A 56102-nucleotide genomic window follows, 5' to 3' on the forward strand; every position below is an offset into this window, starting at 1 on the left:
CCTGCTGGCCCTGGCCGGGGTGGGCTTCACCGTCGGGCGGGAGTCCAACGACACCTACGGCGAGACGATCAACGGGGTGCAGTCGCGCAACACCCACCAGTTCGCCTACCCCGTCGACCCGTACGTGACGGCCGGCTCGCCCGCCAGCGGTCTGCTGCCGGGCATCTCCGCCGCACCGCTCGCCCCGCAGGGCAGCGGCGACGACCGGATCCAGGCGTACTGCTTCCGAATGTGCCTGACCCAGGCGGCCAACCGGATCCCGTTCGGCAAGCCGTCCGGCTACGACCCGATCCGCTACGAGCTGCTGCTGCGGCACATCCAGGCCGGCTACGCCGGGCCGCACTTCACCACTCACTCGATTGGCGGCGGGAAGACCGACTCGAACAACAACGGTGCCGTGTCGACCGACCACATCGGCTTCAACCACGCGTACCCGACGGCGGGCTGGGCCGTGCGGGAGAGCATCATCGCCGAGCACCGCACCTACCAGCAGGGGCTGATGTGGTTCCTGGCCAACGACCCCCGACTGCCGGCGTCGGTCCGCGACTCAACGGCCCGTTGGGGGCTGCCGGTCGACGAGTTCACCAGCACGGGCGGCTGGCCGCCGCTGCTCTACATCCGCGAGGCTCGCCGGATGCTCTCCGCGTACGTGATGACCGAGGCCGACTGCCGAGGCCGGGTACGCGCCGCCGACTCGGTGGGCCTGGCCAGCTACACGATGGACTCGCATAACTGTCAACGGGTGGTGGTCGACGGCAAGGTGCGCAACGAGGGGGACGTGCAGATCGCAGTGCCGGCGCCGTTCCCGGTGAGCTACCGGGCGATCGTTCCGCACCGGGCGCAGTGCGGCAACCTGCTGGTGCCGGTCTGCCTCTCGGCGAGCCACATCGCATACGGCTCGATCCGGATGGAGCCGGTGTTCATGATCCTCGGGCAGGCGGCGGCCACCGCCGCGGCGCTGGCCCTCGCCGGGAACCTCGCCGTGCAGGAGGTGCCCGTGCCCACCCTCCAGGCCCGGCTGCGGCAGGACGGCGCGGTGCTGGAGTGGGGCTCGACGAGCGAGGTGATCCTGGACAACGCGGCGAGCAGCGAGATCACCCGGGCCGGCACGTGGCTGCGCAGCACAAGCATCGGCGGCTACTACGGCCCGGACTACGAGCACGACGGCAACACCGCCAAGGGCGTCAACCGACTGCGGTTCCGCCCGACACTGCCCGCCTCCGGCTCGTGGACCGTGCAGTTGCGCTGGACCGCGGACCCGAACCGCGCGACGAACGTGCCGGTGGAGATCGAATACTCCGGCGGGCTGGTTACCCGCATGGTGGACCAGCGGCAGGCCGGCGGCCAGTGGGTGCCGTTGGGGACCTACCCGTTCACGGCGGGCAGCGGCGCGAGCGTGCTTATCCGCACGGAGAACACCAACGGTTATGTGGTCGCCGACGCGGTCCGCTTCGTCCGCGCCTGAGCGGTGGCGGGTGCGGGGCCGACCGGGACCGGAACGGCCTCGGACCACGGGCCGGCGGGTGCGGTCGGCACGTTCGGCGCGGCCCGGTCTCCGCTGCTCGGGTCGAGCGGCGGCGCCACCAGCAACGGATCGACCTGGATCACGTCGATGCCGAGTGGCCGCAGCATGCGCCGCAGCGCCGACTCGCACAGCTCTTCCCACGGCTGATCCGGACCCATGGCGGCGGCCAGGAGCTCCGGCCGGGTGAAGGCGATGCCCAGCCGCTGGCCCTGCGGCGAACGGCCGGTTCGCACCGTCCGCACCAGCCGTCCCGGCAGGTCACGCACCGGAACGGCGTAAATTGTCGGGGCCTCGTCCATGGTGGGGCTGGTCCTTTCGAAGCGGTGGGAAGAAGAGGTCATCGGCTGAAACGTTCGAGGTCGTGCGCGAAGCGGCGGATCGTCGCGGCCCGCGCCCACGACGGCGCGGGCACCGCGACGACCGGTACGGCTGCCCTCGTCACGCAGTACCGGGTGACGTGGCCACGCGACCGGCCGAACCGTCCGCGTTCCGGGCTGCCGACGACCAGCAGGTCGGTTTCCCGGTGCGCGTGGTCGACAAGCACCTGCCCGGCGTACCCCTGGGTCGTCACCAGGCGGACGGTCACGTCCCGGGGCATGCCGCCGAGCGCCGCGTCGAAGACGCCGCGCAGGTAGACCACCGCGGCCCGGTCGCACTCGTCCTGCCACCGCCAGGTCAGGGTGCCGGGCCGCCACGTCGGAGCGAAGACCCAGGCGCGTACGGCGTCCAGTCGCGCGCCGTCGCGGCGGGCGAGCTGCACCGCGCGGCGCAGCGCCTGCATTCCGGCGAACGACCGGTCGACGCCCACCACGATCCGGCGGCCAACGTCGGGGCGGCTCATGCGGCAGACACCGCCCACGCCGGGGCGTCCCTCCCGGTACGCGGCTCCGCCTGCGTGGTCAGGTCGAGCGCGCGGAGGATGTGGTTGGCCACGACCACCTCCACCCCGGCCCGGCGGCGCAGGTCGGCCACGGCCCGGTGCAGCACGGTCATGCTGTCGGCGGAGAGTCGCACCACGGCGTCGACGTCGGCGGCGATCCACCACGCGTCGACGGCGCAGGGCTCGTGCCGCAGGTACTCCACCAGGTGACTGCCGGGCGCGGACGGTCCCAGTCGGACGCTCACCAGCGCCTCGTGCCGGCGGTCCGGTTCCCCGGGCCGGCCAACGGCCGCGTTCGGGCTGCTGTCGGTGTCGCTGCCGGGTGGGGGGTCTCCGCGTTCCCAGCGTGTCATCCGCCAAGGACTCATGGGTCCATCGTCACCACCGGGCGGCGGCGGTGCGCCCGCCGATACGCCGTTTCGACGGGCCACCGCCAATTCTTGACGCCGCGTTCACGCGGACGCGTACGTCGGTCAGTTCCCGACGAACTCGACACCCACCAGCCGCTCCGAGACGGTCCACAGCCGTGCCGCGTCAGACGTGTCGCGCGCGGAGCGGTAGACGGCCAGCTCGGTGGGTTTGCCGGTGAACTGCCCCAGCCCGTCCGGGCCGTAGAACCGGCCGCCCCGCGCCCGTGGGCTGGTGGCGGCGTAGAGGGCGGGGAGCAGCCCGGCCTCCACCGAGTGCACCAGGACGCCCCGGCGGGCCAGCCGGCTCATGATCGAGTGGTGGAGTGACGGCCGGCTGCGTCCCAGGTTGGGACCGGACGCGTACAGGTTGGTCATGGTCGTACCCGGATGGGCGACGTTGCTGACGATGCCCCAGTCGCCGGCCCGACTCCGTCGGTCCAGCTCCAAGCCGAAGTGCAGGGTGGCCAGCTTGGACGCGTTGTACGCGCGGATCGCCGCGTACCGACGGTTGCTCTGCAGGTCGTCCCAGTTGAGCCGGCCGGAACGGGCGGCGCTGCTCGACATGGTGGTCACCCGGGCGTGGCCGGCCCGCAGCAGCGGCAGCAGCCGCCCGGTCAGCGCGAAGTGCCCGAGGTGGTTGGTGCCGAGTTGCAGCTCGAAGCCCTCGGCGGTGGCGTGCCGGGTCGGCGGCGTCAGCACGCCCGCGTTATTGATCATGATCGGGATCGGTCGACCCTCGCCGAGCAGCGTGTCGGCCAGCGCGGCCACCGAGTCCAGCGAGGCGAGGTCCAGCTTCCGGGTCGAGACGACGGCACCCGGCACGGCGGCCCGGACGGCGTCCAGCGCGGCGGCGCCCTTGGTCGGGTTGCGGACCGGCAGCACCACCTCGGCTCCGGCGCGAGCCAGCCGCGTGGCCAGGCCGAGGCCCAGGCCGTCGCTGCCACCGGTCACGACGGCGAGTTTTCCAGTCAGGTCCGGAACGGTCAGGTCGAGCACAACAACTCCCAGGTCGGCGGTGTCCCTCATCGGTCGTGGACAAGCCTGGATCGGTCGCCGACCACCACCCAGGGTCGGCTTATCCAGGGATCGACGGTCCCCGGCTGCCGCACGGGCCGGCTGCCCGGCGAGTAACGTCCTTGACGATCAAGGACATTCGGACGAGGAGGCACGGTGCAGACGACGACGGTGGACATCCCGACCAGCGACGGAGTGGCGGACGCGTCCCTGACCCGGCCGGACGGCAACGGTCCCTTCCCTGCGGTGCTGCTCTTCATGGACGCCTTCGGCCCGCGCCCGCGCCTGGTCGAGATGGCGGAACGGATCGCCGCACGGGGTTACCTGGTGGTGACGCCCCACCTGTTCTACCGGGCCGGCCGGGCACCGCTGTTCGACCTGTCCCGACTCGGTGAGCCGGACCAGCGCGCCGCGCTCTTCGAGCAGATCATGCCGCTGGTCGGCGCGTTGACCCCGGAGGTGTTCGACCAGGACACCACCGCGTATCTCGACTTCCTGGCCGCCCGCGACGACGTCCGGCCGGGTCCGGTCGCCATCACCGGCTACTGCCTGGGCGGCACGAACGCGCTGCGGGCCATCGAGGCGCACCCGGACCGCATCGCCGCGATCGCCAGCTTCCACGGCGGGTATCTCGTCACCGACGCGCCGGACAGCCCCCACCTGGCCGTCGGCGCGATCACCGGCGAGGTGTACTTCGGGCATGCCGACGCCGACCGGTCGATGACGCCCGAGCAGATCGCCACGCTGGAGAAGGCACTCGACGCGGCCGGCGTGCGCTACCGCTCCGAGGTCTACGAGGGCGCGCACCACGGCTTCACCATGGCCGACACCCCGATGTACGACGAGCAGGCCACCGAGCGCCACTGGGCCGCCCTCTTCGACCTGCTGGACCGCGCCCTGCCGACAAGCTGACGTCCCGCCCCCGCCCCCGCTCCGCACCGGTCGCCAGGGGTCGGTGACTTGGGTCAGCGGCGCAGCAGCACCGGGCCGGCGTCGATGCGGGTACGGAACAGCGCGTACGGCTTGCGCCGCAGGTCCTTGCCCCGCTGGTACTGCGCCTGCCGGTGCAGCTGGTTGGCGGTGACGTAGAGGTACCCGTCGGTGGCCACCGACATGGTGTCCGGCCAGAGCAGCCGCGGGTCGTGGACCAGTGTCTCGTACTCGCCGTCCGGCAGCCGGCGCAGCACCGCGTGGTGCTCGTACGCGGTGAGGTAGAGCCGCCCCGCGTCGTCGCTCTCCAACCCGTCCGAGGCGGTGCCCCGGTCCCCCTCGTCGACGACTGTCGCGGCGACCGCCTCCTGGGTGACGCCCGGGTCGGCCAGCGCCTCGGTGGAGACGCTGTGCAGTCGGCGCGATGCCAGCGGACAGTAGTAGAGCCTGCTGCCGTCGGCCGAGATGGCGATCCCGTCGGAGCCCATGCCCACCGGCTTCGGCGGGCCGTCCGCCGGCCGTTCGAGGAACGGTCGGCCCTCGACCACCGGCCGGAACGTCGCCAGCGGCTCCGCCTTCGTGGACGGGTGGTCGTGCAGCCGCCGCCAGGAAGCGCCACTGGCCAGGTCGACGACGATGATCCCGTTCGGCCCGGAGTCCGCCGAGTCGGTGATGTACGCGACCCCCGCCTCACCGCGCCGCAGGTCGAACCGGACGTCGTTGAGGTACGTCGTCGGCAGCGCCACGTCCGCCGGGAAGGTGATCACCTGGGCGACCGTGTCGGTGTCCAGGTCGATCCGGACCAGCTTCGGGCCGCCCGGCTTCGTGGGCTGGAACATCGGGCTGCCGGTGTCGAGCACCCAGAGCCGGTCGGCCGGGTCCACCACGATGCTCTGCACCGACACGAACGCGCCCGCGTCGGCGTCGCCCGACGGGTCGTTCCACGCCTGGTCGGGGTAGGGCGCCTCCCGGCCGTCGCGCAGCTCCACGACGGTGGCCGGCACCTCGTCGCCCCACTTCGGGAAGTTGACGAAGATCCGGCCCTGGTGCGAGACGCTCACCCCGGTCGGCATCGGGCCGGTGAAGGTGTGCACCAACTCCAGCTCGCCCACTGACTCGTCGCCCACCGGCCCGTTCATGACGCCCGCCTCACGATGCCCATCGTCCCGCCTCCTGCCGGTCGGTAGCGCGCTCCGGTGCGGTTGTTCCCGCCCTGGCGTCCGATATTCCTCGGTCAGCTCGCCGGCGCGGCGGCGTACGCGGCGGGCAGGCCGGGGACCTCGACGTCCACCGCGAGCAGCGCGCCGTCCTGCGGACCCGCGGCGCCCAGCCCGACCCGGGCGGTGCCGATGAAGAGTCGGCGCAGGTCGGGGCCGCCCAGACAGATGCCGGCGGGCTGCTTCGCCGGCAGCCGGATCTGCCGGTCCAGGGTGCCGTCGGGCCGGTAGCGGCGGACCGCCGAGCCACCCCAGAACGCGACCCAGAGGTGGCCCGCCGCGTCGACGGTCATGCCGTCCGGGCCGCCGTCGTCGGGGGAGAGCCGCAGGAACGGCTCCCGCCCGTGCAGGTCACCGGTGCCCGGGTCGACGGTGAACCTGTCGATCTCGCCGCGCGGTGTGTCGGCCAGGTACATGGTGGTGCCGGTGGCGTCGAACGCCGGCCCGTTCGGAATGGTCAGCCCGGTCACGGCGGGCACCGGTGCCGCGCTGGGGGCCAGCCGGTACAGCGTGCCCCCGCCGGGGACCGCGGCGTACGTCATGCTGCCGGCCCAGAATCGGCCGTGCGGGTCGGCGACCGCGTCGTTCATCCGGGTCGGCTCGGGCGCGTCGCCGACCAGGTCGGCAACCGGTCGGGAGTCGCCGCCGGCGGCCAGCACGGTGATGCCGGTCCCGGCGGCGGCGAGCCACTCGCCGGGTCGGTCGGTCACCGGGGCGACCGCACCGAGCGGAACGTCGAGGTGGCGCACCTCCCGCAGCGGTGTCGGGGCGTCGCCGTCGGTCTCCAACAGCCGCCCGGCCAGCAGGTCGACGAGGACCAGTCGGTCGTCGATCCAGCGCAGCCCCTCGCCCAGCTCCAGCCGGTCGGTGCTCCAGACGGTCGGCTCGGTCAGCTCCATGGTGCTCCTCCAGGGGGTCTACGGCCGGTCCGCAGCGGTCGCCGGTGCGCCACCGTGCGCCGGCCGCCGCACTCGTCAGCGGACCGTACCGCCGCCTCGGCTGTCAGTCGCGCCGGATGAGGCCCGGGCCGGCGGCGATGTCGATGTCGCCGTCCGTCATCTCGTGGCCGGCCGCGCAGCGGAGCACCGCGCGGACCGGTTGGCCGCAGTCGTGGTGGGTGGCGACGATGGACGGGCCGGCGTCGTCGGCGGCCCAGGTGTCGCCCCAGTTGCGCAGAGCGGTGATGACGGGCAGGAGTTCGCGGCCCTTGCGGGTGAGCTGGTACTCGTGGCGGGTGCGCTGCCCCGGCTCCCGGTACGGGATCCGTTCGAGCAGGTCGGCGGCGACCATTTCCTTGAGCCGGGCGGCCATGGCGGGTTCGCCGACGCCGACCCGGCGGACGAAGTCGTCGAAGCGGCGCGTGCCGAGCAGGGCCTCGCGCATGATCAGGACCGTTGACCTGCTGCCCACGATGTCCATCGCGCGGGCCACCGAGCAGTTCTCGCTCGACCAGGCGTCGCGGTCGTCCCGTAGGTCCTCCATGCCGCCCAGCCTACCTGACTTGCATGGCAGTTAGTCAGGTGCTTCACTGGGGTGTGCTGACTTCAGCATGAGCAAGTCAGCTCAACCAGCCCTGAGGAAGTCCCGTGACCGGCAACACCGCAGCCCCACCCGCGTCCGGACCGGCCGGCGTCGTCCGTTCCGCCGTCCGCGGTTCCCGCCCGGTGACCCTGGTCGCCATGTGCCTGGGCGCGATGATCACGTTCCTCCAGATCACCGCGACGGTCTCCGCGCTGACCACGATCCAGCAGGATCTGCGGGTCGACCCGACCACCCTGATCTGGGTGCCGAGCGCCTACACGCTGATGGTGGCGAGCGTGGTGCTGTCCGCCGCCACCCTCGGCAACCGCTACGGGCGCAAGCGCATGTTCGGTGCCGGGGTCCTCGCGATGATCGTTGGTGCCGCCGTCGTGGCCGGTGCCCCGACCGTGGCCTGGGTGATCCTCGGGCAGTTGGTCGCCGGCCTCGGCGGAGCCCTGATCCTGCCGAACAGCCTGGCGATCCTCGGCGCGACGTTCACCGACCCGCACCGACGTACCGAGGTCATCACCGCGTGGTCGGCGGCCTCCGGCATCGGGCTCGCGATCGGCCCACTCATCGCCGGCACGCTGCTGAAGCACTACGCGTGGCACAGCGTCTACCTGTCGACGATCGTGCTGGGCGTGGTCACCCTCGTCGCCGCCATCGGAGTGGCCGAGTCCCGGCCGAGCGCGGGCCGACTCGACGTACCCGGCCTGCTGTTCGGCACCGTCGCCATCGCCGCGGCCGTCTACGCCCTGATCCAGGGCGGCAAGGACGGCTACACCAGCCCGGTGGTGACGGTGGCCTGGATCGCCGCGGCTGCCGCAGTCGTCGCGTTCGTCCTGGTCGAGCTGCGTTCCGATGCGCCGATGCTCGACCTGCGGCTGTTCCGGGCCGCGTCGTTCAGCGCCGTCATGGTCGTCGCCGCGGTGTCGCTGTTCGGTTTCACCGGCGTGGCGATCCTGCTGGTCCTCTTCCACGAACGTGTCCAGGCCCTCAGCCCGCTGGACACCGGCTGGCGGATGCTCGTGCTCTTCGGCGCCTACGTGGTCGTCGCCTTCGGCGCCGGGCGGGCGATCCGTCGTACCGGCTTCAAGGCGCCGCTCACCCTCGGCCTGGTCCTCGGTGCGGCGGCGAGCTTCGGTCTGGCGGCCCAGGGTCCCACCGCGTCCTTCGGTCACCGGTGGCCGCTGTTCGCCTTGTTCGGTGCCGCGGGCGGCCTGGTGGTGGCCCCGGCGACCGCCGCCGCGCTGGCCAGCGTCGCGCCCGCGCAGGCCGGGATGGCCTCCGGCGCGGTGAACGCCGCGCGACAGGTCGGCTCCGTGCTCGGCACGTCCCTGCTGGGCACGCTCTTGACCACCACGATGCTGGCCGACCTGCCCGGCCGGTTGGCCGCGCACCAGGTCGGTGAGCCCACCCGTGGCGCCGTGCAGGCGGCGGTGGCCGCCGGTGTCACCGGCGACCAGCCGCTGCCCGACCCGGTCCGGGCGGCGATTGCCGAAGCCATGACCTCCGGCGTCCAGGCCGGGCTACGGATCAACGGCATCGTCTTCCTCGTCACGGCCGTGCTCACCCTCGCCCTCGTCCGCAACCGGCCGCACCAGCCCTGAAGCCAGCGCTGCACCGATCGCCACGACGATCGGCCGATGGCGGTCAACCAGTGGTCACGGCTGCGGTGACCTCGACCTCCAGCACTGCGCCGTCGAGGAAGAGCCGGCTCACCTCGACGGTGGTGCTGGCGGGCCTGGTCTGGCCGAAGTAGCGGTTGCGGACGTCCGCATAGCCGGCCAGGTCGCCGAGGTCGGTCAGGAACGTCCGGACGTGCAGCACGTCGGCGAAGGTGGCGCTGTGCGCCGCGAGCAGCGCGCCGATCAACTCGAAGATCCGTTCGGACTGCGTCCGCACGTCGCCGGGTGCGACCACCGCGCCGGCGTCGTCCACCCCGACCTGGCCGGAGAGCATCAGCAGCGCGCCCCCGGGCAGGTCGAGGCGGGCGACGTGCGCGAACCGGTCGCCGAACGGCGCGGCGACGGTCGCGGGGTTGTCCAGGGTCACGTTCACGACTTCTCCTCGGCTGCGGCGGGGTCAGTGAGACGGGCGATGTCGTCCTGCGGATGGCGCGCGGCCGCCAACGCCGACGCGGCGGCGCGCAGCAGCGGCGCCGGCGCGTCGCCGAGCACGTCGAGGGCGAGCCGGGCGTCCTTCGCGGCCAGGGCGGCGGCGAACGCGGCGTCCGTGGCGGTCGCCCGGGCGACCGCGCCGCCGAGCGGCCCGGTGCCAAGTGCGTCGATCGCGGTACGTCTGTCGACGCCGACGGCGTCCGCGACGGTGAGCGCGTCCGCGACCGCGGTGACCGCGGTGACCAGCGCGGTGTTGAGCACCAGCTTCAACGCGGCGCCCCGGCCGGAGACGCCGCAGCGACGGACGGTGCCCAACGTCCCCAGCAGCGGGGCGACCCGCTCGACGACCGCCTCCTCCCCGCCGACCAACACCACGAGCCGGCCCGTCTCGGCAGCTCCGGCGCTGCCGGCGCCGGGAGCGTCGACAAGCGGTACGCCCGCCGGCAGCAGCGTGGCCAGTTCGGCCACGGCCCGGGGACCGATGGTGGACATCTCGATCACGGGGGTGCCCGGCCGCAGCGCCAGTGCCGCACCGGAGTCGACAAGCGTGTGTCGGACGGCGAGCGCATCGGTGAGCATGGTGATCACCACGTCGGCGTCGCGGATCGCCTCGGCCGGGCTGCCGGCGGCTCGCGCCCCGGCATCGACGAGCGGCGCCGTGCGGGCGGACGTGCGATTCCAGACGGTGAGCCGGTGCCCGGTGGCCAGCAGCCGACGGCCGATCGCGGTGCCCATCGTGCCCGTACCCAACAGGGCGATCTCGTTCATCTCGCCAACGCTAGGGTGCGGGAAGTCATGCTACCAGCGATTGTTTCGCATTACTGCCATGCTGCGGGAGCATGGCACGATGCAGCTGAACGCGCTCCAGGTCTTCCGTGCCGTGGCCGAGCATGGCTCCCTCACGGCTGCGGCCCGCAGTCTGCGCTGCACCCAGTCGGCGGTGTCCCGACAGATCGCCGCGCTGGAAGCCGCGACCGGGTCGCCGTTGCTGGACCGGCTGCCGCGCGGTGTCGCTCTGACCGAGCAGGGCCGTTGCCTGCTCGGGCACGCCGAGGCGGTGCTCGACCGGCTGGACACCGCCCGGCGGGACCTGGCGGCGCTGCGCGACCTCTCCGCCGGCCGGTTGCGGGTCGGCGCGTTTCCCACGGCTGTCGCCGCGCTTGTGCCACGTGCGCTGGCCAGCTTCAAGTCCGAGCATCCCGAGGTGGCGCTGTCGCTTGTCGAGGGGCTCACGCCCGGGCTGCTGGAGCGCCTGGTCCACGGCGACGCCGACGTCGCCGTGGTGAGTGCCGCTGCGGACCAGCCGCTCGACGCCGACCAGTTCGACCTGCACCACCTCGTCGACGAGACGCTTCTGGTAGCCGTTCCCCGGACGCATCGGCTCGCTCACCGGCGGACCATCCGCCTGCGCGACCTGGCCGACGAGTCGTTCGTCGCCGGCTCGGCGACCGCCGAGGAGACTCTGCTGCGAGCGACCCTACCGGCGGGTTTTCGCCCGCGGATCGATATCGTCGCGGCCGAGTGGACCGGCAAGCTGGGCTGTGTCGCGGCCGGTCTGGGCGTCGCGCTGGTGCCGGCCCTGGCCGTACGCGCCGCTCCATCCGACCTGACCCTGCTCCGGCTGCACCCCGACGACGCCTCCGTCCGGCGGATCTTCGCCGCGACCGTCGCTGGTCGGAGCCGACCACCGGCGGTACGGCGGTTTCTCACCCACCTGGACCGGGCGGCGGACCTGAGCGAAGCGGGCGGGTGACGCGGACCGCCGTGTGGCGGTCCGCATCCGGGCGTCACCCGCCGATGGCGTCGAGTTCCTCGATCGCGTCGGCCGGCAGCTTCAGATCTGCCGCCGCGAGGTTCTCCCGCAGGTGTGCCAGCGTCGAGGTGCCCGGGATCAGCACGGTGGTGGGGGAGCGCTGGAGGAGCCAGGCGAGGGCGACCTGCTGCGGCGACGACCCCACCCGGGTGGCCACGTCGTTGAGCGTGTCGGACTGCAACGGCGTGAACCCGCCGAGCGGGAAGAACGCGGCGAACGCGATGTTCTCCGCCGCGCACCTGTCCACCAGGGCGTCGTCCTGCCGGTTCGCGACGTTGTAGAGGTTCTGGACGGTGACCACCGGGGCGATGGCCTGGGCCTCGGTGAGCTGGGTGAGCGTGACGTTGCTGAGCCCGAGGTGCCGGATCAGCCCCTCCTGCCGCAGGTCGGCGAGGGCGCCGAACTGCTCGGAGAGGGGATCGTCGCCGGTGCCCTCGGCCACACCGACCCGCAGGTTGACCACGTCGAGGACGTCCAGGCCGAGGTGCTGGAGGTTGTCCCGGACCTGGGCCTTCAGCTCGTCCGGCGCCAGCGCCGGGATCCAGGAGCGGTCGGCGCCGCGTCGCGCGCCGACCTTGGTGACCAGGTGCAGATCCTCGGGGTACGGGTGCAGCGCCTCGCGGATCAGCTCGTTCACCACCACCGGACCGTAGAAATCGCTGGTGTCGATGTGCCGGACGCCGCTGTCGACGGCCTCGCGGAGCACGGCGAGCGCCTGCTCGCGATCGCGGGGCGGGCCGAAGACACCAGGGCCGGCCAACTGCATCGCGCCGTAGCCCATCCGGCTGAGGGTGAGGCCGTCAGCCAGGGTCAGTGGCCCGCCGGGAAGGTTCTCGCTCATGTCGTCCTCTATCCGCATTTGGAGTGGGTATGCGTCGACTCTGCGTCGGCGGCCGACCGGGCGGCAGGGCGAGCTGTTCCTGGTAGTGACACAGCCAGTCACCGGGCGGCCGGGCGATCTACCGTCGGTGGCATGGACGCGACGAACCCGCTCGGCGACTTTCTGCGTGCCCGTCGGGAGCAGACCCGGCCCGAGGACGTCGGGCTCGGTCCGGGCGTGGGCCTGCGCCGGGTGCCGGGGCTGCGGCGCGAGGAGGTGGCGATGCTGGCCGGCATCAGCGCCGACTACTACCTGCGGTTGGAGCAGGGTCGCGAACGGCATCCCTCGGTGCAGGTCCTCGATGCCCTCGCCGGGGTGCTGCGGTTGGATCCGGAGGCGACCGCGTACCTGATCGGGCTGAGCCGCGCGCGGTCGCGACGGGCGGTCCGACCTGCCGTTGAGCGGGTGCCGGCCAGCATCCTGCACCTGCTCCGGCAGCTCGACATGCCGGCCTTCGTGCAGAACCGCCACCTCGACATCCTGGCCTCGAACCCGATGGCGAGGGCACTGTCGCCGAATCTCGCCCCGGGCGCGAACCGACTCCGCGCGGTGTTCCTGGACCCGGCCGAACGGGAGCTGTTCCGCGACTGGCGGCAGGCGATGCAGAGCGTGGTGGGGCAGCTGCGCGCCGACTCGGGCGGGGCCACCGACGATCCCCGGTTGACGGCGCTGGTGGGGGAGTTGTCGCTCGAGAGCGACTGCTTCCGCCAGTTGTGGGCGCGGCACGAGGTGCGTCGGCGGGAGGGCGTGGTCAGCCGGCTGCATCATCCGGAGGTGGGTGACCTCGACCTGTACTGCGACAAGCTCGCGGTCGCGGGCGCCGACGGGCAGTTGTTGGTGATCTACCACGCCGAGCCGGGTACGGAGTCCGCGCGCTCCCTGGGGCTACTCGGCTCGATCGCCGCCAGTAGCCGCGGTGACATCCCGGACAGCCTCCGACCCGGTGACCCGGTCCGGCTCTACCCGCTGGAGTGAGCCGGTGCCCAGCGGGCTTGACAGCTAATGTTTGTGAGTGCACACTTACAAACATGCGATCCACTGCCGAAGCCCGCCGGGTCACCGTGCTGAACGCCGCGGTGTCGGCGTTCGCGCGCACCGGCTTCCACGCCACCCCGGTCACCGCCGTCGCCGCCGCCGCCGGCATCTCCGAGGCGTACGTCTTCCGGCTCTTCACCGGCAAGCTCGGGTTGTTCGTGGCGGCGGCCGACACGTGCTTCGAGCGGATCGACGTGGCGATCGAGGCGGGAGCCGAGCAGGCCACGGGCAGCGGTCCCGAGGAGATCCTCGACGCCATGGGCGGCGCCTACGCGGCACTGATCGCCGACCGCGATCTGCTCCTCTTCCAGGTGCAGGCGCAGGCCGTCACGGACATCCCGGAGATCGCCGAGGCGGTGCGGGCCGGCTACCGGCGGATCGCGACCCTCGTGCAGGACCGGTCCGGCGCCGACGACGCGCAGGTGCAGCGGTTCTTCGCGTACGGGCAGCTCTGCCACCTGATCGTCACCGCCGGCCTGGAGCAGGTCCCCGAGTCGTGGGCGCGCGCGCTGACCGCCGGCATCCGGCACCCCTGACCCCGACCACCGACCCCTGGGCCGCGACAGCGGCCCACCTTTTCAGCCGCAGAAGTGTGTGAGTGCACACTTACAAATCAGGAGGAATTCCGATGACCAGCAATGCGATGATCACCGAAGTGGTGCTGCCCGGCGTGGTGGAGCCCGACGGACTCCAACTGCACCGACGCGCCATGCCCGTCCCCGCCCGGGGCCAGGCGCTCGTCCAGGTCGAGGCCACCGGCATCTCGTTCGCCGAGCAGCAGATGCGCCATGACCGCTACCCCGGCCAGCCGAAGTTCCCGTTCGTGCCCGGCTACGATCTCGTCGGCACGGTCCGGGCGGTCGGTCCCGGCGCGGACGACTCGCTTGTCGGCACCCGGGTCGCGGCGGTCACCAAGACCGGCGGCTGGGCCACCCACGCGCTTGTCGACATCGACGCCCTGACCCCCGTACCCGCCGAGCTGGACCCCGCCGCCGCCGAGACCGTCGTCGTCAACGGTGTGACGGCGTGGCAGATGCTGCGAAGTGCCGGCCTGCGGGCCGGGCAGACCATCCTCGTGCACGGCGCGAACGGTGGCGTCGGAACGGTGCTCGTCCAACTCGGACGCCACCTCGGCCTGCGGGTCATCGGCACCGCCGCCGCACGTCATCACGCCGCGCTGCGCGAACTCGGCGTCGAACCGCTCGACTACCGTGACCCGGACCTGGCCGTGCGCGTCCGTGAGCTGTCGCCGGGCGGTGTCGACGCCGTCTTCGACCCGGTGGGCGGTCCGGGTGTGCGCACCTCGTACGGCCTGCTCGCGGCCGGCGGCACGCTCGTCGTGTACGGCAACGCCGGCGCCGTGGACTCCGGCCAGTCGGTCGCGTGGGTCTTCGTGAAGCTGCTGTCCCGCCTCTACACCTGGAACGCGCTGCCCAACGGCCACCGGGCCGGCTTCTACAACTTCTGGGCCGGACACCTGACCCGCCGGGCCGCGTTCCGCCGCCGCCTGCGTACGGACCTGGGCATCGTGCTCGACCTCCTGCGGCAAGGGGTGATCGTGCCGCAGATCGCCGCCCGTTACCCGCTCAGTGAGGTCTGCACCGCGCTGGTGTTCGCCGAGGCGCGCAGCCGGGCGGGCAAGGTGGTGCTGGAGCCCTGATCACCGGATCCGGTGCGCCGGTGGCGCGTCCCGCCGGCTGGTGAAGATGCGGTCGCGCACCGCGAGGGCGTACGGTGAACATGTCGCCCGGGATCCCGGTGGCCGCCGGACGCCGTCCGCCACCCAGACAGGGCGCAACCGATCGTCATTCCTATCGCCGCGACGGCTGGTCGTGTTGTTGATCGCCGACCCCGTCCCGGCCGCCGGGTTCGCGGTTCGCTGGTCGTCACCGTCGGGACGGCGGCGTCCGGCCCCACCGCCGTCCGTGCGAATGATCGTTTTGAACGCCTAACAGGGGAGCACCACATGAGGATCGCCAGGCACCGGATCGTCACCGCACTTCGCGACCGGGGGCAGCAGGCCAGGGCCGACTGGGTCGAGCGCGAGCTGCCAGAGCTGGTGGACCCGGCGAAGCACTCCGGGTTGCTCGCCACCCTGCACCTCAACCCGGCCGACCTCGCCGATGCCCCAACCGCCTGACGGCAGGGTAGCCTCACGGTCGCACCACGTGCTCCTGCGGTCGGGGAGGACTCGGGGAGGTGGAAGCATGGGCGACGTCGGCGAGATGGTGCGGTGGTTGCAGCTCAACGCACCCCGGAGTGGCCCGGACGAGCTGTCGCAGCTCGTCGCCCGGGCGGCGCCCGCCATCGACGCCACCGAGATCGTGATCTACCTGGCCGACTACACGCAGTCCCTGCTCGTGCCGCTGCTCGGGGCGGGTCTGGTCCGGGACGAGTTGTCGATCGAGACGACCCTCGCCGGCCGGGCCTTCACCAACCTCGACATCCAGCGCGCGCCCGACAACCCCGACCGGGTCTGGGTGCCACTGCTGCTCGGGTGCGAACGGATGGGCGTGCTGGAGATCGTCTCGCCGGCGGCCGCCGACGCGGCCCTGGACGGGCCAGCCTGGGAGGTGGCGGTCAACATCGCCCAGATCCTGGTCAACCGGCGGCTCTACGGTGACGTGGTCGAGCGGATGCGACGGCGTCTGCCGATGCAGGTCGCGGCCGAGATCGTGTGGGGGCTGCTGCCGCCGCTGACCTTCGCCACCGACGACCTGGTGATCACCGCCATCCTCGAACCCTGTTACGACGTCGGCGGCGACATCTTCGACTACGCGTTGAACGGCGACGTGCTCAGTGTGGGGCTCTTCGACACCTGTGGACACGGCATCAAGGCGAGCACGCTCGCCTCGCTCGTGGTCAGCGCGTACCGCAACGCGCGCCGGTGTGGCCTCGACCTGGTCGACACGGCGATCAGCATCGACAGGTGGGTGCGTTCCGAGCACCCGAACTTCTTCGCGACCGGGCTGCTCATGGAGTTGGACCATCGGACCGGCCGACTGAGCATGATCAACGCGGGTCACCCGGGTGCGATGTTGCTGCGCGACGGCAAGGCCATCCGGGAGCTGCCGGGGCCGACCGCGTTGCCGCTCGGGCTGGGCCACCTGTCGGCGCACCGCCCGAGGGTGCACGTGGAGGAGTTGCACCCGGGCGACCGCATCCTCGCCTACACCGACGGCATCACCGACGCACGCAGCGCGGACGGGGAACGGTTCGGGTTGGACCGGCTCGTCGACTTCGTCAACCGCGCCCTCAACGACGGGTTGCCCAGCCCGGAGACGATGCGTCGCCTGGTGCGCGCCGTCGTCGGCTATCAGGACGACCGGCTGGAGGACGACGCCACGGCCCTCTTCCTGGAGTGGCGACCGCCGCACCTGCCGCTCGCACACCTCCGCGACCTCGCCGCGTCCCGCTCCTGACCGGAGACAGTGGGATTTTGCACTCCCAGTGCACTTGTCTGGGTCGGAAGGGGTGTCTAGCGTCACCTCATGGCCGACTCATGGACCTTCGCCGTGGCGCGTGACGACCTCGAAAAGACCACGCTCGTCGAGGGCGCCCCGCCCGCGGTGGCCGACGGCGACGTGCTGCTGCGGGTGGACCGGGTCGGCCTCACCGCCAACAACGTGACCTACGCGGTGCTCGGCGACGCGATGCGCTACTGGGAGTTCTTCCCACCGGCCGGGCTCGGGCTGCGGTGGGGCCTGCCGCCGCTCTGGGGCTTCGCCGAGGTGGTCACCTCGACGGTCGCGGGGGTTGAGGCGGGGCAGCGGGTCTACGGCTATCTCCCACCCGCGGGTCACCTGCTGGTGCGGCCGGACCGGGTGGACGCGTCCGGATTCCGGGACGCGAGCCCGCACCGGGCCGAGTTGCCGTCACCGTACAACGTGTACCGGTCGACCACCGGCGACCCGGCGTACCGGCCCGACCAGGAGGATCTGCTGATCCTCTTCCGGCCGCTGTTCTTCACCTCGTTCATGTTGGCCGACCAGGTTGTCGACAACGACTTCTACGGTGCCGAGTCGCTGCTGCTGTCGTCGGCGTCGAGCAAGACCGCGTACGCCGCCGCGTTCGAGCTGCATGGTCGCGGACCACGCCTGGTCGGGCTCACCTCGCCCGGCAACCTGGCCTTCACCCGGTCACTCGGCTGCTATGACGAGGTCGTCCCGTACGACGACATCGACGCTCTGGACGCCGTCGCGTCCGTCTACCTCGACCTGTCCGGCGCACCCTCGACCCGGGCCGACCTGCGTCGGCACCTCGGCGACCGGCTGGTCCGGGACATCGCGGTCGGCCTCACCAACCAGACGCCCAACGCCGAGGCCGCCGAAGAGGTGTTCTTCGCGCCGGTCCAGATGCGCAAGCGCGGCCAGGACTGGGGTCGTGCGGGGCTCGACCAGCGGTTCACCGAGGCCTGGCAACGCTTCACCGCCATCGTCAGCGGGTGGCTCGACGTCCAGGTGGGTGCTGGGCCGGAGGCCCTCCAACGCGCCTGGCTCGACGTCCTCGGCGGTCGTACGCCGCCACGGGTGGGTCACGTCGTCCAACTCTGAGCGTCGAGGCGCTGCCGGCCCTGGGCCGGCGGCGTCAGCCTCAGAACGCGCTGTGGTCGAGGTCGACGAGGCGATGACGCAGCGCCGTCAGCGACTTGGAGATCAGTCGGGAGACGTGCATCTGCGAGACGCCGACCCGCTCGGCGATCTGCGCCTGGGTCAGGTTGCCGTAGAAGCGCAGGGTCAGGATCTGGCGCTCCCGCTCCGGCAGCGTGGCGAGGGCCGGGTCCAGGGCGACGCGGGTCTCGACGAGGTCGAATTCGTGGTCGTCGCCACCGAGGGTGTCCCCGAGTTCCCGACTGCCGTCGGCCCCGACCGGGGTGGACAGTGACGTGGCCCGGTAGGCGCGCGCCCCCTCCAGCCCTTCCAGAACCGTCTCCTCGGACTGGCCGAGGTAGGACGCGACGTCGGCCACCGTCGGCGAGCGACCGAGGCTCTGGGTCAGCGCGCTGTTCGCCGCGCTGATCGACATGCGCAACTCCTGGAGGCGGCGGGGCACGCGCACCGCCCAGGTGCGATCCCGGAAGTACCGCTTGATCTCGCCGATGATCGTGGGAATGGCGTACCCGCTGAAGTCGACACCCCGGGTGTGGTCGAAGTTGTCCACCGCCTTGATGAGCCCGACCGAGGCGGTCTGGGCCAGGTCCTCGTCGGGTGCGCCGCGTCCCGAGTAGCGGCGCGCCAAATGCCGGGCCAGCGGCAGCCACGCCTCGATGGTGCGATCCCGCAGCGCGTGGCGGTGCGGGTCGTCCGCCCCGGTCGCCGCCAGGGCGATCAGGAGTTCATCGGCGCTCAGGTCGCTGCTCCGTTGGCCGACGCGGGTGCCGGTGGCCGTTTCGACGATGCTGGCCATGGGGGTGGTCCTTCCCACACATGCCCGTCGATCGGATCGACCGGAAGATCTCCGAACCGGCTGTCGCCGGAGCGCATGTACGGGCGGAGATGCGCTGTCGCAGGGCCACGATCACGGGCCTCACCACCGCGTCATGTCGTTCACCTGATAGCCCGCAGCTTACCCGAAAGGTTTAGCTATTACTAGCCGAAAGTATGAGACGTGCGTGGTGGGCGGGACGACCGGATCAGCCGCGCCAGTCGTGGTCGTCGCCTTCGGTCGGGCTCTGCGGGGCGGGCTGCACCGCGAACGGATGGCGCAGCCGGCGCATGGCCTCCGCGCTGCCGTCGACGGTCACCGCCGATCCGTCGGCCGCGTCGGCGTTCGACGTGGCGAGAAACAGGGCCGGTCGGGCGTTGTCGTTCGATGTCATGCAGGATCCTGTCTTCGGTGAAGGAGTGGCGTCCGGGCCACGGGACGTCTCGTCCGGTGACCTCGTGACGGTTCGGCGCTTCGCAGCGGCGCCCGATCAGGGTGTCTCGTGCACGGGCAGACGCCCGGCGACACCGACACCCCGCACCATACCCGGCGCTGTCGATCCGCACCCGCCGCCGACGGACCCCGGTCGGGCCAACTCGCCGACGACGGAGAATTCTGTAATCCCACCTGCCGGTGCCAGTCTCCGAACGTGAGGGCGGTCAGCGCACACAGCGCGGGTCCGCGCGGATCAGCACCTGAGGAGTGACAGCCATGCCGTCAGCCGGTCGAGCACTACCCGATGTCGGGTTGGTCGTCGCGGCCCGACAGGGCGACCAGCGCGCCCTCGACGACGTCGTCGCGGCCTCGCTCCCGTTGGTCTACAACATCGTCGGGCGTGCGCTGCGCGGGCACGCCGACGTCGACGACGTGGTCCAGGAGACGTTGGTACGGGTGATCCGGCACCTGCCCGCGCTCAACGACCCGGCGGCGTACCGGTCCTGGCTGGTGGCGATCACCATCCGCCAGGTGCGCGACTGGGAACAGCGCCGACGTGTCGCGCTCAACCGTGACGCCGGGCTCGACGTGATCCACAACGTGCCCGACCCCGCTTCCGACTTCGCCGGCATGACCATCCTCCGGCTCGGCCTCACCGACCAACGACGTGAGGTCGCCGAGGCGACCCGCTGGCTCGACCCGGACGACCAGGAGTTGCTCTCGCTCTGGTGGCTGGAGGAGACCGGCGAGATCACCCGGAACGAGGTCACCGACGCGCTCAGCCTGTCGCCCGGACACGTCGCGGTGCGGATCCACCGGATGAAGGAGCAGATCCAGAGTGCCCGTGGCGTCGTCCGCGCACTGCGTGCCCGCCCTGGTTGTCCGGACCTGGAGGCCGTGACCGTCGACTGGGACGGCACCCCCAGCCCGTTGTGGCGCAAGCGCCTGGCCCGCCACGTCCGCGACTGCGCGTTCTGCGGGCGGTTGGGATCCACCCTGCTGCCGATCGACCGGCTGCTCGCCGGACTGCCGATGCTGCCGTTGCCGGCGGGTCTCAGCGCCCACCTGCCGAGCGCGGCGGTGCCTGCGGCCGGCGCACCGACCGTCGGGCACCACCCCCCGACGGCCGGGCCGGGTCCGGGCGGTGGTGTGCCCACCGATGCGGGCGGCGGCCCGAGCGCCGTCGACCTCGCGGTGAACCGGCCCCGTGGCCTGCTGCCCTCCCTCGCCGTCGGAGTGGCCGCGGCCGTTCTCGCCATCACCACGGTGGTGGTGATCCTGCCGGAGGATCCACCCGCACCCTCGTGGGCCGCACCGCCGTCCGCGGCGCCCACCGCCGTCGCCTCGCCGAGCGCCGCGCCGTCGCCGAGCGTACGACCCTCGTCGAAGGCTCCGGTCGCCCCGGCGGTCAGCGCCGCCCGCAAGGGCGTCGGGGTGTGGAACTTCGCCGGGGCCAGTCAGGCGCTGGCGAATTCGAAGGCCGGCTGGTACTACACGTGGGGCACCCAGCACCCGGGGATCAGTACGCCGCGGGGTGTGACGTTCGTGCCCATGATCCGTGGCGCGGAGAACGTCACCGCCGACGAGTTGGCCCGGGCGAAGGCGGCGGGGCCGGATCTGCTCACCTTCAACGAACCGGACCTGCCCGAGCAGGCGAACATGACAGTCGAGCAGGCGCTGGACCTGTGGCCGCAGCTGATGGCGACGGGCAGCAGGCTGGGCAGCCCGGCAGTGGCGTGGGGTGCGCCGGATCCGCAGGGTTGGCTGGACCGGTTCATGACCGGCGCCCAGGCCCGGGGTCACCGGGTGGACTTCATCACGCTGCACTGGTTCGGCGCGGACTTCGCGAGCGCCACCGCGGTCGACCAACTCCGGCAGTACCTGCAGGCTGTCTATCAGCGATACCAGAAACCGATCTGGCTGACCGAGTTCGCCCTGATCCGCTTCGACGGGGGCCGTCAACAGTTCCCGAGTCAGGAGCAGCAGGCGGCCTTCCTCACCGCGGCCACCGCCATGCTCGGTCGGCTGTCCTACGTGCAGCGGTACGCCTGGTTCGGCCTGCCCGCCACCGACCAGGACCGATCCGGGTTGTTCAGCGACGGCACCCGGGCGACAGTCGTCGGCCGCGCGTTCCAAGCCGCCCGGTGAGCTGGGGCGAACGGATGGACGAGCACCAGATCGGCGGCGAACGCCCCAGGCCCACCGTCCACGCCCGGCGGATCGTCGGCGTCGCCGTGACGCTGGTCGCGACGGCGCTGGCCGTCGGCCTGAGCCGGGATTGGGGCAGCGCCGACCACCCTCCCACCACCCCGTCGGCCGCTCCGGTGGCGACCGCGCCCGTGCTGCTCAACGGCACCGATGACGCCTTCATCCAACTGCTGATCCCGATGAACGAGGGCGCGCTCGCGTTGATCGACCACCTCGACAGCCGGCCGGCAGGGGCGGACCCGTCGCTGCGGGCACTCCTCGACGACGTCCGGGAGGCGCATCGGGCGGAGTTGCGGGATCTCCGGGGGCTGCTGGCCGCGGGCAACGTTCCGGAGCTGAACATCCACGAGGGGCATCAGATGCCCGGCATGGTCACCGACGTCAGTCTCGCCGAGGTGCGCGAAGCGCCGGACGCCGAGGTGTCGTCCCGGGCGGCTGCGCTGCTCCGAGCGCACCTCGCGCAGACCGTGGTGCTGTGCCGGGGTGAACAGACCGCCGGGGGGAGCCCCGAGGTGAAGGCGCTCGCCGGTCGGATCCAGCAGGCGCGGGCCGCCGAGCTGACCGCCCTGGACGGTCGGCCCGGTGCGGCCCAGGCCGCACCGGTCGGCTGAGTGACGCCCACCGGGCCGGCCGATGCCGGCAGCTGACCTCCGGGCCGACATCCCCTCGTCGCGGACGTCCCGTCCCGCTCACCGCGCCGGCACATCGGACATCTCCCACCCGGCCCGGCGTGCGACGCACCGTACCCGCAGAACGTCACCGCCCGGCGCGTCCGCCTCGACACCGACGGCGGGTTGGCGCGGTGGCCATCGTCGCGCGGCCGGGCGCGCCGCCGTCACCGCGTCGATCCTGACGGTGAGCGTCGGGTGGCTGCTCGCGATCCTCGCCGCGCCACACGTCACCCCCTCCCCGGATTGGCGGATGGTTGCTCTCTTCTGCCACCTGACCTGTCTCGTGGTGGGCTTCGGGGCGGTGCTGACGGTGGACTGGTTCAGCCTCCGGTGGCTGCTGCGCCGGGAACCGCTCGGCACCGTGCTGACCGCCGCACGAGGCGCGCACCCGCTCATCTGGCTGGGCCTGGTGGGTCTGCTCGCCAGCGGCGCCGCCCTGGGTCCGGACACGTCGTCCGGGCTGGTCTGGGTCAAGCTGCTCGCGGTGCTGGTGGTCAGCGTCAACGGGCTGTTCCTCGGCCGGGTCCGGGACCGGCTCGCCGCCGTGGACGGTCGCCCACCCTGGTCCGCCCTGCTCCCCGGCGTCGTCGCCGCCACCCTCTCCCAGATCGGCTGGTGGACCGCCACCCTCGTCGGCTTCTGGAACGCCAACAGCTGACGCCCACCGTCCGCCGTGGTGATCAGGCGGGCGTCGGGTGCCTTGCCTCGAACCGGTCGCGCGTCAGGAACGCGAGCTGGGCACGCTTGTCCGGCATGTCGATCTCCGAGTCGAAGGTGAAGCCCTCGATCTCCAGCCGGCGCAGGGCGAGGTGGTTACGGACGTCCGGCTCGACGACGATCCGCTGGGCGGCCGGGTCGCGGAACAGGAAGCGGGCAAGGGCCGGCCCGACGGCGTTGGTGCGGCCGCCGGCGATCCGCCGGTCGGGGCTGAGCAGCAGGTGCATGCCGATGTCACCGGGCTGCACGCGGTAGCGCTCGCCGACCGGGTCCGCCTCGGGCTGGTAGGTCTGGAAGAGGCCGATCGGCGCCGCGTCAACCGTGATCAGGTACGCGTGGTGCGTCGGCAGGGTGTCCACGAAGGCGTAGATGTCGCGGACCTCGTCAAGGGTGTGTGAGCCCATGCCCCAGAAGGAGTTGCGGGGTCGGGTGACCCAGTCGTGCAGGAGGGCGGCATGCCGGTCGGGGTCCACGGTCAGCAACGACAACTCACCGAGACCGGCGACTTTTCCCAGGTGTGTCATCGGGCGCTGTCCTCTGTTCCATCCGGGGCGCGACTTAGGTTAACCTCCCCTAACCAAGGATGACCTTACCTGGAGGGGTGCGTGAAACGGAACTGGGAGGCCCTGGTCCTCAAGGCCATGGGCGGCCGGGACTTTCGGTTGACCGTGCTGGGCACCGAGTCGGTCGACGGGCACTATCAGCGGCTGCTCCTCGACGGGGGTGGCCTGCTGGAGGCGTGCGGGGTGCACCCCACGATGTGGATCCGGCTGTGGTTCGACAACGACGGGCGGGCCCACCAGCGTGCGTACACGCTTGTCGACCCCGACCCGGCCACCGGTCGGTTCACGCTCGAATTCGCCGTCCACGACGGCTGCGCCGCCCGCTGGGCCACCACGGCCCAGGTCGGCGACACCATCACCGCGACGGTCCAGGGCAGCGCGTTCGAGCTGCCCGACCCCGCGCCGGACCACCTCTACCTGGTCGGCGACGCCGCGTCGCTACCCGCGGTGAACAGCCTGCTCGACGCCGGCGCCGACATCCCGGCCACGGTCTGGCTGGAGTACGCCCACGAGGGCGAGAAGGCACTCGCGCTGCGGACCCGCGAGCACCACGACGTCACCTGGGTGCCTCGGCGCGACGATGGTCAACACCTCGTCGAAACGGTGTGCGCGGCTCTGCCGGCCAGCGGCGCGGCGCACTACTGGGTGGCCTGCGAGGCCGCCAGCACCCGTGGCATCACCCGGCACATCCGGCGGACGCTGGGCGTCGACAAGGACCGGTTGACCTCCCTCGGCTACTGGAAAGCCGCATGAGGGGCCGGCTCGGCACGCTGACCGCGCTGTACGTCACCCAGTACCTCGGCGTCGGCTTCATCACCGTCGGGCTGACCGCCATCCTGCGCGACGGCGGCACCTCACTGGACACCCTGGCGTTGTTGCAGATCGTCGGTCTGATCTGGCCCATCAAGTTCCTCTGGGCGCCGATCCTCGACCGCTACGGTTCGCGGCACCGTGGCCACTACCGGTCCTGGTTGCTCGTGCTCCAGAGCGCCCTGGTGCTCGCTCTGCTGGCGCTGCTGCCGTTCACCGACCCAGCCAACGCGCTCGGGCCGATCGTCGCGATCTGCGCCGCGTACGTCTTCTTCTCCGCCACCCAGGACATCGCGGTGGACGCCGTGGCCGTCCGGATGCTCGCCGAGTCGGCCCGGGGCACCGGCAACGGCATCCAGGTCGCGGCCAGCTACCTCGGCAACCTGCTCGGCGGCGGCGCCTGCGTCCTGGTCTACGACCGGTTCGGCTGGGCACCGGCGATCGGCCTGCTGGTCGCGATGACGGCGGTCGGCCTGCTGGTCGTGTGGCGGTTCCGGGAGCCTCCGCGGACCGACCGGGTGGCCCGGGTGGGCACGGCCTACCGGGCGTTGCTGTCGGTGTTCAGCCAGCCGGGCTGCCGGTGGTGGACCTTCGGTGTGGTGCCGCTGGTCTACGTCGGCGCGGGAATGGCGTACTCCCTGGTGACGCCGGCCCTGGTCGACGCGGGCTGGTCGTTGGGTCGGATCGGCGTCGTCACGGGCGTGGTGACGAGCGCTCCGGCCATCGTGGCGGGCCTGGTCGCGGGGTTCGGGGTCAGTCGCTTCGGGCGCAGCGGCGTGCTGGTGGTCGGCGGTGTGACCCTCACGGTGTCGACGTTGCTGTTGTTGCCGCTGATGAACGGCCGTGCGCCGGTGGCGGGCACGGTGGCCGCGCTCTGCTGCTTCATGGTGGCCTACACCGTCGCCAACGTCGTGCTCTACACGGTCAACATGGACTACTCGCGACCCGACACCGGCGGCACCGACTTCACCGTCCTGTCGTCGTTCGGCCTGATCTGCTCGTTCGTGGCGGGGTCCGTCGGCCTCGCGGCCGCCGCGCGGGTTGGCTACCCGGCGGTCGCGGTCGCGGCCATCGTGCTGGTGGCCGCCGGCGTCGCGCTGGGCCTCGCGCACCAGCGGCGATTCCCGCACCAGCCGGGTCCCGTCGCCGACCCGGCGGCGGCACAGCCGACGACGGAGGCTGTGCGGGCGGTGGCGTGACCGCAATGTGTGGTCCATCTCGGCCAGGTTGGACAGACCGCACCATATCCGTCTAATAAGGGTAGGCTACCCTAATCATGGCATCGGGTAGTCGACGGAGGCGGTATGAGGATCTTTCTGACCGCGCTCAATCCCACCGACGCCGTCCTGGAAGGGTTCCTCCCGGCGGCGGCGTCGCTGGGGCTGTCGGCCACGGTGCTGACCGACCGGCCCGCGGAATGGCCCGCTTACGCGGCGGTGACGCGCTGCGCGGTTCGGGACGCGGCAGCGGTGGTCGCGGCGACGGCACCGATCCGACCGGTGGCGCTACTGTCCAACAGCGACCATCTCCAGGAGGCCACCGCGATCGCCGCCCGAAAGCTCGGCCTGCCCGGCAAGGACCCGGACGCTGCCCGTCTCTGCAAGGACAAGGCGGCGGCCCGACGGGCGATCGCGGCCGCCGGCCTTGATCTGGTCCGCACCGTCACGGTCGACCCCGGAACCGCGCCGGAGGTGCCGGCCGGGATGTTCCCCGCGGTGGTCAAACCCCGCGAGGGGGTGGCCAGCGAGGACGCGTACCTGGTGGTCGACCGGACCGAGCTGGTCGCCCGGGTCGCCGAGATCCGGGGCCGGCGGCCGGAGGTGGCCCTGGTGGTGGAGGAGTATCTCGCCGGAGAGCTGCGGACCTTCGAAACCCTCGGTGACGGCACGGATCTCGCCGCCATCGGCGGGTGGGCGACCGGCCTCGGCCCGCCGCCCACCTTCACCGAGGAGAGCCTTGCCTGGTCACCCCCGACCGAGCCGGCGTGCGCCCAACTGCGGGCCTGCCTCGACGCGCTCGGGGTCGGCTTCGGCGCCTGCCACACCGAGTACGTCGTCTCCGGCGACGGCCGGGTCCGTCTCATCGAGGTGAACTACCGCCTCATCGGCGACCGGATGGACCTGATCCTCGCCGAACTGCTCGGCGTGCCGTTGTTCGAACACGTCATCCGGCTGCACCTCGGCGAGCCGGTGGCCGCCCTGGGTCTGCCCGCCACCGTCGACAGGTACGCCGAGGTCGAGTACGTCTGCGCGGACCGGACGGGCCGGCTCACCGCCGCGCCGGGCCCGCTGGACACCGGGGACGGCGAGGTCCGGCTGGGCTGCCGACCGCTGCGCGCGGTGGGCCGCTTCGCCGAGCACACCGGCACGAACCGCGACTACCTTGCCGTGCTGCACGCCGTCGGCCCGGACCGGGCCAGCGTCCGGACGTCGCTGGCCGCCTTCCGCGGCGACCTCCAGTGGACGATCGTCGAGTGAGCGACGACTGCGAGCGGGAGGTGTTCACCCGGGTGCTCGACGCCCTGCTGCGTGAGGACCACCTCGGTCTGTTCAGCACCGGCCGCCCGGCCGGGCCGGACTGGTGGCAGGCGCCGCACCCCGCCGGCCTGCTGCGCATCCCGGTGCGGGTGGACGGCTTCCAGCAGGCCCTGCGCAGCGCCGCTCCGACGGTGCTGGTGCTGGCCGACGGCACCACCCACCGGACGGACACCCTGGCCGGGCTGTTGACGTTGCTCGCCCCCCGGGACGACGCCGAGGCGGCGGCCGGCTGGCGGGACTTCAGCGCCGAGTGCCGCGCCGACCTGCGGGCCCGCCGGCTCGCGGCCCGGCACCGACCACGGGTCTTCGCGGAGGTGGCCGCCGCGCGCCCGAGCACCCCGACCGGTCTGCCGGCGGCCCTCCTGGACGACGTACTCGCCGCCCACCAGGGCCACCCCGTCTACCCCACCGACAGGTGCCGGCACGGTCTCGACGACGACGAACTTCTCCGGTACGCCCCGGAGCACGCCCCGCGTTTCGCGCTGCGCTGGTACGCCGTCCCCGCCGAGGACGTCCGGCTCACCGGTGAACTCCCGTCCTGGTGGCCACGCGCCCGACGACCGGACCAGCTGTTGCTGCCGGCCCACCCGATCACCGCGGAACGCGACGCCCTACCGGTCACGGACCTGCCGGCGATCACCGTACGGCCCACCCTCTCCATGCGGACGGTGGCGCTCGACCACGACCCGTACCTGCACCTCAAGCTGCCGCTGCCGACCGCGAGCCTCGGCGCCCGCAACCGCCGTACGCTGCGCCCGGACTCGCTCGCCGACGGCGCGGCCGTCGCCGCGTTGCTCGGCCGGATCGCCACCGCCGAAGCCACCTTCGCCGGGCGGATCCGGCACGTCGACGAGAGCACCTGGGCGCACGTCGGGGGCGACGAGCGGCGCAGCTTCCTGCTCCGCAGATTCCCGGGTGACCTGGCCGGCGTGCACGTGGTGCCGGTCGCGGCCCTCGCCGCACCCGACCCGGTCGCCGGCACGGTCCTCGAACGGATCAGCCCCGATCGGCCCGGCGCACTGCTGGAGTCCTACCTGGACCTGCTGCTCGACTGGCACGTCTTTCTCTGGCTCCGGCACGGGATCGCGCTGGAGGCGCACCCGCAGAACATCCACCTGCTGGTGCACCCCGACGGCACGGTCGGCCTGCTCTACAAGGACAACGACGGCGCCCGCCTCGACGCGCGGCACGGCGGACCGGGTGGGCTCACCCTCGACGACGACCGGATGTGGGCACGCGACCCGCAGGAGCTGGCGGACGTGTTCATCACCATCACCCTGCACCTGGCCGCCGCCGCACCCCTGCTCGCGCTGGCCGCCCGCGGACTGCCCGTGCCCTCACCCGCCGAGGCGCTGGCACCCCGGCTCGCCGCCGCCCGCGACCGGTGGGGTGACGGACCAGCGGCGCGAACCTTCACCGACCGGGTCCTGCGGGCCGCCCACCTGCCCATCAAGGCGATGCTCACCGCCGGCACCCTGCTGCCCAAACAGCGGCTGGGCTGCGCCGACATCAACAAGTACTACCGGCGTACCGGCCCGAACTACCTCCGGGAGACACGATGACGAGCGCCCAGTTGCGCTCCCGCCCGGCCACCGAGACCGGTCAGCTCGCCGACCTGGCCACCGCCCACGCCGTCTTCGGTTGTCTGGTCCGCGAACTCGCCACGCTGGACGGCGGTCCGACAATTGTCGAGGGTGCCGCGCATCAGCTGCTGCGGCACCTCGACGTCACGCTGCGCTGCGAGGTCGCGCGACACTCGTCGCTCGGGGCGCACCGCTACGCCGGTCCGGTGCAGCGGTGGACCGACAGCGGACGGTGGGTCGACCTGGACGCGGACGGGCTGGCCAGCCTGGTCGCCGCGGAACTCACCACCCGCACCGGCCTGACCAACGACGAGTTCGTCGAGCAGGTCCAGGCCAGCCGGGACACCGTGGCCCGGCTGCTGGCCGACCGCCCGGCCGAGGACCCGACGCCGACCGGCGAGCCGGCCATCGACGCGTACGTCGACTCCGAACAGTCACTTGTCTTCGGTCACCCGCACCACCCCACCCCGAAGTGGCGCAGCGGTGACCCGGAGAGCTGGCGGGCGTACGCCCCGGAGTTGCGCACCTCGTTCCGGCTGCACTGGCTCGCCGTACCGGATGACCTGGCCGTCGGCGCCGGGCCGTTCGACGCGCTCGTGGCCGCCCTCGACCCGCCCCGACCCCCGCGCGGGCACCGCGTCCTGCCGGTGCACCCCTGGCAGCTCTCCCTGCTCCCGCCCACCCACCCCCGGCTGCGAGACCTGGGAGAGGCCGGTGTGCCGGTGCGGCCGACGGCGAGCGTGCGAACCCTCTACGCCCCGGCGGCCGACCTGTTCGTCAAGACCAGCCTGCACGTACGGATCACCAACTGCCTGCGCAAGAACGCCCGCTACGAACTCACCGGTGCGGTGGCCCTGACCGACCTGCTGGCGCGGGTGCCGATGCCGGACGGGGTCGGGCTGCTCACCGAACCCGCCTACCGCACGGTCGACGTACCCGGCCCGGACGAGGCGTACGGGACGATCCTGCGCACCGGCCTGCGCCCGCACCTGCGTCCGGGAGACACCCCGGTGCTGGCGGCGGCGCTGGCCACCACGCCACTGGTGACACCCGATCCGGTGGCCTGGTGGCGGGCGTACCTCGGACTGTTGGTGCCGGCGGTGCTGCGCTGCTGGCTCAGCCACGGCGTCGTGCACGAGGCACACCTGCAGAACGTGGTCGTCGTGCTCGACCGCGACCGCCACCCGGTCCGCATGCTGCTGCGTGACCTGGAGGGGGTGAAACTCGACGCCGACCGGTGGGCGACCTGGCCGGACGGCGTTCCCGCGCAGGTCCGCTACCCTCGGGTGGACGCCCGCCGACGGATCGTCTACTGCCTGTTCGTCAATCACCTCGGTGGCATCTGCGGGGCGCTCGCCGACGCGCGACCGGGCCTCGAACGGCGGCTGTGGCAGGAGTTGCGAGCCGTCGTCGAGGCGGTCGCTGCCGACCTCGACGATCCACCCGAGCTACGCGCGCTGCTCAACGGTGAGCCGCTGCTGGCAAAGGCGAACCTGCTGGTCCGGTGGCGGCGCGACGCGGACCGGGCCGCGCCGTTCGTGTCGGTGCCCAACCCGCTGGGTGGGCCACGGTGACCCGACCCGTCTACGTCCACGACCTCGACGCGCTGGCCACGCAGGCCCGGGCCATCCGGACGGCGCTGCCCCGGCCGGTCGAGTTGCTCTACGCGGTCAAGGCCAACCCGGACCCCGGTGTGCTGCGTACCCTCGCCCCGGTCATCGACGGGTTCGAGGCCGCGAGCCGCGGCGAGCTGCGCAGACTGGCCGAGGTGCTGCCGGGACGGGCGCCCGCCGCGTACGCCGGGCCGGGCAAGACCGGCGCGGACCTGGCCGCCGCCCTCGCCGCCGGGGTGCGCCGCGTCCACGTCGAATCGCCCGCCGAGCTTCGGCGACTCGGCGCGCTGGCCACCGCCTCGGGCACCACGGCCCAGGTGCTGCTGCGGGTCAACCTGCCGGTCGACGCGCCCGGCGCGAGCCTGGTGATGGGCGGCGGACCCAGCCCGTTCGGCATGGACCCGGCCGACGCGGTCGAGTGCGCCCGCCACCCGCCCGCCGGCATCGACGTACGCGGGATCCACGCCCACCTGGCCAGCGGGCTGGACGCGTCCCTCGCCGGTGCGGTCGCCGCCGCCGTGGTCGAGTGGGCGGTCACCGAGGTCGGTGCCGCCGAGGTCGACGTCGGCGGGGGCATGGCCGTCGACTACACCGACCCGGCCGCGCGATTCGACTGGGTGGGTTACGGCCGGGCACTGACCGACGTCCTCGACGCGTACCCGGGGGTGCGGCTGCGCATCGAGCCGGGCCGGTCGGTCACCGCGTACTGCGGGGCGTACCTCACCGAGGTCATCGACGTGAAGCGCTCCTACGGCGAGTGGTTCGTGGTGGTGGCCGGGGGCACCCACCACCTGCGGACGCCGGCGGCGAAGGGGCACCCGCAGCCCTTCACCGTGCACCCGCGGCACGGCCTCGACGGCCCGCGTACCGACGGGGGACCGGTCACCGTGGTCGGGCAGCTCTGCACCCCGAAGGACGTGCTGTCCTCCTCGGCCACCGCCGGGCCGATCGGCGTGGGCGACGTGCTGGCCTTCGCGATGGCCGGGGCGTACGCCTGGAACATCAGCCACCGCGACTTCCTGCTGCACGAGCCACCGCTGTTCCGTACCGGTGACCCGCAGAAACTGGCCGCCGAGTGGGCGGCCCGACCGCTGCGGGAACGACACCAGGAGCCGGCCGACGGCTGAGCGTGGCGGCCGGACGATCAGCCGGCGCGGGCGACGGGACCGATCAACTGGTGTTCGGTGGGAGTCATGCTGAGCATGACCCACTGCACCTTGCCCTTGGTGATCAGGCCGATCATCTCCGGGTGCAGCTGGGTGAACCAGCTCTGCACGCTCACCAGCCCCAACGCGTTCGCCGCCGTCGCCGCCTCCGCCCCGGTCAGCCGCTGGAGCACCACGATGTCACTGCGGACCAGCACATCGACGTCGTAGCCACTCAGATCGTCGCGCACCACCAGGGTGGCCCGCCACGGCGCGCTGAGGCCCGTGTCGGTGGCGGTCACCGGGCCGGTGTCGATCACGACGAGCTGCGGCTCGGTCGGCGTGGCCGCGGTCGGCGGCGGGACGCCCGGCGGAAGGAACGAGGCGATCTCCCGGCCGATGACGCAGCGCCGCAGGAAGGCGTCCCACTCCTGCTCGCGGGCGGTCTGAATGAACAGCCGGGCGCCGATCCCGAGGGCACGGAAGGCGATCAGCTCGGCGCAGCGTACGCCGCCGGTCAGCATCAGCCGCGTCGGTTCGGCGCGGAACAGGCGCAGCCCCACCGGCTCCTGCTGCCGGTTGCGACCGACGACGAGGCCGCCGCCCCCGGCGACCACGTGCAGGCCACCGACCGAGGCGGTGTCCGTCCGGTGCAACCCCATCCGGCTGCCGGGGAAGGCGACGCTCTTCACCGCAGGAAACCTCCGAGCGGTAGCGTGGCGGCCACGCCGTGCGCGTGCTCACCATCAAGTCGTTGCAGGCGTCCGCCATGGCGGCGGATCGCGTCGTGCAGGGCCTGGTCGGCGGCGCCCAGTGCGGCCGGATCGGCACCCAGCAGGCGGAAGGCCACCTCCACGGCGAGGTCGTCGCCTTCCGGCCGGGTGGCTGCGATCGACACCACGCTGGCGGCGGCGGGGAGCCCTCGCAGCAACGAATCGACCTCCCACGGCTCGTGGGGCCAGTCCAGCAGCCGGTGGCAGCTCTGCTGCGCGCCCCGGGTCGACCAGGCCCGCCAGGTCTCCCGGGCCAGCATCTGGTCACCCGCCCCGCCGGTCGCCCCACCGGTCAGGTGGGTGAGGGTGGTGACGGCGACGAGCACCTCGTCCCGGTTGAGCATCCGCGCGGCCACCCGCTCCTGCCGCAACTGCCGCCGGGTCCGCCGGATCACCGCGAGCAGCGTCGGGCGCAGGTCGTGGTCGGCGTGGAAATCGGGGGTCCGCGCCGTCTGGAGCACCACCCATGCCTGCCGGCTGGCGGGCACCTCACCGTTCGTCAGTTCCCGGTACGCCCGGTTGACCGCCGCCGCGCCGGAGCGGGCACGTGGTGCCGGCGTCACCTGGATCAGCAACTGCACCACCACCGGCGGTGCCTTCTCGTCGACGGCAGGTAGGAGTGCGGCGGGAGACGGCAGTGCCTGCGGAGCGCTCATCAGCAGGGCACCCTCGGTCGGGTCGACCTCGAAGATGGCGCTCAGCCCGCCCCGGTGGGTCAGCAGCACGGCCGGCTGGTCGTCGATCTCGACGGCCTCCAACTCGACACCGTGCTCCAGGTGGGTCAACAGGCGCAGGGCCGGCTCCGCATCGGTGCCGGTGAGCTGCCGGCGCCGCCCCCGGAAGCCCCACCACACCGGAATCCACTCGTGCAACCACCGGCCCCGGAACCGGATCACCGTCGGGGCGAGCAGCAGCAGCGCCACGACAGCCACCGCGGCGGTGAGCGGCACGCCGTGCGGGGTGACGGTGAGCACCGCCGCCGCCCCTACCTGCCACGCCAGCAGTTGGGCGACGTTCACGCCACCGACCCGGAGCCCGCGGTGGAACGGTCGCACCCTCCGGGTGGCTGCTGCTGCGGCTGCGGCGGTGGCGGTGGTCGCGGCGATGGCCGGGTCGTCAGCGGCGGCAGAGGGAGCCGCAGCAGTCCTCGCGGCCGGCGCGACGCTTGTCGTCTGCGCGGCCGTCGCGGCCCGTGCTCCGGCGGCCACCTGGGTGGTGTACGTGGTCCCGGTCGCCGCCCGGCCCTGCCCGCGCTGCGCCGTCTGGGCCTGCCCCGGGCCGCTGCCCGCCCAGCTCACCGTCGGCGGGGGCGCTGGTACGCCGGCCTGCTGCGGTGCTCCCACCCGTTGCCCGGGTGGCACCTGCTGCGCCGGTGGGGCACCCGGATGGTGCTGCCAACCCGGTTCACCCGGCCGTGCCGCACCCGGATACGTCACCGCACGTCCCTCCTCACCTGGGCCGGCACCGCTCAGCGACCAATCGCGGCACGGATGTCGGGCACCGTCACGGTCCGCAGCTCGTCGAGGCTGGGGCGCTGACCGGACTGGCGCAGCCGCTGCGCCTGCGCCTTGCGTACGCCCTCGAAGAGCTTGCGGGCCTCCCGGGCGTTGCCGAAGTTCTGGTCCCGCTCGATGGTGGCGAAGTGCGCCTGGAGCAGCTCGGCGACCCCGTCGGCGAGCAGGTACTCGTCGCCGCCGGCCATCCGCTCCACGATGACGACCAACTGCTCGGGGCTGTAGTTGCCGAACTCGATGGTCTTGGCGAAACGGGAGGCGAGACCCGGGTTCGCGTCGAGGAACTGAAGCATCTCCCCGGTGTAGCCGGCGGCGATGACGGCGATCTCGTCGCGATGGTCCTCCATCAGCTTGACCAACGTGTCGATGGCCTCCTGGCCGAAGTCGCCGCCACTGCCGAACGACCGGGAGAGGGTGTACGCCTCGTCGACGAAGAGCACCCCGCCCCGGGCCGAGTCGAACGCCGCGGCCGTCTTCTCCGCCGTGTGGCCGAGGTACTGGCCGACGAGGTCACGCCGGGACACCTCCCGGAAAGCCCCGCCGGGCAGTGCGCCGAGCGCTGCCAGCAGCTCGCCGTAGATCCGGGCCACTGTGGTCTTACCGGTGCCGGGCGCACCCGCGAAGATCAGGTGGTGGCTGACCGCGCCGACCGGCAGGCCGGCGCTGCGCCGCCACTCGTTCACCTGGATCTCGTCGATGACCCCACGCACCTCTTCCTTCACCGACTCGAGGCCGACCATGGCCGCAAGGTCGGCGAGCAGCTTCTCGGCGCGTTTGGTGTCCTGCTGGGTGCTGGCCTGCGCCGCCTCGGTCCCGAAGGTGGCCCGCCGGCCGGTGGCGCCCTCCACTATGGTCGGCGTGGCGCCATCGGCCACGTCGATCGCCGGCTGCGCGGTGTTCTCGGTGGTGCACTCCTCGACCGTGCCGTGGCAGCCACGGGCAAAGGAGACGGCCGGGCCGCGGGTGTCGCGGATCCGGCACCGGCGCAGCACGGGGGCGCTCTGCTGCGCCACCGCGACGCCAGCGTGCCCGGTATGGGAGATGTCGCAGGCCTCGATGGTCGGCCGGGCGTACTGGTAGACGTAGATGCCCCGGCTGCCGCAGCGGGTGATCGTGCTGGTGCGGATCGTCGGTGCGGCGCCGATCCGGAGGATGATGCCGTCCTCGCTGAGGTCGCTGAACTCGCACCCGTCCACGGTGCCGTCGGAATCCTCGACGACGAGCCCGTAGCGGGCGCCGTTGACCCGGCAGCGGGTCAACGTGAACTCAGACCGGCTGGCCACCGAGACGGCCGGGCCGAAGCCGGCGCTCAACTCGCACCCGGTCATGCTGAGCGTCGCCCGGTCCACGGCCACGACAGGTGCGTCTCCGGCCTTGAGGACCAGATCACGCAGCTCCAGGCGGCCGGCGTTGCAGGACACCGTGGGGTACGCCCCGGACGAGGCGTCGATGGTGACGGTGCCGGCGCCCTGTGCGGCGACGATGGTTATCGCGCGGTCGTTGACGAACAACGCCTCGTAGTAGGTGCCGGGGTTGACCGAGACGACGGCGTCGTCGTCCGCCACCGTGAGCGCGTCACCGATGGTGGGGTATGCGCCGGGCTGGTCCGGGGAGACGAGAAGGGTGCGCGTCATGGCTCCGGCTTCATACGGCAGCGGAAGGGTTACGCCGACGATATCCCAGGCGGTCGACACGGGGGGAGCCCCCGTGGTCGCGACCGGCACTCGTGCACGATGGCGGGGCCGATCGATGCGGCGGCGGGCCGTTAGGCTCGGGTTCGCACGCAGTGCCGGAACCAGGAGCGGGAGGACCGATGGCGGAAACCCGGATGTTGCCGCTCGCCGCGGGTGCGTTGCTGGTCGACGGAACCGTCCACACGCACACGTCGGTCCGCGGTGACCTCGCACCCGACCTGCACCCGGTGATCCGGCGGTTCCTGCACGAACTGCCGACCGGGCAGCGGGAGCGGTTCGCCGGCTGGTGCGCCGAGGTCGTGCTGCTCTCCGACCGGCTCTACGCGGCCGAGGCCGACGGCGGGCCGATCAGCTCGGCCCGGGCCCGCGCGCTGCTGTGGGGGGCAAAGGTGCGGGTGACCCGGGTCCGGGAGGAGGGCGATCCCCGCCACGGCGAGGTGCAGCAGCCCTGCCGCTCGTGCGCGGCGCTGCTGGACTGGTGTGGCGTGGAGGCGCTGGTATGAACGACCGCTTCCCACCCCTGGTGGCCGAGACACTTGAGGTCGCCGGCTGGGTTCCGGGTCGCCGCGACGACGACCGGGCGCGGCAGTGGGCGCTGCGGCTGGCGGCCACCGCCGCGCCGGACGGACGGCAGCACACCGTCGTCCGGGCCGCGGTGGAGACGTACGCCGAGTTCGGCGGCCTGCTGGTGCGCCCGCAGGGCGACGGCGAACAGATCGCGCCCAGCCCCTTCCACCTGGATCCGTTCCTGGTAGGCCAGTCGGTGGACACCCTCGCCGCGCTCGCCGCGGCGATCGGGGCGCCGCTCACACCGATCGGCGAGGAGGGCGACGGCACCGGCATCCTCGCGATCGACGATCAGGGGCGGGTGTTCGTGCTGGACCACGGCGGTGACTGGTTCCTCGGCGAGCATGTCGACGAGGCGATCAGCGCGCTGGTGCTGGGCCGGCAGCCCCGCCGGATACGCCAGGACGGCACGTGGTGACCGACTGGCGGCCGGCGACGCCGACCGAGGGCGCGCTGCTGGCCGCCGCCGAGGCCGCGGACCGGGACACGCTCCTGGCGACGCTGGCCGGCGCTCCGCTGCTGCTGCCGGTGTCACCGGAGGCGGCGGCCGGCCGCGCGCCGATGGCCTGGCCGACGGGCCGGCACGACGGGCTGACCCACGTCATCGCGTTCACCTCACCCGAGGCGATCGCCGCCTGCCTGCCCGGCCAGTCGGTCAGCTACCGCGCCCTCAGCGTCCAGGACCTGGCAAGCGGCTGGCCGGACGACGACTGGCTGCTCGCGGTCGACGCCGGGCTGCCGATCGGCGTGCAGGTCACCGCCGGTGAGCTGCACGTGATCGCCGGTCCCGCTCTCGAGGCAGAGCGTGACCTGCGCGACGCGATCGCCGGGCAGGATCCGGACGCCCTGATGGCGGCGCTGCTCCGTACGGAGCTGCTGGTGCCGCTGCGGCCTGGGGGGTCCGAGTCGAGGGACCTGTCCGACCCGGACTTTCCGTGGTTGTGCCTCTCGGACGAGCAGGGGCAGCCCTGCCTGCCGGTCTTCACCGCCGAGGTGCGGCTGCGACAGGCCCTCGGCGACCTCGACCTGGTCGCGGTCAGCAGCCTCCACCTGGCCGAGCAGTGGCCGGACCCGTCGTGGCAGCTCCTGCTCAACCCCGACACCCCGCTGGCGGCGACGCTGCCCGGCGAGGCCGTGCAAACCCTCCGTGACTGGCTCGGTCAGCTCCGACGGGTGGTCACCGACGCAGCCGAGGGGGAACGCCAGCACCTGGAGACGGCCGCGTACGCCGAGCCGGCCACGGTGGGCGTACCGGCGCAGCGGACGGCGCCGGACGAGGACGACGAGCCCGATCCGGACCCGGACCTGCCGGTACGGCTGCAGCTGGTGATTCCGCACCGGTACCTGCCGTCCTACCTCGACGATGGTTACCAGCGGGCCGCCGGGCTGGTGCACGCCTGGGCCGGCCCGGGCCGGGACACCCCCGCCCGGCTCTACCGGCGCCTCGGCCTGCTCGGCGAGGGCTCGCCGTTCGCGGAGTCCGACGAGTGGGCTGCCGTGCTGCGGTGGGATCCCAACCAGGACACGCCCGAGGACTGGGGGCGCGGCCAGCCGCGAATGGAGTCACTTGTCGTGCCGGACGGGACGGGCCTGCACTGCCTGCACCACGACGGCCGCGACGAGTTGCTGGCCCGCTTCGACGCGGCCAGCGGGCGCTGGCTGCCGACCTGACCGCGGAGCGGCCTCCACGCCGGTGGTCAGCGTCGGTTGCCGGCGAACCAGTCCTTGGCCTGCCGACTCTTGAGCAGGACGAGCGCCGCCCCGGCGAGCCCGCCCACGACCAGGGGCGTGACCATCGTCGGCTGGAAGTCGAGTTTGCCCGTCGCGAGTAGGCCGACCAGGAAGACGACGAAGAGCCCGAAAGTGAAACTGGCCGGCACCCGCAAACCCTCGGGACCCAGCCGGCGCCAGGTGAAGACCATCCCAAGCACCGTCATGAACACCAGCAGCAGGCAGAGCGCGAGGACCACCACGGCGAGGATGATGACCAAGAACACGCCGTCGCCCTCGGCCCTCATCATCGCCACGAAGAAGGCGATGCCCGCGACGAGCCAGGTGACGGCCACGGGGACCATCAGCAGGATCGCCGCGATCACCGCCGCCGGCCTCCGGGCGGTCGCGGGCGGTACCGGCACACCGGTCGGTCCGCCAGGCGGGGGTACGGCCCCCGACGGTGGCGGCATGGGGTTGGGTGGCGGCATGGAGCCGGGCGGCGGCACGGCACCGGGGGGGAGGGTCGACATCTCGTCTCCGTCGGTCGTCAGGTGCCCGGCCGACGCCAGCCGGCCTCGCCGGTCGGCTCCGTCGGGTGGGTCGACTGCCCGCCCGGCGGCGGCATGCCCGGGGCTGGTGCCGGAGGCTGTGGTGCGGGTGGGTACGGCGTTCCGCTGGTTGGCAGGTGTGGTGCGGGTGGGTACGGCGTACCGCTGGTTGGCAGGTGTGGTGCGGGTGGGTACGGCGTACCGCTGGTTGGCAGGTGTGGTGCGGGTGGGTACGGCGTTCCGCTGGTTGGCAGGTGTGGTGCGGGCGGGTACGGCATACCGGCTGCGGTGGCCGCACCGACCGGCGTGGGGACCTCGGCCGGGGATGCCGCGGTCCGCTTGCGGCGCCGCCGCCGGATCAGCACCACCGCCGTCGCCACGAGCCCGAGGACGACGAGTATGAGTGCCAACTGGAGCACCAAGGTGCCGTATCTATTGCCCGACTCCCTTGAGGACGCGGGGGCCAGGGTCGGGTCGACCTCGGGCTCCTCGGCCGCCTGGCTACGACTGTTACGGCCGTCCGGCTCACCGGTCAGCGCCTGGCGCAGGTCGAGTAGCCCCCAACCGTAGTCGGCGTCATGACCCGGCTTGCCGGCGTCCTTGCTGGTCTCCATCATCCGCTTGAACAGGTCGTACGACTTGAGGTTCGGGTACTTCGCCTTGACCAGGGCGACCGCGCCGGAGACGATCGCGGTGGCGGAACTGCTCCCGCCGGCCATCTTGTACCCCCCGTTGCGCTCCGCGGCGTACAGGTCGTCAGCGGGCGCGGCGAGGTCGGTCTCCTCGGCCGGAATATGGGCGATTTTGCTCAGTTGCCCGTTGCGGTCGGTGCCGGTCACCGCGATCGCGCCGGGGTGGTTGGCCGGGCTGCCGATGATCACGTCCTTCTCGTTGCCGACGCCGGCGACGACGATCACCCTCTTCTGGTACGCCCGCTTGACCGCTCTGTCGAGGTCGGCGTTGTTGGAGCTGCTCAGCGAGACGTTGATGACGTCGGCGCCGTGATCCACTGCCCAGTCGATCCCGGCCGCGATCGCCACCGGCTCGATGATCGACACGCCCTCGCGACCCTGTACGGTCACCGGCAGGATCTTGGCCTTCGGTGCGACGCCGAGCACGCCCTCGCTGCCACCCGAGCCGTGCCCGTGCCCGGCGATCAGGGACGCCACCGCGGTGCCGTGCCCGTTCCGGTCCTCATGTCCCTTGCTCTTGTCGTCGTAGAAGTCCACGCCGGGAAGCATGTTGTTCTTCAGGTCCGGGTGGCTGGCGTCCACACCGGTGTCGACGACCGCGACGGTGATGCCCTCGCCCTGGGTGATCTTGTGCATCTCGGTCAGCTCAAGGGCGTCGATGTACCAGGCGTCCTTGCGGTCCACGGCGTGTGCCGGTGCCACCGGAACGACCAGGGCAGCCAGGACGCTCAGCGTCAGTGCGGCCACTGCGGACGCCGGACGGGGAACGAGGCGCATCTGCGCGTACCTTCCTCTGTGGGCCGTCGAGCGGCCGGTTGGACGGTCACCGCATGGTACGGGCCGGCCACCCTTGGTGTGGTGACCGGCCCGTCCGTGTGTCAACCCTGACCGAGCGCCTTACCCTGCTGCTGCGGCCGGTGCTCCGTCGGTGCCTCGATGGTGCCGACCGCGGCCGGGTCGGTGGTCCAGAGCTCGTCGTCGCCCTCGCCGTACTCCCAGGTCTCCTGCTCGTCCTCCGCCCGGCGCGCCCCGGCGCGGGGGCCGGGGACGGCCGGGCCGCCCCGGCGACCGCCGAGCGACGGCGCCGGCCCGGTGGTGGGAGCCGGACGCGCCGCGCCGCGACCGGTGAGATCCGGCCGGGCGCCCTTGCCGGGGGTGAGCGGGCCACCGGCACGAGTGCCGCCGGTGCCCGGCGTGGCCGGACGGGCCGCACCCGGCGGCATCGCGGGACGGCCGGTGGTCGGGGAGCCGCCGCGCTGGCCGCCGAGGCTCGGCGGTGGCGACGCCGGTCGGCCCGGAGTGCCTCCCGGGCGCTTGGGACCGGCGGTACTGCCCGGCAGGCGCGGACTGGCCGGTGGGGTCGAACGATTACCGAGCCCTGGCGCGCCGGGCCGCGATCCGCCCGGCCGGCCGGCACCGGTGTTGCCGGGCAGGGTGGGTCGGTTCGGCGCGGCGCCCTTCCCCGGGCTCCCGCCCGGGCTGCCGCCACCGCCGGGCAGGGTGGGTCGCCCAGGCGCGGCACCGCGCCTGGGCGGGCTTCCGCCGGGGTTGCTGGCACCGGGCAGGGTCGGTCGGCTCGGTGCCGGGCCGCGGGAGCCCGGGGTGGGACCGCCGGCTCCCGGCAGCGTGGTGCGGGGGGTGCCGGGCCGACCGGCGGTGTTCGGCGCGTTCGGACGTGGGCCGCCCAGGCCGCCCGGCAGCACCGGCGTCGGCGGGGGCGGAGCCCCCGGCGTGCCGGTGACCGGCGGCGCCACGGGCGGCGGCCCCGGCGGCGGAGGGGCGGTCACGGTGCCGGCGAGCCCCACCCCGTCAGGCAGGCCGGCCGGCGGAGGCGTTGGGGTCGGCAGGGCGCTCCCGTCGGGCCGGCTCGGCGCGTCGGGCCGGTTGGGCGCGTCCGGCCGGATCCGCCCGTCAGCGGTCATGTTGACTGCCGCCGGGCCCGGCCCGACCGGTCCCTTCGGCCGACCTGGCCGCGGGATCGTGGACGGGTCGATGACAACCGCGTTCGTCGGCCCCTTGTAGGTGCCGCCGCGGGAGATGTTCGAGATGTAGACGTCGATGTAGAGGTCCGCGAGCGGCTTGACGATGTTCTTCGCCCGCTCGTGGAAATCTTTCTGCACCTCAGTGATTGTTTTGGGGTTGTTCAAACCGAAGGCGTCGCCCAGCGAGGTGACCTCGCTATCCTCCTTGCGCAACCGGGCTTGGTTCTCCTGTTCGGCCTTGTATTCCAGCCAGAGCTTGCGCATCTCGGTCTGCGTCGTCTCGATCTTGCCGGCGATCTGGTCGAGGCCGCTGGCCGTCTTGTCGGCGACCTCTTTCCACTCGTCGAGCGAGTGGAGGGCCGCGCCGACCTTGCTCATGAAGACCCGGCCCGCCGGCGACCGCCACTTGGCGTCCAGCGCGTCGGCGTGCCGCTTGAGGCTTTCCCGAGTGGTCTGCAACAGAACGCTTGTCCGCCGCCAGGTCTCGACGAGGCCGCGGGTGCGCTCGTCGCTCTCCTTGCGGGCCTGCTCCCACATTTCCTCGATAGTGAGCCCATCCCAGGATGTGGGATCATATGGTGCGGCCCCGGCGGCCCGATCCGCGGCGTAGTCGTCCGGGACGCCGGTGTAACCCGGGGTGTAGCTCGGCGTCCATCCGTAGTAGTTGTCGCTCATCCCCGCTCCTCCGCGTCCCGTTCCCCGCCCACCGTCAGGACCGCAGGTCCGGGCGGGCCACCTGGTCGCCGTACATCTGCTCGTTGTCGCCCTGGACCGTATGGGCGCCGGTGCCCTCGCCGAAGGTCTCCGACTTGTCGATTTCCGGCGTCGCTTCGGGATCCTGACTGTTATTGGCTTCCGGGGCGAAGTAGGTCTCCGGATTCAGGACCTCCGGCGGGATCGCCTTCGCGGGGTCCGAGTTCTTGTCATCGCCCTGCCGCCAGAGGTCGTCGAGCGTCTTCTGACCATCGACGGCGGTGAAGGCGTTGTAAATGTCGTCCGTGCTGGCCTGGGCCAACGCGTCTCCGGTGCGGTATTCGCTGGCGATCGACATGGCAGCCATCTGCAGCGACACCAGACCCTTCATCGCGTCACCGAGCATCTTCCCCACCGCCACGCGACTGTCGTCGTGCCGGACACGGAAGAATGCGCCCTCCTTCATCCCACCCCCGCCGAACGGCGCCTGCACGGTGAGCATGGGGCGTACGCCGCTCTCGAAGCTGGGCTTGAAATGCTCGTTCAGCTCTTTCTCGATGGCCTTGGCAAAGTCGATCAGCTGCTGGATGTCGACGTCGATGTTCTCGCCGACGAGCCACTCGTCGCCCATCTGTCTCCCCGTTTCGTCCACATGCCGCCACCGCGGCTGTGTCCCGAGCCGCGACATTCGCAGTCCACTCTGGCCGAGAGTAGCGTCATCGGGCAACCCCGTAGTGTGGTCAGGCCCGCGGTGGCAGGTTCACCAACTGCACGAGACGGGTGCCCTCCCGCCGCGTGACCAGCCAACCTCGACCGGGCGGCAACGGCCCGGGGCGGACGGTGCCGAGCAGAACGCCTTCGTCCCGGTTGCCGGACATCACGATGCCCGGCGTGCTGATCTCCCGCAGCCGCATCAGCACCGGCTCGTACAGCGCCCGGCTCGCCCCGCCGGTGCGGCGGGCGATGATCAGGTGCAGGCCGATGTCCCGGGCCTGGGGCAGGAATTCCAGCAGCGGGGTCAGCGGGTTGCTGCCCGCGCTCGACACGAGGTCGTAGTCGTCGACCAGGACGTAGAGATCCGGCCCCTTCCACCAACTCCGGGCCCGTAGCTGGTCTGGCGTCACGTCGTTGGGGGGGATCCGGTCCCGCATCACCGCGGCGACCTCTGTGATGATCTTCTCGGTGAGCTGGGCCGACGAGCCGTACCCGATCAGGTGCGGGCTGGTGATGTCACCGAGCATGCTGCGCCGGTAGTCGACGATGACCAGCCGGGCCTCGGTCAGCTCGTTACGGTCGACGATCGTCTGTGCCAGCGCCCGCAGGAAGGTGCTCTTGCCGGACTCGCTGTCGCCGAAGAGCAGGAAGTGCGGGTCGGCGGCGAAGTCCAGGTGCACCGGTTGCAGGTCCACCTCGGCGATGCCGACCGGCACCCCGGGACGACCGGTGGCCGGCAGGCTGCCGTGTGGGACCACCGGCGGGAGCTGGCGGATCGGTGGCGCGCCCGGACCCTGCCAGGCGCCGGCCAGGTCGTTGACCAGCTTGCGGGACCCCTCGGGCAGGGTGTCCGCCTCCTGCGCGCCGTCGGTGCGGGGCAGGGCGGCGAGGAACTGGTGCCCGTCGGCGGTGATGCCTCGGCCGGGTGACTTCTCCGGCACGTTCATCGCGGCCCGACGGTCCAGGTTGGAGTCACCCGCGTCGGACAACCAGAGCTCCAGCCGGGTGCCGAAGACGTCCCGCACGGCGGGGCGCAGGTCCATCCAGCGACCCGCGGTGACGATCAGGTGGACGCCGAAGGAGAGACCGCGGTTGGCGATGTCGTTGATGGTCGGCTCAAGATCTTCGAACTCCGACCGGATGCTGGACCAGCCGTCGATGACAAGGAAGACGTCGCCGAACGGGTCGTCGTTGTGCTGGCCGTGCCGACGGGCCCGCCGGTACGCGGCCATCGAGTCGACCCCGCGCTCACCGAACCGCCGCTCCCGCTCGCCCATCAGCAGTTGCAGCTCGGCGACGGTCCGGCGGACCAGACTGGCATCGAGACGGGTCGCCACCGCGCCGACCTGCGGCAGGTCACGTAGCGAGGAGAGCGCGTTGCTGGTCAGGTCGAGGCAGTAGACCTGCGCCTCCCGCGGCGTGTGGGTCAGCGCCAGCGACGTCACGATCGTGCGCAGTACGGTGCTCTTGCCGCTCTGCGGACCGCCCACGATCACCGCGTGGCCGGCCGAACCTGCCAGGTCGAACCAGAGCACGTCCCGCCGCTGCTCGAACGGCTTGTCGACGATGCCCACGGCCACCTGCAGCTCGCCCACCAGGCCGGCGTGTGCCACCGTCACGCCCCGGGCGGGGTCGGCGGTCAGTGGCGGCAGCAGCTGATCCAGCGTCGGCGGATCCGACAGCGGCGGCAGCCACACCTGGTGGGCCGGCGCGCCCCGGCCGGCGAGTCGGCCGACCAGGATGTCCAGCACACTGTCGCCGCCCGTGTCGAGGGGATCCGGCGTCGTCTCCTGGGCCTTACGGGTCACCGGCGGTGCGACGTAGGCGGTGCTGTATTCCCGCACCCGCTCCTCGCCGTCACCGGCGGCGACCGCCTCGGCCGTCTTGCTGCGGTAGGTGCCGGAGACGTATGCGGCCTTGAAGCGGATCAGTGGTTCCATGCCGAAGCGCAGGTAGCCGTGGCCCGGGGATCGAGGCAACTCGTACGCGTCGGTGGCGCCGAGCACCACCCGGCTCTCCATCGCCGAGAAGGTCCGCAGACCGATCCGGTACGACAGGTGGGTGTCCAGACCGCGTAGCCGGCCCTCCTCCAACCGCTGCGAGGCCAACAACAGGTGTACGCCGAGCGACCGGCCGACCCGACCGATCTGCACGAACATGTCGATGAAGTCCGGTTTGGCGGTGAGCAGCTCGGAGAACTCGTCGCAGATGATGAGCAGGCTCGGCAGTGGTGCCAGCGGAGCACCCGCGGCCCGGGCCTTCTCGTAGTCGCGCTGCGAGGCGTAGTTGCCGGCCGAGCGCAGCAGCTCCTGCCGACGCACCAGCTCACCGTTGATCGAGTCGGTCATCCGGTCGACGAGCGGCAGCTCGTCGGCCAGGTTGGTGATCACCGCGCTGGTGTGCGGCAGGGCGTCCAGCCGGGTGAAGGTCGCGCCGCCCTTGAAGTCGATCAGGACGAGGTTCAGGCTCTCCGAGCTGTGCGTGACGGCGAGCGCCAGCACCAGCGTGCGCAGCAGTTCGGACTTGCCGGAACCGGTGGCACCGATGAGCAGGCCGTGCGGTCCCATGCCGTCCTGCGCGGACTCCTTGAGGTCCAACTCGACCGGGATCCCGTCGACGCCCACACCGATCGGCACCCGCAGCCGGTCCCGGTTGGGCCGGGGCTGCCAGGCCAGCTCCATGTCGAACTCGTACGGGTCGCCGATGTTGAGCAGTTCGGCCAGGCCCAGCTCGCTGGTGAGCGGGGCGTCGCCGCCGCGGGACGCGGCCGAGAGACGCAGCGGGGCCAACTGCATGGCCAGCGCCTCGATCTCCGCGACCCGACAGCCGTCGGCCCGCCCGATCTCCGCCTGACCATCCACGGTGGTGCTGTGCAACTGCCCGTCGGCGCTCACCTCGAGCACGAGCCGGGCCCGGTCCAGCACCCGCGGCGCCGGGCTGGAGAGGTCGAGCAGGGTGACGCCCTCCACACCGCCCTCGGTCATCAGGTGGTCCGACCCGGCGGTGTCGCCACCGTCGATGATGACCAGGAGGTGCGGCCCGCCCGACTGGGGCGACCCACCGGAGGAGTTGAACCGGGGCCGGCTGGCCAGCACGTCGTCGAGCATCGCCTCCAGCCCGGTGACCGAGGGCGCGACCAGCCGGAGCTGACCGAGCGCGTCGGTGCGGCTCGGGTGCAGCGCGTGCGGCAGCCACTTCGTCCACTCCCACGCGCCCCGCCGGTCGGCGGCGACGCAGACCGCGACGAGCATGTCGTCCGGCGCGTGGAACGCGGTGGCCTGGGCGAGCACCGCCCGGACGAGACCTCGGACCGCCTCGTCGTCGCCGCGCAGGTGGACCCGGGCGAACCCGTTGAGCGCCATCGTCACCGGCAGATCCGGCACCTCGCCGTACGTGGTGAGGAAGCGGCGCAGCGCCAGCGCGCACATCGGCTCCAGCTTCTCCAGCGAGGTCGCGGGCGGCGGAACCAGCGGCGTGGCCAGCTCCTGCGGGCCGAGACCGATGCGTACGGTGGCGAAGTCCACGTCGCCACGCCGGCGCTCCCACAGCCGTGGCCCGAGCGGGACCGACCACAGCGCGTCCGGGTCCGGGTGTCGGTAGAACGCCGCCTCGCGCTGCTTCTCGACCGTCTTGAGCACCCGGCGGCGCTGCCGCGACAGGTGCGTCATGTACTCGCGTCGCTTCTGCAGCATCTCCTGCTTGGTCGGGCCACCGGAGTTGTTGGTGAGCTGGGAGCCGAGCATGCCGATCGCGGAGAGGCCGAAGAGGCCTCCGGTGACGTAACCGAGGGTGCTGCCGCCTCGGCCGGCGAACATCAGCGCCATCGCGAACGAACCGGCGAGCATCGGCAGCATCATCATCATCTGGCCCCAGGCACGCCCGCTGGGCGCGGGTACCTCAGGTGGTGCCTCCAGCAGGACCTCGCCGGACGGGTACTCCGGCTCCGGCTGCCGGGCCGGGCGTTTCACGACGACCGTGCTCACCTATCAGACCTCCCCGCTGGGGTCCGGACCCGACCGGGCCGAACCGGCGCCCGCGCCATGGCACATGGTAGGTAGCCTTCTCTCGTCATGACAGCCGCGGGCCACGTCGGCCCGCTCCTCGTTCGAGGGGTCGTCAGTGGTCACCCAGGCCGGAACCGGACTCGCGCGCATCGCCGTCGTCGCCCCCAACCGGCGGCTTGATCTCGCTCTACCCGAGCATCTGCCGCTGGTCGGGCTGCTCCCCGCCGTGCTGCGGCAGGCGGATGAGCATCCGTCGGACGGGACGGCACACGGTGGTTGGATGCTGCGCCGCACCGACGGCACCACTGTGGACCTCAATCGTACGCTCGCCACCCAGAACGTCCGGGACGGCGAGACGCTGCATCTCGTGCCGCGCCGCACCGACTGGCCGGAGTTGGCGTACGACGATCTGATGGAGGCCGTCGCGGCCGGCGCCCGCCGACGCGGGGTGGCCTGGAGCCCGCCCGCGACCCGGCTGACGGGTCTGATCGTCGCCGGTGTGCTGCTGCTGCTCGGCCTGGTCGTCATCGTCACGTCCGACGAGCCCGGCCTGCTCGGCGGCGTGATCGCCCTCGGCACCGCCGGGGTGCTCCTGCTGGTCGGGATCGTGCTGTCCCGGGCGATGGCCGACTCGCTCGCCGGGGCCGTGGTCGCCGCGGCCGGCCTGCCGTACGCCTTCGTCGGCGGCGTCCTGGTGATCGGGAACGGGGAGTCCGTCTGGGCGCTCGGCGCACCGCACGTGTTGCTCGGTTCCGCCATCCTCTTCCTCACCGGCCTGCTCGGCTTCCTCGGGGTGGGCGACGCGACCCGGGTCTTCGTCGCGGCGGTCTTCGCAGGTTTCTGGGGCATGCTCGGCGGCCTCTTCGCCCTGGGCACCATGGACGCCCCGCAGGGCGCGGCGATCATGGTCAGCGCGGTGACCCTGCTGCTGCCGGCGATGCCGCTGCTCGCCGTACGGCTCGGCAAGATGCCGATGCCGGCGCTTCCCCGCACCGCCGAGGACCTGCTGCGCGACGAGCCGCAGCCCCGGCGCGAGCTGGTCTATCAGGCCACCGCCCGGGCCGACGAGGTCCTCACCGGCATGATCTTCGGCTCGTTCCTGGTCACCGTCGGCTGCCTGATCGTGCTGACCGCCCACGGCTCGGTCGCCGCCCTGCTGCTGGCCGGCGTGGTCGCGCTCGGTCACCTGCTGCGGGCCCGGCTGGTGCCGACCGTGCGGCACCGGGTGCCGCTGCTCGCCGGGGGCCTGGTGGGGTTGGCCCTGCTGCCCCTGGTCGGCGCGGCTGACGCCGGCACCGGACTACGCGTGCTGGCCGTGCTGCCGGTGGCGGTGGTCGCGGCCGGGATCTCGGTCAGTGCCGGGCTCGCCTACAGCCGCCGTGCTCCGTCGCCCCGGCTGGCCCGTCTCGGGGACACCCTCGACATCCTGCTGCAGTTGGCCGTGGTGCCGGTGGCATGCAGTGTGCTGGGCCTGTACGCGTTCATGCGAGCACTGAACGGCTGACACCAACGTCGGCGCCGACGATCATGCGGCTCTCTCGATCAGGACTGGCGGTCTGAGTACCACTCGGGCATGGGCGCTGGCTCGTCCCAGTTGAGGTCGCTTGCCTCCGGCATGTCACCACCGCGGACGAGCTTGACGATCGCGGAGTCGATGTCGGGGCCAACGAAGAAGTCGTCTGCCCAGTGCAGCATGAAGACCCGCCCCTGGGCGTCGATGACGAGTTCGGAGGGCCCGTCGGCGTTGTTGCCGAGCGGGTAGACGGGGTTGTCAAACTCCTCGGTGAAGATGCGGGCATCCTCGGCGAGCACTCCGCCGCGGGTGGGGTGGATGTAGCTCCAGTAGCCCTCTTCTGGCTCGCCGAATCCGCCGAACTGGGGCAGGCGTAGGCCGCCGAATTCGACGAGTGCGGCCCGTGCGGCGGGGAAGAACTCCAGGCCGGTGAGTTTGTCGGCGAAGCGGGTCAGCCAGTTGTTGACGGAGGCGGTCATGTCGCGGCCGGGGAACCAGCCGGCCTTGTCCAGTACCGCTCGGACGTCCGGCGGGAAGCGGCCCTCGGCGGCGCGGCGCTGCGCGTACCGCTTGGCAATTGACGCACCGGCCAGCGAAGGCCACTCGGACAGCTCGCCGGTCTCCCGGTCGATGACGACTGTGGGCTGGCCGGTGGCCGACGGTGGCCGGGGTGGCCCGTCCGTCGGCTCCGGCCGGGGTTCGCGGCGGGAGACGACGAAGCCGAGGTCGAACTCGTACATGTCGACCTCCGGCGGCGGGCCGGGGTGGCCGGCGGCGGCCCACTCCCGGGCTCGGACCAGTGCCTCGTCACGACTGATCATCGAACCTCCTCGCGTCGTGGTCGTCCTGGTCACCGGCCCCGGCCGGATGCCGGCACCACAGCGTTCGACGCGGTGCCTATCGTAGGCACCGCGGTCCGGCACCTGTCCGTGCCGACCGTACGCCAGGGGGAGATGCCATGCCGTCACGGCGGGACCAGGTCCAGTCGTACCAGTTCTTCGTCCAGCGGATGACGTCCGCGCTCGTGGCGCGTGAGCCTGATCCGGAGGCCGCGCCGTTCCGGCGGCTCGGCGGCGCCGGCCTCGCGGGCGTGATGGTGGCGGTGCTCTGCCTCGCCGCGGTGGGCGTCTACGGGTTGCTCCGCCCCGGTGGCGCCACCAAGTGGAAGGCGGCCGAGTCGGTCATCTTGGAGAAGGAGACCGGCACGCGGTACGTCTACCGGGACGGTCGCCTGCACCCGGTGGTCAACTACTCGTCCGCGTTGCTGGCCATGGGGTCGGCGGTGCCCACCATCTCGGTCTCCCGCAACTCGCTCGTCGGCACGCCGCGCGGGCCCCGGATCGGCATCCCGAACGCACCGGACGCCCTGCCCGACCCGAAGCGGATCCTCACCGGGCCGTGGACGCTCTGCACCCAGCCGGCCCGCGACCAGGCGGGAGGCACCGTGGCCACCACGGTGCTCACCCTCGGTAGAGCCCCCAATGGTGGGCGCGAGATGGGTGACACGGCGCTGCTGGTCAAGGACACCACGACCAACCGGATGCACCTGGTCTGGCGCGACCATCGGTACGAGATCCGCAACCAGGCGGTCGTCCTCGAAGGACTGACCATGACCGCGGAGCCCGTGGTCGAGGTCGGCGGGGCGTGGCTGAACGCGCTGCCCGCGGGTGAGCCGATCGGCTCGGCGGGGGTGGCCGGCCGCGGCGAGTCGTCGGACGCACTGCCGGACGCCCGGGTCGGCCAGATCTTCGTCGTGCAGAGTCAGAACGGCAGCCGTCAGTACTACCTCGCCAACCGCGACCGCCTGCATTCGCTGACTCCGCTGCAGGCTGACGTACTGCTCGCGGACCCGGAGACGCGGAAGTCCTACCAGGGTGAGTCGGCTCCGCAGGCCCTGACGCTCGGGGCCGGGGCCGCCGCGGCGGCCCCCAAGGCGCCGCCGCCGGCCGAGGGGCGTCACCGCGCACCCGAGGAACGCCCCGACATCGCCCGGCTGACCGGTGACCAACCGGCGATCTGCGCCGCCTACCGGCCGGGGCAGGATGAGCCGACCCTACTGCTGGACGCGCAGGTGCAGCCGGTCAAGGAGCCGGTACGCACCGCCGAGCAGACCGGCGACGGCATTCCGCTCGCCGACCGGGTGGTCATCGAGCCGGGGTACGGCGTCCTGGTTGCCGCCATGGCGTCACCGGAGATCACGACGGGCACCCTGAGCCTGGTCACCGACCTGGGCTACCGGTATCCGCTGGCATCGAAGGAGGTGTCGGAGATGCTCGGCTACCGCGGTGCGCGGCCCGTCGAACTGCCCGCGAGTCTGGTCGTCCGTCTTCCGGCCGGCCCGGCGCTCGACCCAACCAACGCGAAGCGGGCACTGGACCCGGAGTGACCGGAGCTGCCACAGTGGAGGTAGTTGCGAGTCTGGATGCGGCCGGCCTAGCGCGGGCTGGACATGACCCGTTACCGTTCGTGTAGCAATGGCGCGCGAGCGCCACAATAGAGGCTGCCCCCGCCGATGGGGGCGATCGATGAGGACGGGGGTGACTCACCATGTCGATGGGTACCGACACCGGCTTGATGGTGAAGACCGAGGGCGACGTAGATGCCGTCGCGGATCGGCTCACCGGCAACCTGAACCAGCTGATGGACCAGCTCGCACCGCTGTACGACCAGTGGAAGGGCGCCGCTGCCGGCTCCTTCCAGGACGTTCGGGAAAAGTTCGACAACGACATGGCCCGGTTGAACGTGGCGTTGCGGGCGATCGCCGAGGCCGTCGGGTCCGCCGGTAAGGACTACGACGTCAGTGACGACGAGCTCCGGTCCGAGATGACCTCTGCCGGCGCGACCGCCGGTCAGATCACCGCAGCGCTCAAGCTCTGACGGGGGAGGGGTTCTGACATGGAAATTCGTTACAACTTCGGTGCGCTGAACGCTGCGGCGGACAGCTGCGGCGGTGCCATGAAGAATGTGACTGGCGAGCTCGATGGGCTCAAGTCGGGCATCGCGCCGCTGCTCGCGACCTGGGACGGTGACGCCCGTGAGGCGTACTTCCGTCGGCAGAGCGACTGGGAGGCGGCGGCAAACGACCTGCGCGACCTGCTCGGCCGGATCGAGAAGACGCTGCGCGAGTCGGCGGCCAGGATGCAGGCCCGCGAAGCCGCGAACCGGGCGAAGTTCGGCGACTGAGCCCGACCGTACGTAACGATGGCCCGGCTGTGTGCCGGGCCATCGTCGTTCGCACCGTCGTCGGTGCCGCGACTGCCGGGCGTCGTGACGATGAGGGTCCGGCCTCGGGTAGGCCGTCAGCCGCGGGGCAGCGAGGTCGGCACCCGGAAGAAGGCCTCTTCGGGCTCGTCGATCTCGGCGACCGGAGGCGGCGGGGCCGCCGGCCGAGTCGGTCGCCACCGCAGCCGGCGTCCGCGCGGCAGCAGGGTGGCCATGGCGCCGATGGCGAGCGCGAGCACGGCGACCAGCAGCCCGACCCAGAGGGCCACCCGGCCGAAGACGCTCCACCGCTCCGAACGCTCCTGCGCCGCCGCGTCATACGACGGGTCGGGCATCGGGGGTTGGGCAACCGGCGCGTCATTCGTCAGCCGTTCGGTCACCGCCCGGTACGGATTCAGCAGGCCACGCCCGTAGCCCTCGCCGGGGCCACCACGCGCCGGGTCCACCGTCGCGAGGAGACGGCGGTTGACCCCCTCCGCGGACAGGCCGGGTTCGGCAGCACGGATCAGGGCGGCCGTTGCGCTCACCAGCGGGGTTGCGAAGCTGGTGCCGCTCCAGACGGCGTGGCCGGCGAGGCGGGTCGCCGCCACCACCGCGCCGCCAGGGGCCACCAGGTCCACGTACGGCCCGACCTGCGACTGCTTCACCCGCACGCCCTCCTGGTCGATGGCGCCGACCCCGATCACACCGTCGTAGGCGGCGGGGTAGGGCACCGGATCCGGACGGTCGCCGTTCTGGTGCAGGTTGCCGGCGGCGGCGACCAGCACGACGTTGTGCTCCCGCGCGTACTTGACCGCGCTTTCTACGGCGGGATCGGGTTGGTAGAGCGTCACGGACATGTTGATCACGGCGGCACCGTCGTCGACCGACCCGCGAATGGCCTGCGCAAAGACCTCCGCGGAGACACTCTTGCCCCGGGCCTCCTCGCCCTCGGTGCCGGCGCGTTCGCTGACCCGGATCGGGATGATCGTTGCGTCCGGGGCCAGGCCGTGGAAGCCGACGCCGTTCTGCGGGCGGGCGGCGATGAGGCTGGCGACCGCGGTGCCGTGCGAGACACAGTCGACGTTGCCACCGGGTGTCCCACGCAGGGAATCGAAGCCGGTAGCCACCCTGCCGCTCAACTGCGGGTGGTTGTCGTCGGTGCCGGAGTCGATGACGGCCACCTTGACGTTGACGCCGGTGCTGAACGGCCACACCCGCTGCGGCGCGAGCCACCGCTGGTGCCACGGTGTCTCGCTGATGACCTGACCCGGATCGCTCGGGTTGGTGCAGATCGCCGGGGCCGCGACAGCCCGATCCGGCGCGCCGAGGATTGTCGAGCCCATCAGCGCCACCACCAGCGCAGCGGCGGACGTACGACGGTCGAGACCCATTCCGCGCTCACCTCCCGTCCCTACGGCGCCGGTGCATCGTAACGATCCTCGGACGATTACCGGATCCCCGATGTCGCGTCGATTCAGTATGGTCGAGGTGTCACGCCGTTGGCGGGTTGCGGCGGCACGTGGACGTGCAGGGGGAGGACGCCATGGACACGCAAGGACTGCGCGCTCGGGCCGACGAGCTGATGGCCCAGTTCGAGCGGATGCGCTCGGGCGTGGGTGACCTTCAGCAGCGGCTCAAGGCAGTGAACGCCACCGTCACCTCCGAGGACGGCTTCGTCTCGGTGACGGTCGGCCCGCGTGGTCAGGTGGTCAAGGTGGAGTTCGATCCCCGCATCTACCGCCGGCCTAACTCCAAGGAGCTCTCCGCCACCGTCACGGAGACGATCCGAAAGGCCACCGAGAAGGCGATGACCGAGGTCGAAGAGCTGATGCGGCCCTTCGTGCCGGACAGCCAGTTCCAGGCGTACATGGGTCACGACCTGGACGGCATCTTCCGCCAGCTGGACAGCGAACTTCCCCGGGAGGACGACCGATGAGCGACGCAGACGAGACCTTCCTCAAGCCCGACGCCGCCCGGGCCGGTGCCCAGCGACTCGGTGTTGCCGGCGCGACACTGGCCAGCCGATGGGCGCAGCACGCGGCCACCATCTCGTCGCTGAACGCCTCCGCGCCCTGGGGCACCGACGAGCCGGGCCAGGGCTTCAACAAGCACTACCTGGAGGGCGGCGACAAAGCCCCCGCCACCAGCGTCCTGAGCGGTGGGAAGACCATCGTGGACCTGATCAAGTTGCTGGGACCGGACGTCCTCAGCGCCGTCGATGGCACGGTCGAGGTCGACGACATGGTCGACAAGTGGTTCGGCGGCGAGGGTAAGTAACGTCCGACCTCCGGTTGGTCTGGTCAGGACAGAGGGGCAGAGCGGGTGGCGGTACCAAATCCCAGGGGCTTGCTCGGCGACTACACGTGGGTCTGGGACGCCGTCTGCTGGGCCAGCGCCGGTGAGGCCTGGCCGACCGGCGACGAGGACCGCATGCGCGACCTCGCCGATGCGTGGGAGGGCCTCGCCAAAGCGATAGGCGATGCCCTCGGCGACGCAGACCCGGCCGCCATGAAGATCCTCCAGAACTGGGGTGGCGGCGCCGGCGGCGCATTCGGGCAGCTCTGGAACCAGATCGGCGTTGATCCGGGCTCCGGCCTGCCGCTCATGCAGGAGGCCGCGTCGGCCTTCGCCAGCGGTTGCGACAACGCGGCCATGGAGATCGAGTACGCCAAACTGACAGTCCTCATCGCCGTCATCATCACCGTGATCGCGGTCTTCGTGGCGCTGCTGATGGCCTGGTTGGGTGGGGTCTCGGCCGGAGCGATTCCGGGCATCCTCGCCGCCGGGCGGCATGCCGTGACCATCGCGTTCCGGCGGCTGATCGCGCAGATGGGCCGGCAACTCCTCACCCGCGCCGGGATGCAGGCGGCCCTGCGCACCGCAGGCACCCAGATCACCCGGCGGGTCACCAGCGAGACGCTGCGCAACGCCGGGCGACGCTTCGCCCACGAACTCGCCGAGGAGGTCGGTGAGGAACTCATCATCGACATCGGCGCTCAGGCCTACCAGATGAAGAACGGCACGCGGACGGAGTGGGACGTCCGCCGCACCGCCACCGCGGGCGTCGGCGGCGCCTTCGGCGCGGTCCTCGGCACCGGCCTGAACGCCGGGACCCGCTTCGCCCGTAACAATGTGGCACCGCGGATGCCGTTCTCGTTCAGCCCGCCCGCGATGAACTTCCGTGGCGCCGGGGTCGTCCGCTGGGGCGGCAACTCGCTCGCGGCCGGTGCGCAGAACGCCGTCATCTCACCAGCCGCCAGCGTCCTGGCCAACGGCACCATGTCCGGTCAGTGGGGCATGCCCGGGGGTGAGGCGTTCCTCGGTGGCTTCACCAGCGGTGCCGGTCGCGGCGGTGCCACCTTGGCGGGCGGCAACGCTGGTGCCAAGCTGGCGAATCTGCACAACCGGCTCGCTGGCTTCGACCCCGCTGCCGCGACGGGCAACGGGACCGGCAACGGCACCGGCACGGGCACCGGAGATCCGACCGTCGGCGAAGCGGACCTCGGCAACCTCGGCGGCACGGGCAATGGCACGGGCTCGGGCAGCGGTTCCGGGAGTGGTTCGGGTTCGGGCAGTGGTTCGGGTGCGGATGGTGGTTCGGGCTCGGGATCGAGTAGTGGTTCCGGCTCGGGTTCGGGCAGCGGTTCGAGCGACAGCAGCCAGGGCGACGGCAGCGCTGACGCCGGTCCGAGCAACGCGCCGAGCACCGGGTCCGGATCGATCTCACTCGCCCCACCGACCGCCGATGCCGGCGCTCTGCCGGTCGCGGACACGTCCGACCCGTCGGGCACGGGCACCGGTCAGGGCACCGATCCGGCCGCGACCGCCGGTTCACCGGCCACCGGGACTCCGGTCGCCGCCGAGGCGCCCGCCGCTGGTCCGGTTGCCGACCAGGCCGCCGCCGACGTCAGTTCCGGTGCGGGGACAGACTCCGACGCCAGCGCCGCCCCGGGCGCCGGACCCGACACCAAAACCACTGCTCCTCCCGCAGCGGACACGAACGCAGGCGTGGATTCCGGCAGCTCGGCTCGTGACGCCGACGGCGACACGTCCGGTGGTGGCAACGCACGGTCTGACACCTCGACCACCGGCGGCCCCCAGGTCGACTCGTCCACGACCAACCAGAGCAGTTCCGCTGGACCCTCGTCGGGTTCGACGGTGGATAGCTCGCCGTCGCGGGTCACCGACAGCTCCGTACCGGGTGACACGAGGTCGGACTCCGCGAAAGACCCGCTCTCCAGCGACCACGCACCCGCGGTCGTACCCGGCACCACGGTGGGCACCCCCGCAGCCGCCGCACCTGCGCCAGGCACCGTGCCGTCGGCACCGGTCACGGGTGGCACCGCCACGAACCCGGCGGTAGCCGGGTCGCCGGCACCGACGACCGCGCAACCGGCTGCTACCACGAATGCGCCCACCACGAATGCGCCCACCACGAACGCTCCTGCCACCGGCACGAGCAGCCAGACCACGACGGGTCCCCAGACCACCCCGGCGACCAACACGGGCACGAACACCCAGCCGACCACCGGCCGCCCGACTCCGACGGTCAACCCGACGGTGGCGAACTCGGCCGGCTCCATCTCGCTCAGCCCCGCCACCACGCCCTCGACAGGTGCCCCGACGACAAACACCGTGCCGGACGGCAGCACCACTCAGGGCACGACGAACCAGCCGGGCACCCCGGTGCAGCAAGCGGAGACCAACCAGCCCGGCACCAGCGAGGCCAGTCCGTCGGGACGGCCCGACGGGCGTACCCCTGTTGTCGGGGTTGGGCCCACGGACGTTGCCGCCGCGCCGGATGGGTCGACTCGGCCGGACGCCGCGCCGGATGGGTCGACTCGGCCGGACGCCGCTCCGGATGGGTCGACTCGGCCGGACGCCGCTCCCGATGGGTCGACTCGGCCGGACGCCGCGCCGGCCGTTCCGGCGACGAGCGGTGACGCCAACCCGTCGAACACGCCAGACCCGGCGGCCGACCCGGACGCCAACACCGACCCGGCGGCCGACCCGGTTCCCGCCCAGCGGACTCCAGGCGACGGCGTGGTGATTGTCGTCCCGGCGTCTACCAGCACCACCGGCCCGACCACCGATACTCCGACCGGGCCAACTGCCAACACCGGGACGGTGGACCCGGCGACGCTGAAGCGTTCCAGGGGCCCGACCGGAAACGGCACCCACAGCTGGCACCTCGATCCGATCACCGTCCCCGGTGACCCGAACGGCCCAGACGCTGAGCGCATGCTCATCGAGGCGTCCCGGACGTTGGCCGAGACAGTCCGGACAGCCATCAAGGCCAAGACGATCTCCAAGACCAAGATGCCCGGCATGGCGGGCGCGCTGATGATGCCGAACGGCGACATCACCACCCACACCAGCATGCAGGGCAATAAGAGCACCAAGCCGGCCACCCAGCCGGCGGTGCACCCGCTCGCTCAGG

At 72.2% G+C, this 56102-nt stretch carries 51 protein-coding genes and 1 pseudogene (2 of these 52 cut by a window edge); 29 read left to right on the forward strand and 23 right to left on the reverse strand.

Annotated features, from left to right (window positions below; genetic code table 11):
• Window positions 1-1465: the 3' portion of an FAD-dependent oxidoreductase gene (locus ACFYPM_RS02095; RefSeq protein ID WP_387190257.1), read on the forward strand. 545 nt of this gene lie to the left of the window's left edge; the window shows 1465 of its 2010 coding nt (coding positions 546-2010); its start codon lies beyond the left edge, outside the window; the stop codon is at window positions 1463-1465.
• Here ACFYPM_RS02095 and ACFYPM_RS02100 read toward each other — a convergent pair.
• The 4 genes from ACFYPM_RS02100 to ACFYPM_RS02115 all read right to left on the reverse strand — a co-directional run bounded on the left by ACFYPM_RS02100 (window position 1426) and on the right by ACFYPM_RS02115 (window position 3841).
• The gene (locus tag ACFYPM_RS02100; RefSeq protein WP_387190259.1) at window positions 1426-1824 is read right to left on the reverse strand and encodes an SAV_915 family protein; all 399 of its coding nucleotides are present in this window, start codon (window positions 1822-1824) and stop codon (window positions 1426-1428) included. The two genes, ACFYPM_RS02095 and ACFYPM_RS02100, sit on opposite strands and share 40 nt — an antisense overlap.
• 38 nt (window positions 1825-1862) lie before the next feature.
• A complete protein-coding gene (locus tag ACFYPM_RS02105; RefSeq protein ID WP_387190261.1) occupies window positions 1863-2366 on the reverse strand; it encodes a universal stress protein in 504 nt (167 codons plus the stop codon).
• Complete coding sequence (locus tag ACFYPM_RS02110) at window positions 2363-2773, reverse strand: hypothetical protein (RefSeq protein WP_387190263.1); 411 nt, start codon at window positions 2771-2773, stop codon at window positions 2363-2365. Before ACFYPM_RS02110 ends, ACFYPM_RS02105 begins: the two co-directional genes overlap by 4 nt.
• 105 nt (window positions 2774-2878) lie before the next feature.
• On the reverse strand, window positions 2879-3841 hold the full coding sequence (locus ACFYPM_RS02115; protein WP_387190265.1) for an SDR family oxidoreductase: 963 nt from the start codon (window positions 3839-3841) through the stop codon (window positions 2879-2881).
• Between the two features lie 144 nt (window positions 3842-3985).
• Between ACFYPM_RS02115 and ACFYPM_RS02120 the strand changes: the two genes are divergently transcribed.
• Window positions 3986-4741 carry a dienelactone hydrolase family protein gene (locus tag ACFYPM_RS02120; RefSeq protein ID WP_387190267.1) on the forward strand — a complete coding sequence of 252 codons (756 nt, stop codon included), beginning with the start codon at window positions 3986-3988 and terminating at the stop codon, window positions 4739-4741.
• A gap of 53 nt (window positions 4742-4794) precedes the next feature.
• Here ACFYPM_RS02120 and ACFYPM_RS02125 read toward each other — a convergent pair whose 3' ends face one another.
• The 3 genes from ACFYPM_RS02125 to ACFYPM_RS02135 form a co-directional block, all read right to left on the reverse strand.
• The gene (locus ACFYPM_RS02125; protein WP_387190270.1) at window positions 4795-5898 is read right to left on the reverse strand and encodes an L-dopachrome tautomerase-related protein; all 1104 of its coding nucleotides are present in this window, start codon (window positions 5896-5898) and stop codon (window positions 4795-4797) included.
• 95 nt (window positions 5899-5993) lie between these two features.
• Window positions 5994-6875 (reverse strand): SMP-30/gluconolactonase/LRE family protein, encoded by an 882-nt coding sequence (locus ACFYPM_RS02130; protein WP_387190272.1) that lies wholly within the window; start codon window positions 6873-6875, stop codon window positions 5994-5996.
• Between the two features lie 103 nt (window positions 6876-6978).
• A complete protein-coding gene (locus tag ACFYPM_RS02135; protein WP_387190274.1) occupies window positions 6979-7458 on the reverse strand; it encodes a winged helix-turn-helix transcriptional regulator in 480 nt (159 codons plus the stop codon).
• Window positions 7459-7562: 104 nt separating this feature from the next.
• Here ACFYPM_RS02135 and ACFYPM_RS02140 point away from each other — a divergent pair, with 104 nt between their 5' ends.
• On the forward strand, window positions 7563-9107 hold the full coding sequence (locus ACFYPM_RS02140) for an MFS transporter (protein ID WP_387190276.1): 1545 nt from the start codon (window positions 7563-7565) through the stop codon (window positions 9105-9107).
• 43 nt (window positions 9108-9150) lie between these two features.
• Here ACFYPM_RS02140 and ACFYPM_RS02145 read toward each other — a convergent pair whose 3' ends face one another.
• On the reverse strand, window positions 9151-9558 hold the full coding sequence (locus ACFYPM_RS02145; protein WP_387190279.1) for a RidA family protein: 408 nt from the start codon (window positions 9556-9558) through the stop codon (window positions 9151-9153).
• On the reverse strand, window positions 9555-10385 hold the full coding sequence (locus ACFYPM_RS02150; RefSeq protein WP_387190281.1) for an NAD(P)-dependent oxidoreductase: 831 nt from the start codon (window positions 10383-10385) through the stop codon (window positions 9555-9557). The genes ACFYPM_RS02145 and ACFYPM_RS02150 overlap by 4 nt, the downstream gene beginning before the upstream one ends.
• 58 nt (window positions 10386-10443) lie before the next feature.
• Here ACFYPM_RS02150 and ACFYPM_RS02155 point away from each other — a divergent pair, with 58 nt between their 5' ends.
• A complete protein-coding gene (locus ACFYPM_RS02155) occupies window positions 10444-11370 on the forward strand; it encodes a LysR family transcriptional regulator (RefSeq protein WP_387190284.1) in 927 nt (308 codons plus the stop codon).
• Window positions 11371-11404: 34 nt separating this feature from the next.
• On the opposite strand, the gene ACFYPM_RS02160 is transcribed toward ACFYPM_RS02155, so the two are convergent.
• Complete coding sequence (locus ACFYPM_RS02160; protein WP_387190286.1) at window positions 11405-12271, reverse strand: oxidoreductase; 867 nt, start codon at window positions 12269-12271, stop codon at window positions 11405-11407.
• A 132-nt stretch (window positions 12272-12403) separates the two neighbouring features.
• Here ACFYPM_RS02160 and ACFYPM_RS02165 point away from each other — a divergent pair, with 132 nt between their 5' ends.
• The 6 genes from ACFYPM_RS02165 (at window position 12404) to ACFYPM_RS02190 (ending at window position 17898) form a co-directional block, all read left to right on the forward strand.
• On the forward strand, window positions 12404-13285 hold the full coding sequence (locus tag ACFYPM_RS02165) for a helix-turn-helix transcriptional regulator (protein ID WP_387190287.1): 882 nt from the start codon (window positions 12404-12406) through the stop codon (window positions 13283-13285).
• Between the two features lie 53 nt (window positions 13286-13338).
• Entirely contained in the window at window positions 13339-13881 is a 543-nt protein-coding gene (locus tag ACFYPM_RS02170) for a TetR/AcrR family transcriptional regulator (RefSeq protein WP_387190289.1), read from the forward strand.
• A 92-nt stretch (window positions 13882-13973) separates the two neighbouring features.
• Entirely contained in the window at window positions 13974-15005 is a 1032-nt protein-coding gene (locus ACFYPM_RS02175) for a zinc-binding dehydrogenase (RefSeq protein ID WP_387190291.1), read from the forward strand.
• A 306-nt stretch (window positions 15006-15311) separates the two neighbouring features.
• On the forward strand, window positions 15312-15485 hold the full coding sequence (locus tag ACFYPM_RS02180) for a hypothetical protein (protein WP_387190293.1): 174 nt from the start codon (window positions 15312-15314) through the stop codon (window positions 15483-15485).
• 67 nt (window positions 15486-15552) lie between these two features.
• Window positions 15553-16767 carry a PP2C family protein-serine/threonine phosphatase gene (locus tag ACFYPM_RS02185; RefSeq protein ID WP_387190295.1) on the forward strand — a complete coding sequence of 405 codons (1215 nt, stop codon included), beginning with the start codon at window positions 15553-15555 and terminating at the stop codon, window positions 16765-16767.
• Between the two features lie 69 nt (window positions 16768-16836).
• Complete coding sequence (locus ACFYPM_RS02190) at window positions 16837-17898, forward strand: DUF2855 family protein (protein ID WP_387190296.1); 1062 nt, start codon at window positions 16837-16839, stop codon at window positions 17896-17898.
• Between the two features lie 40 nt (window positions 17899-17938).
• Here the strand turns inward: ACFYPM_RS02190 and ACFYPM_RS02195 are convergent, their stop codons facing one another.
• Window positions 17939-18751, reverse strand: a complete 813-nt coding sequence (locus ACFYPM_RS02195) for an RNA polymerase sigma factor SigF (RefSeq protein ID WP_387190298.1) — start codon at window positions 18749-18751, stop codon at window positions 17939-17941.
• 226 nt (window positions 18752-18977) lie between these two features.
• On the reverse strand, window positions 18978-19163 hold the full coding sequence (locus tag ACFYPM_RS02200) for a hypothetical protein (RefSeq protein ID WP_387190300.1): 186 nt from the start codon (window positions 19161-19163) through the stop codon (window positions 18978-18980).
• Window positions 19164-19480: 317 nt separating this feature from the next.
• Between ACFYPM_RS02200 and ACFYPM_RS02205 the strand changes: the two genes are divergently transcribed.
• From ACFYPM_RS02205 to ACFYPM_RS02215, 3 genes are all read left to right on the forward strand, one after another.
• A complete protein-coding gene (locus ACFYPM_RS02205; RefSeq protein ID WP_387190301.1) occupies window positions 19481-21352 on the forward strand; it encodes a sigma-70 family RNA polymerase sigma factor in 1872 nt (623 codons plus the stop codon).
• Window positions 21353-21366: 14 nt separating this feature from the next.
• On the forward strand, window positions 21367-22023 hold the full coding sequence (locus ACFYPM_RS02210) for a DUF305 domain-containing protein (RefSeq protein WP_387190303.1): 657 nt from the start codon (window positions 21367-21369) through the stop codon (window positions 22021-22023).
• A gap of 244 nt (window positions 22024-22267) precedes the next feature.
• The gene (locus ACFYPM_RS02215; protein ID WP_387190306.1) at window positions 22268-22741 is read left to right on the forward strand and encodes a hypothetical protein; all 474 of its coding nucleotides are present in this window, start codon (window positions 22268-22270) and stop codon (window positions 22739-22741) included.
• Between the two features lie 22 nt (window positions 22742-22763).
• On the opposite strand, the gene ACFYPM_RS02220 is transcribed toward ACFYPM_RS02215, so the two are convergent.
• Window positions 22764-23324 (reverse strand): GNAT family N-acetyltransferase, encoded by a 561-nt coding sequence (locus ACFYPM_RS02220; protein WP_387190308.1) that lies wholly within the window; start codon window positions 23322-23324, stop codon window positions 22764-22766.
• An 81-nt stretch (window positions 23325-23405) separates the two neighbouring features.
• Here ACFYPM_RS02220 and ACFYPM_RS02225 point away from each other — a divergent pair, with 81 nt between their 5' ends.
• The 6 genes from ACFYPM_RS02225 (at window position 23406) to ACFYPM_RS02250 (ending at window position 31033) form a co-directional block, all read left to right on the forward strand.
• Window positions 23406-24116: a siderophore-interacting protein gene (locus tag ACFYPM_RS02225; RefSeq protein ID WP_387190311.1), complete on the forward strand. Its 711-nt coding sequence runs from the start codon at window positions 23406-23408 to the stop codon at window positions 24114-24116.
• The gene (locus tag ACFYPM_RS02230) at window positions 24113-25372 is read left to right on the forward strand and encodes an MFS transporter (RefSeq protein WP_387190313.1); all 1260 of its coding nucleotides are present in this window, start codon (window positions 24113-24115) and stop codon (window positions 25370-25372) included. The genes ACFYPM_RS02225 and ACFYPM_RS02230 overlap by 4 nt, the downstream gene beginning before the upstream one ends.
• Before the next feature lie 105 nt (window positions 25373-25477).
• Entirely contained in the window at window positions 25478-26650 is a 1173-nt protein-coding gene (locus ACFYPM_RS02235) for an acetyl-CoA carboxylase biotin carboxylase subunit family protein (protein WP_387190315.1), read from the forward strand.
• The gene (locus ACFYPM_RS02240; RefSeq protein WP_387190318.1) at window positions 26647-28272 is read left to right on the forward strand and encodes an IucA/IucC family protein; all 1626 of its coding nucleotides are present in this window, start codon (window positions 26647-26649) and stop codon (window positions 28270-28272) included. Before ACFYPM_RS02235 ends, ACFYPM_RS02240 begins: the two co-directional genes overlap by 4 nt.
• The gene (locus ACFYPM_RS02245) at window positions 28269-29867 is read left to right on the forward strand and encodes an IucA/IucC family protein (protein WP_387190320.1); all 1599 of its coding nucleotides are present in this window, start codon (window positions 28269-28271) and stop codon (window positions 29865-29867) included. The genes ACFYPM_RS02240 and ACFYPM_RS02245 overlap by 4 nt, the downstream gene beginning before the upstream one ends.
• Complete coding sequence (locus ACFYPM_RS02250; RefSeq protein WP_387190322.1) at window positions 29864-31033, forward strand: alanine racemase; 1170 nt, start codon at window positions 29864-29866, stop codon at window positions 31031-31033. The genes ACFYPM_RS02245 and ACFYPM_RS02250 overlap by 4 nt, the downstream gene beginning before the upstream one ends.
• Window positions 31034-31050: 17 nt before the next feature.
• Here the strand turns inward: ACFYPM_RS02250 and ACFYPM_RS02255 are convergent, their stop codons facing one another.
• Genes ACFYPM_RS02255 through ACFYPM_RS02265 form a run of 3 tightly spaced genes read right to left on the reverse strand, consistent with a single transcriptional unit; the run spans window position 31051 to window position 34972 of the window.
• A complete protein-coding gene (locus ACFYPM_RS02255) occupies window positions 31051-31743 on the reverse strand; it encodes a hypothetical protein (protein WP_387190324.1) in 693 nt (230 codons plus the stop codon).
• Window positions 31740-33260, reverse strand: coding sequence for a type VII secretion protein EccE (gene eccE / locus ACFYPM_RS02260; protein ID WP_387190327.1), 1521 nt, complete (start codon window positions 33258-33260; stop codon window positions 31740-31742). The genes ACFYPM_RS02255 and eccE overlap by 4 nt, the downstream gene beginning before the upstream one ends.
• A 32-nt stretch (window positions 33261-33292) precedes the next feature.
• Window positions 33293-34972 carry a right-handed parallel beta-helix repeat-containing protein gene (locus tag ACFYPM_RS02265; RefSeq protein WP_387190330.1) on the reverse strand — a complete coding sequence of 560 codons (1680 nt, stop codon included), beginning with the start codon at window positions 34970-34972 and terminating at the stop codon, window positions 33293-33295.
• Between the two features lie 179 nt (window positions 34973-35151).
• Between ACFYPM_RS02265 and ACFYPM_RS02270 the strand changes: the two genes are divergently transcribed.
• From ACFYPM_RS02270 to ACFYPM_RS02280, 3 genes are read left to right on the forward strand one after another with little or no spacing between them, the layout of a single operon-like run.
• The gene (locus ACFYPM_RS02270) at window positions 35152-35535 is read left to right on the forward strand and encodes a YwqJ-related putative deaminase (protein ID WP_387190333.1); all 384 of its coding nucleotides are present in this window, start codon (window positions 35152-35154) and stop codon (window positions 35533-35535) included.
• A complete protein-coding gene (locus ACFYPM_RS02275; protein WP_387190336.1) occupies window positions 35532-36017 on the forward strand; it encodes an SUKH-3 domain-containing protein in 486 nt (161 codons plus the stop codon). The genes ACFYPM_RS02270 and ACFYPM_RS02275 overlap by 4 nt, the downstream gene beginning before the upstream one ends.
• Entirely contained in the window at window positions 36011-37270 is a 1260-nt protein-coding gene (locus tag ACFYPM_RS02280; protein WP_387190339.1) for an SseB family protein, read from the forward strand. The genes ACFYPM_RS02275 and ACFYPM_RS02280 overlap by 7 nt, the downstream gene beginning before the upstream one ends.
• Window positions 37271-37296: 26 nt before the next feature.
• Here the strand turns inward: ACFYPM_RS02280 and ACFYPM_RS02285 are convergent, their stop codons facing one another.
• The 5 genes and pseudogenes from ACFYPM_RS02285 to eccCa all read right to left on the reverse strand — a co-directional run bounded on the left by ACFYPM_RS02285 (window position 37297) and on the right by eccCa (window position 45924).
• A complete protein-coding gene (locus ACFYPM_RS02285; RefSeq protein ID WP_387190341.1) occupies window positions 37297-37842 on the reverse strand; it encodes a hypothetical protein in 546 nt (181 codons plus the stop codon).
• Window positions 37843-38096: 254 nt separating this feature from the next.
• A pseudogene (gene mycP / locus ACFYPM_RS02290) lies at window positions 38097-39329 on the reverse strand (type VII secretion-associated serine protease mycosin); the annotation flags it as partial.
• Between the two features lie 101 nt (window positions 39330-39430).
• A complete protein-coding gene (locus ACFYPM_RS02295) occupies window positions 39431-41209 on the reverse strand; it encodes a hypothetical protein (protein WP_387190343.1) in 1779 nt (592 codons plus the stop codon).
• A 34-nt stretch (window positions 41210-41243) separates the two neighbouring features.
• Window positions 41244-41858, reverse strand: coding sequence for a hypothetical protein (locus ACFYPM_RS02300; RefSeq protein ID WP_387190345.1), 615 nt, complete (start codon window positions 41856-41858; stop codon window positions 41244-41246).
• A gap of 109 nt (window positions 41859-41967) precedes the next feature.
• Entirely contained in the window at window positions 41968-45924 is a 3957-nt protein-coding gene (gene eccCa / locus ACFYPM_RS02305; RefSeq protein WP_387190347.1) for a type VII secretion protein EccCa, read from the reverse strand.
• Between the two features lie 136 nt (window positions 45925-46060).
• Here eccCa and eccD point away from each other — a divergent pair, with 136 nt between their 5' ends.
• Window positions 46061-47449, forward strand: a complete 1389-nt coding sequence (gene eccD / locus ACFYPM_RS02310) for a type VII secretion integral membrane protein EccD (protein ID WP_387190350.1) — start codon at window positions 46061-46063, stop codon at window positions 47447-47449.
• A 38-nt stretch (window positions 47450-47487) separates the two neighbouring features.
• Here the strand turns inward: eccD and ACFYPM_RS02315 are convergent, their stop codons facing one another.
• Window positions 47488-48279: an SUKH-3 domain-containing protein gene (locus tag ACFYPM_RS02315; RefSeq protein ID WP_387190353.1), complete on the reverse strand. Its 792-nt coding sequence runs from the start codon at window positions 48277-48279 to the stop codon at window positions 47488-47490.
• A gap of 137 nt (window positions 48280-48416) precedes the next feature.
• On the opposite strand from ACFYPM_RS02315, the gene eccB reads away from it, so the two are divergent.
• The 3 genes from eccB (at window position 48417) to ACFYPM_RS02330 (ending at window position 50641) form a co-directional block, all read left to right on the forward strand.
• On the forward strand, window positions 48417-49844 hold the full coding sequence (eccB, locus tag ACFYPM_RS02320) for a type VII secretion protein EccB (protein ID WP_387190356.1): 1428 nt from the start codon (window positions 48417-48419) through the stop codon (window positions 49842-49844).
• 161 nt (window positions 49845-50005) lie between these two features.
• A complete protein-coding gene (locus ACFYPM_RS02325; RefSeq protein ID WP_387190358.1) occupies window positions 50006-50335 on the forward strand; it encodes a WXG100 family type VII secretion target in 330 nt (109 codons plus the stop codon).
• Window positions 50336-50353: 18 nt separating this feature from the next.
• A complete protein-coding gene (locus ACFYPM_RS02330; protein WP_387190360.1) occupies window positions 50354-50641 on the forward strand; it encodes a WXG100 family type VII secretion target in 288 nt (95 codons plus the stop codon).
• A gap of 116 nt (window positions 50642-50757) precedes the next feature.
• Here ACFYPM_RS02330 and mycP (ACFYPM_RS02335) read toward each other — a convergent pair whose 3' ends face one another.
• A complete protein-coding gene (gene mycP, locus ACFYPM_RS02335; protein WP_387190362.1) occupies window positions 50758-52053 on the reverse strand; it encodes a type VII secretion-associated serine protease mycosin in 1296 nt (431 codons plus the stop codon).
• Between the two features lie 152 nt (window positions 52054-52205).
• Between mycP (ACFYPM_RS02335) and ACFYPM_RS02340 the strand changes: the two genes are divergently transcribed.
• The 3 genes in view from ACFYPM_RS02340 to ACFYPM_RS02350 are tightly spaced (at most 45 nt apart) and all read left to right on the forward strand, a layout consistent with a single transcriptional unit that may run on beyond the window.
• Window positions 52206-52598: a YbaB/EbfC family nucleoid-associated protein gene (locus ACFYPM_RS02340; protein WP_387190364.1), complete on the forward strand. Its 393-nt coding sequence runs from the start codon at window positions 52206-52208 to the stop codon at window positions 52596-52598.
• Window positions 52595-52939, forward strand: a complete 345-nt coding sequence (locus ACFYPM_RS02345) for a hypothetical protein (protein ID WP_387190367.1) — start codon at window positions 52595-52597, stop codon at window positions 52937-52939. The genes ACFYPM_RS02340 and ACFYPM_RS02345 overlap by 4 nt, the downstream gene beginning before the upstream one ends.
• 45 nt (window positions 52940-52984) lie before the next feature.
• On the forward strand, window positions 52985-56102 hold the beginning of the coding sequence (locus ACFYPM_RS02350) for a toxin glutamine deamidase domain-containing protein (protein ID WP_387190369.1). It continues 11948 nt past the right edge of the window; 3118 of the gene's 15066 nt are visible here — the first part of the coding sequence; the start codon lies at window positions 52985-52987; the stop codon falls past the right edge of the window.

This window comes from Micromonospora sp. NPDC005203, from assembly GCF_042872705.1.
Lineage (GTDB): Bacteria > Actinomycetota > Actinomycetes > Mycobacteriales > Micromonosporaceae > Micromonospora.

What these genes read in the sequence shown, in the direction of transcription:
- ACFYPM_RS02100 (WP_387190259.1), bottom strand. Translation starts at nt 1,824, where the DNA reads ATGGACGAGGCCCCGACAATTTACGCCGTTCCGGTGCGTGACCTGCCG.
- ACFYPM_RS02105 (WP_387190261.1), bottom strand. Translation starts at nt 2,366, where the DNA reads ATGAGCCGCCCCGACGTTGGCCGCCGGATCGTGGTGGGCGTCGACCGG.
- ACFYPM_RS02110 (WP_387190263.1), bottom strand. Translation starts at nt 2,773, where the DNA reads ATGAGTCCTTGGCGGATGACACGCTGGGAACGCGGAGACCCCCCACCC.
- ACFYPM_RS02115 (WP_387190265.1), bottom strand. Translation starts at nt 3,841, where the DNA reads ATGAGGGACACCGCCGACCTGGGAGTTGTTGTGCTCGACCTGACCGTT.
- ACFYPM_RS02125 (WP_387190270.1), bottom strand. Translation starts at nt 5,898, where the DNA reads ATGAACGGGCCGGTGGGCGACGAGTCAGTGGGCGAGCTGGAGTTGGTG.
- ACFYPM_RS02130 (WP_387190272.1), bottom strand. Translation starts at nt 6,875, where the DNA reads ATGGAGCTGACCGAGCCGACCGTCTGGAGCACCGACCGGCTGGAGCTG.
- ACFYPM_RS02135 (WP_387190274.1), bottom strand. Translation starts at nt 7,458, where the DNA reads ATGGAGGACCTACGGGACGACCGCGACGCCTGGTCGAGCGAGAACTGC.
- ACFYPM_RS02150 (WP_387190281.1), bottom strand. Translation starts at nt 10,385, where the DNA reads ATGAACGAGATCGCCCTGTTGGGTACGGGCACGATGGGCACCGCGATC.
- ACFYPM_RS02155 (WP_387190284.1), top strand. Translation starts at nt 10,444, where the DNA reads ATGCTGCGGGAGCATGGCACGATGCAGCTGAACGCGCTCCAGGTCTTC.
- ACFYPM_RS02160 (WP_387190286.1), bottom strand. Translation starts at nt 12,271, where the DNA reads ATGAGCGAGAACCTTCCCGGCGGGCCACTGACCCTGGCTGACGGCCTC.
- ACFYPM_RS02165 (WP_387190287.1), top strand. Translation starts at nt 12,404, where the DNA reads ATGGACGCGACGAACCCGCTCGGCGACTTTCTGCGTGCCCGTCGGGAG.
- ACFYPM_RS02170 (WP_387190289.1), top strand. Translation starts at nt 13,339, where the DNA reads ATGCGATCCACTGCCGAAGCCCGCCGGGTCACCGTGCTGAACGCCGCG.
- ACFYPM_RS02175 (WP_387190291.1), top strand. Translation starts at nt 13,974, where the DNA reads ATGACCAGCAATGCGATGATCACCGAAGTGGTGCTGCCCGGCGTGGTG.
- ACFYPM_RS02180 (WP_387190293.1), top strand. Translation starts at nt 15,312, where the DNA reads ATGAGGATCGCCAGGCACCGGATCGTCACCGCACTTCGCGACCGGGGG.
- ACFYPM_RS02185 (WP_387190295.1), top strand. Translation starts at nt 15,553, where the DNA reads ATGGGCGACGTCGGCGAGATGGTGCGGTGGTTGCAGCTCAACGCACCC.
- ACFYPM_RS02190 (WP_387190296.1), top strand. Translation starts at nt 16,837, where the DNA reads ATGGCCGACTCATGGACCTTCGCCGTGGCGCGTGACGACCTCGAAAAG.
- ACFYPM_RS02195 (WP_387190298.1), bottom strand. Translation starts at nt 18,751, where the DNA reads ATGGCCAGCATCGTCGAAACGGCCACCGGCACCCGCGTCGGCCAACGG.
- ACFYPM_RS02200 (WP_387190300.1), bottom strand. Translation starts at nt 19,163, where the DNA reads ATGACATCGAACGACAACGCCCGACCGGCCCTGTTTCTCGCCACGTCG.
- ACFYPM_RS02205 (WP_387190301.1), top strand. Translation starts at nt 19,481, where the DNA reads ATGCCGTCAGCCGGTCGAGCACTACCCGATGTCGGGTTGGTCGTCGCG.
- ACFYPM_RS02210 (WP_387190303.1), top strand. Translation starts at nt 21,367, where the DNA reads ATGGACGAGCACCAGATCGGCGGCGAACGCCCCAGGCCCACCGTCCAC.
- ACFYPM_RS02220 (WP_387190308.1), bottom strand. Translation starts at nt 23,324, where the DNA reads ATGACACACCTGGGAAAAGTCGCCGGTCTCGGTGAGTTGTCGTTGCTG.
- ACFYPM_RS02230 (WP_387190313.1), top strand. Translation starts at nt 24,113, where the DNA reads ATGAGGGGCCGGCTCGGCACGCTGACCGCGCTGTACGTCACCCAGTAC.
- ACFYPM_RS02235 (WP_387190315.1), top strand. Translation starts at nt 25,478, where the DNA reads ATGAGGATCTTTCTGACCGCGCTCAATCCCACCGACGCCGTCCTGGAA.
- ACFYPM_RS02245 (WP_387190320.1), top strand. Translation starts at nt 28,269, where the DNA reads ATGACGAGCGCCCAGTTGCGCTCCCGCCCGGCCACCGAGACCGGTCAG.
- ACFYPM_RS02265 (WP_387190330.1), bottom strand. Translation starts at nt 34,972, where the DNA reads ATGACGCGCACCCTTCTCGTCTCCCCGGACCAGCCCGGCGCATACCCC.
- ACFYPM_RS02270 (WP_387190333.1), top strand. Translation starts at nt 35,152, where the DNA reads ATGGCGGAAACCCGGATGTTGCCGCTCGCCGCGGGTGCGTTGCTGGTC.
- ACFYPM_RS02275 (WP_387190336.1), top strand. Translation starts at nt 35,532, where the DNA reads ATGAACGACCGCTTCCCACCCCTGGTGGCCGAGACACTTGAGGTCGCC.
- ACFYPM_RS02285 (WP_387190341.1), bottom strand. Translation starts at nt 37,842, where the DNA reads ATGTCGACCCTCCCCCCCGGTGCCGTGCCGCCGCCCGGCTCCATGCCG.
- ACFYPM_RS02295 (WP_387190343.1), bottom strand. Translation starts at nt 41,209, where the DNA reads ATGAGCGACAACTACTACGGATGGACGCCGAGCTACACCCCGGGTTAC.
- ACFYPM_RS02300 (WP_387190345.1), bottom strand. Translation starts at nt 41,858, where the DNA reads ATGGGCGACGAGTGGCTCGTCGGCGAGAACATCGACGTCGACATCCAG.
- ACFYPM_RS02315 (WP_387190353.1), bottom strand. Translation starts at nt 48,279, where the DNA reads ATGATCAGTCGTGACGAGGCACTGGTCCGAGCCCGGGAGTGGGCCGCC.
- eccB (WP_387190356.1), top strand. Translation starts at nt 48,417, where the DNA reads ATGCCGTCACGGCGGGACCAGGTCCAGTCGTACCAGTTCTTCGTCCAG.
- ACFYPM_RS02325 (WP_387190358.1), top strand. Translation starts at nt 50,006, where the DNA reads ATGTCGATGGGTACCGACACCGGCTTGATGGTGAAGACCGAGGGCGAC.
- ACFYPM_RS02330 (WP_387190360.1), top strand. Translation starts at nt 50,354, where the DNA reads ATGGAAATTCGTTACAACTTCGGTGCGCTGAACGCTGCGGCGGACAGC.
- mycP (WP_387190362.1), bottom strand. Translation starts at nt 52,053, where the DNA reads ATGGGTCTCGACCGTCGTACGTCCGCCGCTGCGCTGGTGGTGGCGCTG.
- ACFYPM_RS02340 (WP_387190364.1), top strand. Translation starts at nt 52,206, where the DNA reads ATGGACACGCAAGGACTGCGCGCTCGGGCCGACGAGCTGATGGCCCAG.
- ACFYPM_RS02345 (WP_387190367.1), top strand. Translation starts at nt 52,595, where the DNA reads ATGAGCGACGCAGACGAGACCTTCCTCAAGCCCGACGCCGCCCGGGCC.